Genomic DNA, 57,288 nt, shown 5'->3' on the forward strand with positions numbered 1-57,288 from the left:
ATTGTTTAAAAAGAAGCCCAATTCATCACAATAAATTTTAGAACCGTAATTATCATTTAAAGTTGTGGTGGCAGAAACGGCATTTCCCTTAGCATCAATTATAGAATAATGGGTTGTTTGCTTACTCTCATAACCATGAATTGTACCGTGAGCAACATCGGAAGATTTTGTGGCTCTATCAAATGAAAAATTGTTCATTCTTTTTTTTAAATAGGTGGAGTCTTGTAACTCTTTCATTGGAAGTTTTACAAAATCAGGATCGCCTAAAAAATAGTTTCTATCGGCATAAGCTCTTCTTTCGGCTTCCGTAATTACCTGAATGGCTTTCATGCTATTATGGCCCATTTCCGAAAGATCATAAGGTTCAATCATTTTCATAATTTGATTCAGACAAATACCGCCACTGCTTGGAGGAGACATCGAAGTTATTTTTAAATCCTTATATTTAAAAGTGATTGGAGTTCTCCATTTTGCTTGGTATTTAGCCAAATCATCAAGGGTAAAAAGACCACCTTTTTTAGCCATAAAAGCGACTAATTTCCGTCCAGTTTCTCCTTTGTAAAATTCATCTTGACCATTTTTAGAAATTCGCTTCAACGTTTCGGCCAAAGCCAAATATTTGATGGTATCTCCAACTTCATATACTTTCGATAACAAGCTATGTGCTCCATTCGCCTTTATAAATGAAGATCTGTAAACCGCTAAGCTTTGTGCTTGAAATTGGGTAACTACAACGCCTCTTTCCGCCAAAGAAATTACAGGTTTTAAAATTTCGCTAATGGGTAAAGAACCGTACTTTCTATGCACTTCAAATATACCAGCTATCGTTCCAGGAATTCCAGAAGCCAGAGCTGTTTTGGTACTTTTCCCCTCGATAACATTTCCTTTTTCATCCAGATACATATCTTTTGAGGCTGCTAAGGGTGCTTTTTCTCTGTAATCTAGAGCACCCGTCTCACCATTGGCTTTTCGGAAAACCATAAATCCTCCACCTCCAATATTTCCGGCTTGGGGATGGCTTACCGCCAATGCCAATTCAGTGGCAACCATAGCATCAAAAGCATTTCCGCCTTTTTGCAAAATTTCAACACCAATTTTAGATGCTTCTTCTCGAGCCGAAACGACCATAGCTTTCGAAGTCACCAGGCCTGTAGGTTCAACTATTTTTTCATTCGGTTTGCAACTTAGAAACAATCCTATAATTAGCAGAATATATTTTTTCATAGGGATAATAATTTTTGTTGGGATTCGCTTCTTAGATCTTCAATAAAAGTGGTAAATTCTATCTCAAAATCATTATAATATTCAATTAGTTCATTTGACGAAAACCTCATTTTTGATTCATTTTTTGTTCGGCCGTCCATTTGTGTTAGAATCCTACTGATTCCCTCAACAGTCTGGTAACTTACCAACCAATTGTACTCAATCATATATGGCATCATTCCTTTGGTTCTTTCCGATAAATATTCATAATTATCATGTAAAGATTGGTAAAAACGATTAGTAAAATCCACCAAATTTTCATCCGAATAATTACTCCAGTTTTTGGCTAAAAAATGATCATAAAAGACATCTACAATTACACCCGCATAATGATGGTATTTTTCGTGTAATCGTTTGGTACTTTTTCTAAAAATGGGATGAGCATCAGTATAGGTATCAATAAATCGATGCAAAATAATTCCTTTTTGTATTTCTGAAGGGTAACTTTCAAAGTGTTTTCCCCTAATTCCATCCGCCATAAAATTCCCGATTTTTATTAAATCATTTTCTCCAGATAAATAGATGTGGGCTAGGAAGTTCATTTTTATTTAGTTACTAAGGTTCTTAGATACTGAGATTCTGAGTTCTCTTTTGTAAATGTATAAACTTTTAAATTATTAATTCGAAAATTAAACTTTCAAGAAAATGTTTAATTTTTGTACTATTAGAAACTGATCGGCCAAGAACCTAATTTTATAAAAACTTAGTGACTTAGAATCTCAGAAACTCAGCAACTTTTTTATATTTGTAACAAATAACCATATAATTCAAAAAAATGACTTTAATAAAATCAATATCCGGAATTCGAGGAACGATAGGAGGGAAAGTAGGAGATAATTTAACTCCAGTTGATGCCGTAAAATTTGCTTCTGCGTATGGAACATGGCTAAAAAAGTATTCTAAAAAAGACAAGTTGACTGTTGTAGTAGGTCGTGATGCACGTATTTCCGGACCTATGATTCATAATTTGGTTATCAATACACTTATCGGATTGGGAATTGATGTAATAGATTTAGGTTTATCTACAACACCGACAGTTGAAGTGGCTGTTCCATTGGAAAAAGCTGATGGAGGAATCATTTTGACAGCTTCACACAATCCAAAACAATGGAATGCCTTGAAATTACTGAATGAAAAAGGGGAATTCTTAAGTGGCGCAGCTGGTGAAAAAATCCTTGAGATAGCCGAAGCCGAAGCTTTTGATTTTGCGGATGTGGATAACTTGGGTGAAATCACTGTAAATGACGCTTATATGGATATTCATATCGACGAAGTGTTGAACCTGCCATTGGTAGATGTTGAAGCCGTAAAAGCAGCTAAATTCAAAGTGGTCGTGGATGGCGTAAACTCTTCGGGAGGGATTATTATTCCAAGATTATTGGATTTAATGGGTGTTGAAGTAGTAAAATTATACTGTGAACCCAACGGGCATTTCCCTCACAATCCAGAGCCTTTGAAAGAACACTTAACCGATATTTCGGAGTTAGTGGTAAAAGAAAAAGCGCACTTGGGAGTAGTGGTTGATCCAGATGTAGATCGTTTGGCTTTTATTTGTGAAGACGGTGAAATGTTTGGTGAAGAATATACTTTGGTGGCTTGTGCCGATTATGTTTTGAGTAAAACTCCAGGAAATACAGTTTCAAATATGTCATCTTCCCGTGCCTTACGTGATGTGACCAATAAACACAACGGAAGCTATGAAGCTAGCGCAGTTGGTGAGGTGAATGTCGTGGAATTGATGAAGAAAAATAATGCTATTATTGGTGGCGAAGGTAATGGTGGGATCATTTACCCAGAATCTCATTACGGTCGCGACAGTATGGTGGGTGTCGCTTTATTCCTTACTCATTTGGCAAATAAAAAAATGTCAGTTTCGGCATTGCGAGCATCATATCCGGAATATTATATGAGTAAAAACAAAATTGAGTTGACGCCACAAATAGACGTTGACGCAATTCTTGTGGCGATGACCGAAAAATATAAAAATGAAGATATTACCACAATTGATGGGGTCAAAATTGACTTTGCCGATAATTGGGTACATTTAAGAAAATCAAATACAGAACCGATTATCCGTATTTATACCGAAGCGTCCAGTCAGAAATTGGCAGATGATTTGGCTTTGCGAATTATTGATGAAATAAAAGCGGTAGCTGGAATATAATAAACGAAAACCGACTCTTAAGTCGGTTTTTTTTATGTTTTGTCGGGATGACTGGATTCGAACCAGCGACCCCTAGCACCCCATGCTAGTACGCTACCTGGCTGCGCTACATCCCGAATATCTTCGATTGCAAATATATTTTTTTTGTCGAAAATAAAGAAAACTAAAATGCTCTTTTTTGAAGTTTTAGTTGTGATCCGTTACATTCATAATTAAAGCATATTGTGGTAAAATTTAATATTTAACGTGCGAATTTTCAAACTCATATTTTGTTTTTTTCTTAAAAAAACTTTTTAATAAAGTGTAAAAATGATAATAGTTTGATTTTATATTGTTAATACTTTAAAAAATGAAAAGATTGCATCTATGTATTTTAATCAAAAAACAATATATTTGGAACCAAATTAAAATGAAATGGGCTCAACTAAAGTTACAACTCAACTAGAACAATATTTTCAACAATTTCGAGATAATATTATTGGAATTAACCAGGAATTTGAATCTCCATATGGGTCACAAAAAATCATCTACACTGATTGGACAGCCAGTGGTCGTCTTTATCGTCCGATTGAAGAAAAATTGATGAATGAATTTGGACCTTTTGTTGCCAATACTCATACCGAAACTACCGTTTCAGGAACGGCGATGACCAAATCGTACCATCATGCCCGTAACATTATTAAGCGTCACGTAAATGCCAATTCAGATGATGTTTTGATAACGGATGGAACCGGAATGACTGGTGTAGTAAATAAATTTCAACGTATATTAGGTTTAAAAGTACCTGAGAACCTAAAAGATTATATCAATATTCCAGCCGAAAAAAAACCAATTGTTTTTATTTCACATATGGAGCATCACTCCAACCAAACTTCGTGGCTTGAAACCATAGCAGATGTAGAAGTTATTCCTTCATGTGAGGAAGGGCTTTTTAGTCTAGATAATCTAGCCATTTTATTAGATAAATACAAAGACAGGACCTATAAAATAGCCTCCATAACTTCATGTTCCAATGTGACAGGGATTAAGACACCGTACCACGAAGCCGCCAAACTGATGCATCAGCACAATGGGGTATGCTTTGTGGATTTTGCCTGCTCTGGTCCTTATGTAAAAATAGATATGCATCCTGAGGATTCTGAATCGTATTTGGATGCTATTTTCTTTTCGCCACATAAATTTTTGGGTGGTCCTGGAACTTCGGGTGTTTTGGTTTTTAATAAAAAATTATATCATAATATGGTACCTGATTGTCCAGGTGGAGGAACGGTTTCTTGGACCAATCCTTGGGGAGAACATAAATACATTGACAGTATAGAAGATAGGGAAGACGGTGGAACTCCAGGGTTCCTTCAAGTGATAAAAACAGCATTGGCTATTCAATTGAAAGAGCAAATGGGAATTGAAAACATTCTCAAGCGGGAACACGAAATTGTGGAGTATGTTTTTGACTCATTAGGAGATATCCCAAACATCAAAATTCTTGCAGGACAACATCATGATCGATTGGGAGTGATTTCTTTTTTTATAGAAGAACTACACTTTAATTTAGGTGTAAAATTATTGAATGATAAATTCGGAATCCAAACGCGCGGCGGTTGCAGTTGTGCGGGGACTTATGGGCATTTTTTATTGCACGTGGACCAAGAAGCTTCAAACAAACTGATAGATGAAATTAGTTTGGGAGATCTAATCAGAAAGCCGGGTTGGATAAGGATGTCGATACATCCGACGACAACGACATTTGAAATTGAATATGTTTGCGACAGTATTAAATCTCTTGCCGAAAATCATAAAAATTGGACTTTGGAATATAATTACAACAAAGACACCAATGAGTTTTTACACAAAAACTCCCATCCAATTGAAGACACGTTGGTTCACGATTGGTTTTCTTTATGAGTTACTAAGATTCTAAGAAACCAAGCCGCTGAGCAACTATAAAAAATAAAAAAATCACCTTCAAAAGTTAAAATTTTTGAAGGTGATTTTTTTATTAACTGTAATCTAAAATCTTAAACATTATCTCTTCTGTATTTCCATCTTTTATGTGTCCATAAATAGAATTCTGGGGCTTCGTAGATTTGTTTTTCCAAAAGTTTCAAATACTGGTCAGTGAGTTCAAAGTTTGGAACCTCTTTAGGGTTATCAGAAAGAATTTCAAGGGTTGCTTCGTAATGACCTCGTGATACTTTTTTTGTATTGAGATAAACCAGATTCATGTTGTATCTTTTGGATAACATTTCGGCACCTACATGAACAGGTACTTCAATTCCCATAAATTTTGACCAATGCATTGCCCCTTTTGCCTTAGGTGATTGGTCGCTGGCAAAACCATACAAAGCCAATACATTATTTTTATTATTATTTATTATCGTTGGGACTGTCTGCTTTGTGGTGATTAATTTGGCATTAAATCTGGAGCGGATCTTACGGACTAATTTGTCAAAATAGGGATTTTTTAATTGTTTGTAAATTCCGTATCCTGCAACATCCGAATAATAATTCATTGATATAATCCATTCATAACTGGCATAATGCGAACAGATAACAGCTACACTTTTTCCTTGTTTTTCAAGTTCTTTATAAACCTCTATATTTTTAAAAACAAATCTTTTGCAAATTTCTTCTTTCGAAATATTCATTGTTTTTATCATTTCAAGGAACATATCACATATATGATGGTAGAATTTTTTTTCTACAATCAATCGTTCTTGGTCAGATAAATGTGGTAATGCAAGGATTAGGTTTTCGCGAACCGTTTTTTTACGATATCGAATAACTCGGTATACGATGAAATAAACAAAATCAGAAAACAAATATAATAGTCGAAAGGGAAGCATCGAGATTACCCAAATTACTGGATAGACTAGTAAATATATGAGGTATTGCATTTATTAAAATTTAATGCAAATATAATTAAATAATCTTTTTCAGAATTGTTTTGAAATTTGAGAATTACCAATTTTATAATCTTACCATATTTTGAATAGCTATCGTTTGTGTTTCCAACGCTTATGAGTCCATAAATAATATTCTGGAGATTCATAAATTTGTTCTTCAACTCGTTTTAAAAATGAATCTGTTAATTCATAGCATGGGATTTCACATGCGTTTTCTGAAAGAACTTCCAAAGTTGCCTCATAATAACCGCGTTTTATTTTTTTTGTTTTAAGAAAAATCACGTTCATGTCGTATTTTTTAGCCAGCATTTCAGCACCAGTATGTACTGGTACCTCAATTCCCATAAATTTTGTCCAATGATGGGCACTGTTTTCTTTTGGAGATTGATCACTTGCAAAACCATAGACTGACAGTTTTTTATTTCTGTTATTCGTTATTATTGTGGGTATTGTTTCTTTGGTAGTAATCAAAGTCGCATTAAATTTAGAGCGAATGGAATGGACTAATTTATCAAAATGGGGGTTTTTAATTTGTTTATAAATTCCGTAGCCGTGAAATTTTGTGAAGTAGTTCATTGATACAACCCATTCATAACTGGCGTAGTGAGCACACATAATGGCAATACTTTTCTCTTGTTTTTCAAGCTCTGCATAGACTTCATAATTTGTAAAAACATATCTTTTGCATATTTCTTCTTTTGAAATAGTCATTGTTTTTATCATTTCCAGAAACATGTCACACATGTGGTGATAGAATTTTTTTTCTATGACCAATCGTTCTTTATCAGATAAGTGAGGTAGGGTTAGTGCTAAATTGTTCCGTACTATTTTTTTTCGATAACCAATAAGTCGATAAACAATGATGAAAACAAAATCTGAAAAAAGATAGAGTAAACGAAAAGGTAAGATTGAAATACACCATAGAATAGGGTAAACAATTAGGTAAACAATGTATTTCATTTTATATATTTCGTCAAATATAGTTTTTTAAATTACATAGGGAAATAGTTTTTGATTTCTTTAGTAGGACAAATTATAATATTAATTAGATTTACACTAAATTTTAAAAACCTACATTTTATGAATGCCATTTTGATTGGAATTATTCTTGCCAATGTAATGATTAGTTATAAAGGATTTAACGATCTTTCTTTTTTTAGAAAATATGAATTCCATGTTGGCAGCATTCGTGCCGGAGAACAAATCCGAATGATTTCTTCGGGATTTCTGCATGTTGATATGACTCATTTATTATTCAATATGCTTACTCTTTATTTTTTTGCTCCAGTTGTCATGAGTTATTTAGGCAATATTTCATTTGTCATGGTTTATTTTGGCAGTTTGATTTTTGGCAGTTTATTGACGATGCAGTTTCATAAGAACGATTATAGCTATCGAGCCGTAGGAGCATCTGGAGCAGTAACAGGTGTTTTATATTCTGCTATATTATTACAGCCCGATATGATGTTGGGTCTGTTTTTCATAATTCCAATTCCAGCCTATTTATTTGGTATTGTATATTTATTGTATTCAATTTACGGAATGCGATCCAAAAATGACAACATTGGCCATACTGCACATTTTGGAGGGGCAATGGGCGGTTATTTGATTACTATCTTAAGAAATCCTGAATTAATACAAGAACATACTTTAATGACCGTTTTACTTGCAATTCCTATTGTAATTCTTTTTGCAATGGCAAAAATGGGGAAACTTTAAAATTTAATTTCAATCTTTAAAAATCAATATTATGAAAAAATCGATCTTGTTTGTTATCTGTCTCTTTACTGTTTTGGCGCACAGCCAAGAAATCAAACCTATCCCCCAAGTAAATGTATCAGGGGAAGGAAAAATTAAGGTAGTTCCTGATCAAGTTACCATTTTGGCAACTGTGGAGACCAAAGGGACTAATGCCAAAGAAGTAAAAAAACAAAATGACCAACAAATGGAGGCTGTTTTAAAATTAGTAAAAAACATGAATTTGGCTCCAGCAGATTATAAAACAAAAAGAGTTTCTTTGAATCCACAATATGATTATGAAAAAAAGAAACATACTTATAATGCTACGCAAACCATCGAGATTCTTTTGAGAGATTTATCAAAATATGACGAATTGATGGAAGGCTTGGTTGATCAAGGAATCAATCGTATTGACAATGTAACTTTTCAATCATCAAAGTTGGCTCAATACCAATCTGAAGCTCGCAAACAAGCCATGAAAGATGCTAAAATGAAAGCTGAGGACTATGTGTCGGTTTTGGGCCAAAAAGTAGGAGCAGGGTTTACTATTACGGATAATTCACAAACGTATTATCCACAACCAGTATATGCCATGAAATCAATGTCTGTTGAATCTGATAGTGCTGCTCCAAGACAAACCATGGCTGTTGGTGAAATAGAGATTGTTGCCAATGTAAGTGTGAGTTTTAAATTGGAATAAAACCATATCCATTTTTCATAAAAAAAAGTGCTTGAATTTTCAAGCACTTTTTTTTATGATTTGGTTTCGTTTCGAAGCTTACTTCTTTTCTTACCATAAAAGAAATAAATTAAAAATCCAATTGCCAACCAAACAAAAAGACGTAACCAGGTATCAAATGGTAAAGAAACCATCATAACAACACAAGTAATAATTCCTAAGATAGGAACAACAGGAACGAATGGTGTTTTAAAAGGACGTTCTAAATTGGGTTCTTTTTTTCTAAGAATTAAAATTCCTAAACAAACCATTACAAAAGCCAGCAAAGTACCTATACTGGTCATTTCACCCACAATGCTTATTGGAACTAATCCCGCAAAAAGGCTTATAAAAATACATAAAACAATATTTGATTTATAGGGTGTATTGAACTTTGGATGCAATTCAGAAAAAACTTTTGGTAATAATCCATCTTTACTCATCGAATAAAATACACGCGATTGCCCTAATAAATCAACTAAAATGACCGAAGTATAGCCAATTAAAATCGCTAAAATAACAGCTATTCCTAGCCATTCATAAGGTGTATTAGCTATAGCAATAGCAACAGGTGCTGCGCTATTCTTAAATTCGGTGTAATTAGCCAATCCTGTCATTACATAACCAAATAGGATGAAAAGGACGGTACAAACAAGCAAAGATCCAAGTATTCCGATAGGCATATTACGTTGCGGATTTTTCGTTTCTTGAGCCATTGTAGCCACAATATCAAAACCTATAAAAACAAAGAAAACCACACCGGCTCCTCGCAAAACACCAGACCATCCAAATTCGCCAAATGTTCCAGTATTATTTGGAATGAAAGGATGATAATTTGCAGGATCAATGTATTGCCAGCCCAAAGCGATAAAAACAATCACAACACCTACTTTTAATGCCACAACTATTGCATTAAATAAGGCAGAACCTTTTGTGCCACGAATAATTATAGAAGTAATTAAAGCAATAATTAAAATTGAAGGTAAATTTACAATACCACGAACAATACTTCCATCTGCTAATGTGGCAGTTTCAAATGGTGATAAAACCAACTGGGGCGGAATAAAAATGTCAAACTTTTCTAGAAATTTCACCAAATATTGCGACCAGCTTATTCCAACCGTTGCAGCACCAACCGAATATTCTAGAATTAAATCCCATCCAATGATCCAGGCGAAAAGTTCTCCTAGAGTTGCATATGCATAAGTATAGGCGCTTCCCGAGACAGGAACCATAGAAGCAAATTCAGCATAGCACAAAGCACTAAATGCACAACCGACAGCAGCAATTACAAATGACAATATTACTGCTGGCCCAGAATTATTTGCAGCCGCAATTCCGGTTAACGAAAAAAGGCCTGCCCCGATAATTACTCCAACTCCAATGGCAACAAGATTGACAGCTCCTAAGCTCCGCTTTAAGGAATTTTCTCCTGTATTTGCTGCTTCAATTTTTAAAGCCTCAATTGATTTTTTTAGCATAATAATTAAAATTATATAAACTATACGGATATAGTAGATTTTTAAGTAAAAAAAAAGCTTCAATTTCTTGAAGCGATTTTGTGGGGAGAGCAGGATTCGAACCTGCGAAGTTCACACAGCAGATTTACAGTCTGCCCTCGTTGGCCGCTTGAGTATCTCCCCAGGCCTTATTTGGTAATGCTTATTGCGTTATCCGGGTGCAAATATAGAGACTGTTTTTAGTTTTACAAACTTTTTTTGCACTTTATTTTAGTATTATTTTTAATGCATTGGTATTGAATAAAATAAAAAATCTCCACAAGGGAGATTTTTTATTTTGGAATACTAAAAAGGATTATTTACCTAATAATTCTATGATTTTTGCTTTAAGTTCATCGCCTCTTAAATCTTGCGCTACTACATTTCCTGATTTATCAAGGATAAAGGTAGCTGGAATTGATTCTACTTTGTATTGCTTTGCGATTGGATCTTCCCAACCTTTAAGATTCGAAACTTGTGTCCAAGTTAACTTATCTTTTGCAATAGCTTCTTTCCATTTTATAGGATCTTCATCTAGTGAAACACCAATTATATTAAGACCTTTTGCATGCAATTCAGCATAAATGGCTACTACATTTGGATTTTCTTTTCGGCAAGGACCACACCATGAGGCCCAAAAATCAACGATTGTCACTTTTCCTAAACTTTCCTTAAGGCTGATTGTTTTGCCTTGTGGGTTAGGAGCAGAGAAATCTGTCCTTCATTTAGCAGCTGGAGCTTGTGGCATTGCCGTTGCACCAACAGAAGGAGTTTTCAATTCAGCAAGTTTTGTTTTAAGAGCTTTACCTGGTTTAGAGTTTTTCAAAGACTCTTCAAGGCTATTGTACATAGTTTCAATTTTTTTAGAATCTACAGCTGGGTCATTGCTCATTCCTTGGATGATTAATACACTGATAAAAGATTTTGGGTGTGTATTTGCATAATCTACATATTTAGTTTTTGAAGTAGCACCAATTTCAGTTTGAATTTTAGTGTACTCTTTCATTAAACCGTTGATAGTTGCAGTATCTTTAGTTTGTTGCGCCATTTGCATTTTTTGCATGTTCGCAGTTTGGAAATCCATTAAAGGTTTTTGAACTTTAGTGATTTCTTCGTTGAATTTCACATACTCATCATTATTGTAAGTACCTGAAACCTTAGATTTTTGAATCGTATCTTTGTTTACAACGATTGTAATGTCACCATTTTCTAAGATAAATGGAATTTTACCTTGAGTACCTTCAATTTGTAAAGTATGGAAAGATGGTTCAACTGCTTTTCCTTTAATTTCAAATTTACCGTTTTCTATTTTTACTGTATCTACAGCAATTAGTCCCATACCTTTCTCATCTTGAGTTTCTAGGATTACTGTTTTACCGTTTTCAAATCCAGTAGCAGTTCCTGAGATAGTGTATTTGTCTTTGCTACAAGAAGTAAGTAATACTGTAGCAGTAAGAAATAAAATAATTTTTTTCATTTTTATTAGTTAATTGTTTTTAAGGTTACAAAAGTATTTAAAATTATAAATTAACAATAACTTTAGGCCCTAAATTTATGTTATAATTTTCTAGTTTCTAAAGTTCTTAAAAACCAATAAATTCAATGTTTATAATTTTATAAAAGTTCAAGTATACACGGTCTGGAGAAGTATAGTGTGTACCTAGATTTTTAAATTAATAAATTTTAGGATTCACATTGGTGAATATGTGATTCAATATGTTCGATTTCATTTAATGTTATCTTAATATCTAAATTCACAGTTCTTAAATCTTTGTGCAGGTGTGAACAAACTGGATTTGATTTTAATTTAAAATCAATTTCTGCTTTTATTTTTTCAAGCTTTTCGTAGGTTTTCAGGGCGTTTTTATATTGCCTCTGATATCGGTTAATATAATCATTCATGGTTTTTTTGGTAAAGTTAGTTCTGTTTGGGTATGCTAATTTATTAAAAAACCTGTTAAAAAAACGTTAAGCAACATCAATTTTGAAATTTACTGTGTTTTAAGCAGCAATTTATAATTAGTATGGATATAAAAAAAGCACTCTTTTGAAGGAGTGCTTTTGTATATATTATATTGAAAAACTATTCTTGATTGATAGTTTTTCTCCAAGGAAATGCATTAAGAATATGTCTTTTTGCAAATCTCGTAGGAGAATCAGCATTTACCATTTTTACGTAAGTAGCTTTAGGGACACTGATGTATTCGTAAACACTTCCGTTTGAAAAGTTGATTATCAATCTTCCTTCAACAAATTTGTAGTCTGTAATTGTTGATGTAGAGATTGTCTCAGTATATTCAGGTAAAAGTTGTTTAATTGTCTCTGCATTTATACTTACCAAGAAGTGGTAAGCTTCGATTATTTTTTTACTGTTTTCTTCAGCTTCTTTTAAACCAGCTTCATCACCTTGAAATTTATCAGGATGTGCATCTTTCATCGCATTACGATAAATGGTTTTCAATTCTTTAAGCGCTACTGTTTTTTCTACGTTAAGTAGTTTGCGGTATTCAACTATTTTTTTCATAAATAAGGTAACTACTTGTCTTTTACTATCAAACCAAAGGTATTTGGCTGAAAATTGACAATTTTTTGCAAAGGTACACTTTTTTTTAACTTTTTACTTTAGCTAAAAAAAAAAATCAAAAAAAGTACTTTTTTGATTTTTAAAATAATTTTCAGGGACTAAGAGCCTATTGTTCAGGCTTCATATTGGCCTTATCAAAGTTTTTTGATTTTTTTGGATATTTATTATAACTGATATCGCTTGGGTTTTCGATGACGCTTTTTATGGTAATCCAATCACCAAGGTTGTGTTTTTGAGCCATTTTGAAATCCAAAAGATAAATACCACAAAAATAATTGTTGTTTTCATCTTGCTCCATAATTCCTGTAAAAACGCCTTTTTGTAACATTCTTTCTTCTGATGCTTTGGTCATAATCTGTTTATTTTAATATAATTCTGGGACAAAGTTAGCCAATTAATTGGAAATTAAGGTGGAATTGGGAGCTGAAATGCCTTTTCCGGAAATGGAAAGGAACTTTTCGAAAATTAAATTTGGATTGCTTGCGGGTGAGGGATAGTAGCTAGCTACCGAAGTAGCGCGGATAGCCCGACAGCATAAAGGGAAGGGACCGACTCACTGTAGCGGAAATTTGGTCCCTTTCCTTTATGGTGGCACCTCCCAATAGTTGTTTTTGGAATTGATTTGGTACTTACTGTTGTTTGTGGTTACCTTTGTTTTATGGAAAAAATTTTTCGTCCGACTCCAAAATCATTCAAAAATACATTTTGTGTTTTTCATGAAGTGTTGCCTGATCGAATTGCGGGAATGCCAGTGCAATATGACAGTCAATCTGGGAGTAAATATTTTTATACCAGGGAAGGGATGTATCGTCTGTCCAATCATTGGGGGCGTTTGGCCAATAGTAAATGGCGATTGGAGCCAATGGAACCGGAGACGGAATCCAAATTCAAAATAGGTTTCGCATCCTGGAATGAATTTTATCCGGATAATGCGGAAGAAGAATTGTATTATCTGGAAGCCAATTACGAGAAGAAAACTGTTAATTATCAGCACCGAAACAATCCAAATTATGATTCGAAAGCCATCTTGAGAACCAGTTTTGCAACGGCTAAAAGAATCAAACAGATTCGGAATTTATTTGAATTGACTTCGTGGGCTAAGTATTTTGATTATGATGATCTCGATGAATTGCGCAGGCAAATTATTCAAGAACTAATTTTTACCAATAAAACATTGGAAGAAATAAAAAGAGGTGTAGTTTAGTTATTTGCGGCTATTAATATTAAGTCATTTGCGCTGATGGGTTTTGATAGGTAGGCAATAATTTCCGAGTAATCTTTTGCCTTGCTTTTATCTTCAGATGCAATAGAAGAACTTACTATATATATTTGTAAAGGTTCATTGATTTGAGATTTTATGAGTACGATTTCGTCCATGAATTCCCAGCCATCCATAATTGGCATATTGATGTCCAGAAGTATAATGTTCGGAAAAGCTTCTTTATTTTCCAATGCATTTTTTAAGGCATCAATAGCTTCTTTTCCGTTTTTAAAACTGGAAACATTCAAAAACAATTCAGATTTCTTGATAATTTTGTTAACGATAATTTGGTAAATCGGGTCATCATCTACAACCCATATTGTTTTTAAACTCATAAAATTTCAATTTTAAATGTTGTTCCTTCATTGGGTTCGCTTTCTATTGTTATAGAACCGCCCATTGCTTCTATTTGGTTTTTTGTGATGAATAGTCCAACTCCTTTTGAGTCAGGATAATTACTGAAAGTTTTATACATACCGAAAATTTTATTTCCATTTTTAATTAAGTCAATACCTATTCCATTATCTGAAATTTGAAGGATGTTTTTATTACTTCTTGCAATCCATTTTAAATCGATAATTGCTTTGCGATCCGGGTGACTGTAGCGAATTGCATTTGAAATCATATTGTAGAGGATACTTTCCATATAGGCCGGATTGTAGTTGATTAACAAATCATTTGGAATTAAATTATTAATCATAACTTCTTTCGATATGATTTGTTTAGAAAAGACTTTTGTCACATTGTCAACATAGTTCTTTAAATTCAATGGTTCGGTTATTAATCTTACATTGGTACGTATATTAATTACTTCGTTTAAGTGCAGCATTGTTTCGTTCAGCAAGCCTGAAACAGAAACTAATAATTGCATCATTTGCTCTTTTTCCTGTTGCGTTTCAGAAGCCTGCAGTAAGCTAACGATTGAAGCTATATTACTGGTATGAGACCTTAAATTATGAGAAATTATATACGAAAAATTCAATAACCTTTCGTTTTGTCTCGATACTAAATTGAATGAATTATTTAAATCATCTTCTATATTTTTTGATTTAGTAATATCAATCATTATTCCATGCAGACTTATTGCTTTACCATTTTCATAAACAATATTTACCATATCGCGCAGCCATATGATTGCTCCGTTTTTACAAATCATTCTGTATTCAAAATCGTGATTCAAAAGCTCACTTGTTTTTGCTGAACAATATTCCAGCGCCCATTCTCGATCTTCATGATAGATATGCTCTTTCCAAAAATTAGGATTACTGAGCCATTCCTCTGGAGTAAAACCCAAAATTTGTTCTACTTTTTTACTGACAAAAGTAAACTTAAAGGTTTTGATATCACATTCCCAAACAATTCCATCTATTGTATTAATAAGTGATTCTGTTTTTTGTCGGGAGTTAAGAATTAATTTTTCATTTATTTTTCGAAAAGTAATATCCCCTGTAGAAATGATCATGCGTTCTAATGTTTTCTCATAACCTCGTATCGCATTCCATTTAAAATGAATGTCAATAGATTCGCCGTCACTGTTCATAATTTTGGTGTCATAGGCTAATTGATTGTTGCTTTGTGTAACTGCAATTAACTGTTTAACAAAATCATTTATGGTTTCCTCATCAAGTACCTGTTCTAAATTTTCAATTAATTCTTGCTTTGTTTTTATTTTAAGAAGTTCCAGGCATTTATAATTTACTGCTATAACTTTTACCAGGGTAAAACATTTAAGTATCACATCCGGATTTTCATTAAAATAGTTTTCAACAATTGTTACTTTTTCGCCAATCAGATTTAGATCCTCTAGATAATTCTTGACTAAAGACATATCCACTTCCCACATAGGAATAGGAGAGTTTTTAAAGAGGTTTTTGAATTGTTTTTTACTTTTTTTAAGGTTCTCCAAAATTTGTCTTTGCAAAGTGATATCTTCTACAATTACAATATTTGTATTTGATTTTTTATTTGGTTTGGAGAGGGAAACAACCCTAAGATTTATCCAAACAACTGCTCCATCTTTATTTTTATATGACTTTTTTTCACTATACTCACTAATCGTTCCCGCTTTGAGTTCATTTATTTTGAGTTCATTGTTTATTAATTCATCAAGATGTGCAGTAGGTTGGCAATTTTTAGAATTTATTTCCTGTTCGGAAAAACCCATTAATTTGCTAAATTGTTTATTGATTTCTAAGCAATTACCCGTATCTGAATCTAAAAGTGCTATACCCACAGGCGCTTGGTCAAAAATAGTTTTAAATATCATTTCACTATTCAAAAGCTTTGTGGACTGTATATCAACCAATTGTTGTAATTGTTTTGGTCTGTTTAATAAAATAGTGACGAACGATCCTATTAATAATGCGATAATAAAACCTAAAATTGAAGGTAGAAAAAGAACTGAGTAATGATGATCTTGTTTTTTTACAATTAGAGAAAGTTTCCAATTTCCGTCTGGTATTGTTGCTGAAATTTTACGGTTTTTATAAATCTCCTCTTTCAAAGGAAAAAAAAACTCCTCCTTTTGGGTATTGGGATTGATTTTTGAAAATTGAAAATAATATTTATTAGTATCAATTGAATTAATTCCTGAAACTTTTAATAAATCTCTAAATTTGATTACAACTGCAGAGAACCCCCAAAATTTATTTTTTTTGTAAACAGGTAATCTGCCAACAATACCAGTTCCGCCTTGTTTCAAAACCAAAGGGCCGGCAAAGTACATTTTTCTATTTGCAATAGATTTTAATGCTTCATTTTTTACGCTTGGAGTATTAAAAAGGTTTAGATTTAAAGCAGATTCATTTCCTTGCAAAGGATAAATATATTTGATCACTCCATTTGGTACCAGTTGAACTGCACTAATGCAATTATTAGAAGCTACAAGTTGAGAGGCTATAGCTTCAAAATTTTCTGGTGTTCCTTTGTCATTGATCGTTAATGCCAGTGTAAGAGTAACTGTGTAGCAACCTTTTAGACATTGATCGATATTTTGATGCAAATTTTCAAGAGTTGCTCGCATTTCATGATCCTCATTTTCTTTAATAATTTGTAAGCGTTGAAAAATTGAAAATGCAACACCAATACTCAGGATTAAAAAAAATAAAAATCCAGAAGTTTTAGGTTTCGCTAAAAACCATCTAATATAATTGGATCTTATATTTTTGTACTGCATTGAATATTAGATTGTAAAGTTCACAAAATGTTTTTTTTGAATAAAAATTAAAGTTTTTTAATGCGAAAGATAACATTTCTAAATTTATAGAAATAAAAAATGCATATTATATTTTGAATGTTGAGTCCAAAAAGTGATGGTTTACCTAAATAAAAATAACATCCATTTCAATAATAAACCCGAACTTTGTAAGCTCTCTTTATTACGAATTTAAAACAAAATTCCTATTTTAAGGGAAATTGTAAGAAAAAAAATAAATACAATGAGTAGAAACAACGAAGGAAACATCAAAAAACACAATGACAAACTGCACAAAGCGCAAGACAAAGCAAAAAAAGCAGCAATTGATCGCAAAGAAAAACTAAAACAAATAACTAAAAAATTCAATGAAGGAAAATCTTCGGAGAATGAGTAAACCGTAAACCATGGACAAAAAAAAATTTAGCGAATTAAAAAGTGGTGTTCAGGAAATAATCGATTTTATTGCCAGCAAAAATGCAAGAGAAGCTAATAATAAATTGATAGAAGTTAGCGAGGAATTGGATGAAATGCTGGATCATGCCGAGGAAGATGAGGATCTAAGGGAAATCAGTAAGTATCAAGTGTTGTTGAACCAATTGCATCAAAGAATCATTTTACTTGACGGACAAATTTAATCCATTTTTAAATAGAATATGATTTCGAAAAAATGTTATTGTGGTTCTTTGGAATCTTTTGAATCCTGCTGTAATCGTTACATAAATGGTTTTCAAAAAGCCCCAACAGCTTTGGCACTCATGAAATCGAGATACTCAGCCTACGCCACGCAACAGGCTGATTATTTATTGGCTACTACACACAGCTCTGAACGAAAATATTATTCGCGAGAAGATATTTTGCATTGGGCGACATCAAATAAATGGCAAAAACTAGAAATCATTTCAGCTACTGAAAATACAGTGGAATTCAAAGCGTATTTTATTGATGGAAATAATGTGAATCAAATTCATCATGAGTTTTCCAATTTTAGACAGGAAAGTGGTAGTTGGTATTATGTGGATGGGAAATTTAAATAATTTAAAGATTTAAATTTAAAAATTATGAAGAAATCGATTCAATTGGTGCTAATTATTTTGTTTATAATTGGATGCAAAAGTACCGTCTCGGTGCCTAATGAAGCAACAAAAACAGAACCTACTTTTGCTTACAAACAGCAAATGGAGAATTTAGAGAAAGAAATTTATTTCAGGGGAAATGGCAACGAACCGGATTGGAACTTAAAAATATCCGAGAAAACTATTGAATTTTCTTGTTTGATACCCGGTTTTGAATCATTGACAGCCAATCACGTTGAACCACTTCGTGCCATGGACGCCAATGTAAAAATGTATCGGGTTACGGACAAATCGATTACAATGATTATCCAGATTATGCAGCAGGAATGTATCAATACCATGTCTGGTGACAAATCATCTTATTCCGTTCGAATTGAAATCGTAAAAAATAAAAACTCAACATTCTTGAGTGGTTGCGGAAATTATATAGCCGATTCTCGCTTACACGATATTTGGGTTTTAGAACAATTAAATGGAAAAAAGGTAATTTTGGCAGATTTTACCAAAGAGTTGCCTAATCTTGAAATAAATAGTTCGACTAATAAATTCATGGGATTTGCAGGCTGTAACAGAATGAATGGTACCATTTTCTTCGAAAGAGGACTGCTTCATTTCACCAATACCATCACCACTCGAATGTTTTGCGGTGAAAAAAATAAAGAAAACGAATTCCTAAAAGTTTTGCAAAGCACAACTACTTATAAAGTCGAAAATTTACGATTAATACTTACTAATGCATCAGGAGAAGAATTGATTTTCAAAAAAGTAGACTAACTATTTTTTTATAATATGGTGATTAGCAATTAGCTTTTTAATCTACTTTCAACACAATATTTTTTATTAATCACTAATTACTATTCACTAATCACTAAAATTAAAGGCTTTTAACGTAAAATTATAAATTGTTTGTAGCTAGTTCATTTAAAAATAATTTAAATTTATATTTATGAACAATACGATAAAAAAAGGATTCTATTTTAAAAGCTACGAAGCTCCGTTTCAATCTCCATTTGATAGACTTTTTGAAATTTTCAAAGAGCTTATTACACACACTTCGGGAGATTTTGACGAAGCTATCAGTTGGCTGCGTGAATTGGACAAAGAATACAAACTGACCGAGCCATCCTATACCATCGATGATTTTATTGAGGATCTTAAGAAAAAAGGATTTATCCGAGAAGAACTCAAGGACGACGGAACTCAAGGTTTGGGAATTACCGCAAAAACCGAGCGAGCCATACGTCAACAGGCTTTGGATAATATTTTTGGAAATATTAAAAAATCGGGTAGTGGTAACCACAAAACCAAGCATGTCGGTAATGGAGATGAACATACTGGAGAATTTCGGGAGTTTCATTTTGGCGACGGGTTAGAGCGTATTTCGCTGACCGAAAGTTTGAAAAACGCGCAAATCAATAATGGCGTAGCCGATTTTATGCTCACCGAAAATGATTTGATCGTCGAAGAAACCCGATACAAATCCCAAATGAGTACAGTTTTGATGATTGACATCTCCCACAGTATGATTCTATACGGAGAAGATCGTATAACTCCCGCCAAGAAAGTAGCTATGGCGCTGGCCGAATTAATAACTACACGTTATCCAAAAGATACGCTTGATATTCTTGTTTTTGGTGACGATGCCTGGCGGATTTCCATTCGGGATTTGCCTTATCTCAAAGTTGGTCCATTTCACACCAATACCGTTGCAGGTTTGCAATTGGCTATGGATTTATTACGCCGAAAACGAAATACCAACAAGCAAATCTTCATGATTACCGACGGTAAACCGAGCTGTGTGAGGGAAAAAGACGGCTCTTATTATATGAACAGCAACGGTCTTGATCATTATATAGTAGAAAAATGTTATACACAGGCACAACAAGCTCGAAAATTGCATATCCCGATAACCACTTTTATGATTGCCAACGATCCATATCTGCAAAAATTTGTAAATAAGTTTACCGAAGCCAATCAGGGAAAAGCGTTCTACACCGGATTGAAAGGTTTGGGTGAAATGATTTTTGAAGATTATGAAACCAATAGAAAGAAACGAATAAAATAGAGTTCAATTATTATTTTGAAGCAGAAACCTTAGGCTTTTTTTTGGAAACATCGTCCCGCTTTCCGCTACAATCTTATAAGCCGAACACCGGCTCATAAGGATTTCTACTTCAATCGGGGCTAAAGGTAGAAATATTGCTTTTTTGCCATTATAAAACAAGCAGAATTAATTAAACTTAGATTCTTAGAAACTCAGAAACTTTAAAAAAAATATGAAAATAGAAAACATAAATACATTCGGAGAATTAAAAAAATCAGGATACGTAAGCAAAAGTATCAAAGATGAATTACGACACAATTTAAGAACAACAATCAAATCAGGTCAACCAACTTTTGAAGGAGTGCACGGTTTTGAAAACACCGTAATCCCCGAGTTGGAAAGAGCTATTTTGTCACGCCATAACATCAATTTATTGGGACTTCGAGGTCAGGCCAAAACCAGATTGGCACGTAAAATGGTGGAACTGTTAGACGAGTACATTCCGTATGTAACAGACTCCGAAATTAATGATGATCCTTTTCATCCTTTATCGCGTTTTGCCAAAGACATCATTGCAGTCAAAGGCGACGAAACTCCAATCTCGTGGTTGCACAGAAGCGAACGATTTTTCGAAAAACTGGCTACTCCAGATGTGACCGTAGCCGATTTGATAGGCGATGTTGATCCCATAAAAGCGGCAAATTTAAAATTATCCTATGCCGATGATCGCGTTATTCATTTCGGAATGATTCCGCGCGCCAACCGCTGTATTTTTGTGATTAACGAATTACCCGATTTGCAAGCTCGAATTCAAGTAGCACTATTTAACATACTGCAGGAAGGCGACATACAAATTCGCGGATTCAAATTGAGAATGCCACTGGATATGCAGTTTATCTTTACCGCCAATCCGGAAGATTACACCAATAGAGGAAGTATTGTAACTCCACTGAAAGACCGAATAGGTTCACAAATCCTGACGCATTATCCTCAAGATATCAAAACTGCCCGAACGATTACAACACAGGAAGCAAAACTAGATGTAGCCCAAAGCGACTTGGTTTATATTCCGTCTCTAGCAAAGGACTTACTGGAACAAATTAGTTTTGAAGCACGAGAAAGTGAATTTATTGACAATAAAAGTGGTGTAAGTGCCCGATTGAGCATCACGGCTTACGAAAATTTATTGAGTACGGCCGAACGTCGTGCTTTACGATCTGGAATTGATAAAACCACTTTGCGTTTATCAGACTTTATGGGAATTATTCCGTCTATAACTGGTAAAGTTGAATTAGTTTACGAAGGAGAGCAGGAGGGAGCGGCTATTGTGGCGCAACACTTAATAAATGATGCCATCCATACTTTTTTTCCTGCCTATTTTCCTAAAATTGAAAAATTGGAAAAACAAGGAGAAAAAACACCTTATACCGATGTTTTGGACTGGTTTTTTACCGAAAGCGGTTTTGAATTATTGGATGACTGCACCGATGAAGAATACAAAACGATTTTGGACAGCATTACTCCTCTTGAAAAATTAATAGAAAAATACCAGCCTCAATTAGAAAAACGAGATCGTTATTTTATGAAAGAGTTCATTTTGTGGGCATTGGTAGAATATAAAAAGCTAAGTAAAGATCGTATATCCGAAGGATATCAGTTCAAAGATATTTTTGGAAGTTATATCAGCAGATTGTAGAAAAAATAGAAAGTCAATTTTCTATATAGTAAAAGCCGAAACAATTTGTTTCAGCTTTTACTATATAAGGATATTTTAGACAATGACCAAATTAGGGATTTGGATCATTTCACTTCCAATATTTTTTGGCTGTAATACGCTATTTCATTGGTGATTTTTCCTTTATCATCAAAAGTATCAATAAACATCATAGGTAAAACTATATTTTTTTTATCTGATTTTCTAATTAATCTGATTTTCCACCATGATTGCACTACCCTTGCATCGTCCAATTCATAATGCAGATAATCAGGATAACCCACTTGATCAATACTTACTAGATCATACATTTCAAACATTTTTTTATCATTTTCCTTTTGTTCTGCCAAGGTGTATTGTTTATTAATGTCAGGGTTATTTATATCAATAAAAGTTGCCTTGTCATCATAATACTTATAAGCTTTATCAAAATCTTTGTTTTCAAACGCATATATCATTTTTCGCACAGAATTAATATTTTCATGATGATTGTAGATTTGTCCATTGGTTCTGTCAGCAAAACTTTGATTAATTTCATCGTTCACAGTACTGGTCGAATAATTAATCATCATTTTGATTTTATTGTCTTTGTTCACGGTAAATAAACGGTGGATGGGTCTGTCAATTTTTACACCTGTTTCTTTTTGCACCCCTTTAATGTCTTCCCAAGTTTGCACCCAAACCAAATCTTTTTGATCAGCATCTTTGTATTCTAGCGCGTCAGGATAAGCACCTTTAGATCGTGCAATACTAGGGTAATCGATGTTGTCTTTCCATGTTTTAACTGTCTTCAAATAAGCAGCTTTATCCATCCCTTTATCATCCTTATTGGTAGATGTTCCGCTGTAATACTTAAAATCATCAGCCAAATAACTGGCTACTTTATCAGTGTTTCCACTAACAAATGCTTGCGTCATGGCTTCTACCGTAGTGATTGCCGGATGCTCCATATAAATGGTGCCATTTGGTTTTTTTTGGGCGTACGTGATGCAAGTCGCCATCAACAATACTGTTGTCATAAAGTTTTTCATGTTTATTTAAGTTTTTAGTTAAAAAGCGAATTAAATTTAAGAAAAATATATTGATTATCAGTTGTTTACATTGTTTTTGTTTTTAATAACACAATGCTGAATTTAATTAGTCTACCTTGCCGTGTTGGAACTATTTTCAGTCCATCAAAATACGATATGGAGAATAGTTTTGAAGCTTTGATTACTACTTATATTGAAAATAAAGTGGGTATATCAGAAAATTTTTTGAGTAATGATTTAGCCAATAATTTAAAACAGAATTTATATACTTTAAATCAAAACAGTCAATTGTCTGCTGCAGGAATTGGCAATTCAGAGAAATTATCATATGATGGTGCCATTCGAAGTGATTCAATTTATTGGCTTGACAAAAAAAACAATAATGCTTTTGAAAATGAGTTTTTTGTTCAAATAGAAGCTTTTATCCTTTATTTGAATAAAAGTTGTTATGCCGGAATCACAGGTTATGAATTCCATTATTCCTTATATGAGGCGGGTGATTTTTATCTAAAACATCTGGATCAATTTAAAAACAATCCTAGTCGAAAATACTCCATGATTACTTATTTAAACAGTGATTGGCAAGAAAGTGATGGAGGAGAGCTGCTCATTCATCAATTGAATAACAATCAAAAAATTAGTCCAGTACAAGGAAAAACTATTTTTTTCAAAAGTGACGAGCTTGTGCATGAAGTTTTGGTTACACAAAATACCAGAATGAGTATTACAGGTTGGTTAAAGAGTGACTAATGAAAAAGTAAAGCTATCATAATCTCCAAGAAGATTAATATGATTACAATCCATTCCAGTCGGGAGCTTTCGCGTACATTCAAAACGTCCGTGAAAAGTCTAAGATTATCTTCGACAATATCCAATCTATAATCTAAATCCTTAAAACGGGGATTGATGTCAAAATTGGCTTTTAGGTGTCGATTTAAAAGATGGAGCTCTTCATTGTCCCAAACTAAATTTGGGTCATCGAGAATATAGAGATTGTCAACAATACTGTTTTTGACATTCAGTACTTTTCCAATGTATTTGAGCAGATTTTTTTTTGAAATACTCAGTTTTCCGCGATGTTCCAATTCCTGTATGTATTTTTTGGAAGAAGTGATGAGATCATCTGTCAGAGCTTCATAATAATCTAAAGCAACAGATTGTGCGATGTTTAACATTACAATTTTCAAAACAGAAGAATCTATAAAAGGCACCGTAACATAATCATTTTTGATAATGACTTTTGTGATATTTTCGTCAATTTCTATTCGATATTCTTCAAATAGTTCCAAATCGACAATTGTCGAAGCATAGCTTTTGATAAAATCTATAAATTCATTTTTCTTGCGAGGTGTAAAATTGGCAAATACGACTACACCATAGTCAAATATATAGAGATACCGTTTTTTATTCGTGAGCGTATAAAAAATTTCTGATGGTGAACTAGAGTGTGGTACAATACCAAATTCAGCTCTTAATTTTTTTATATTAAAAGCTTCGGCTATTTGGATAGCCTCAATTTTGATGAAATTGGCTTTTTCCATAATAAAGTTTTATTTCCAAAAAAGTAGATTAAAGTTAGCTATTTCTATTTTATAAAATAGGTGAGCCTCTATTATTTTTGGATTAAAATAAGGACAAATCTTATTTTTTAATAAAAAAACGAGGAGCCTTCATTAATACTGCTTTTAGTATTATCATCTTACTTTTAAGAATAATTCAATTCGAGTGATGTTAAACTTTGAAAAAAACGAGTAAATAGGATTTAATATTTAGTCAAAATATGTAAATTAGTACATTGAAAATCAGCAAAATGGAGATGTTATGAAAGAGCCAGAAAAACAATTAGGAAACAATAGTTTAAAACAAAAAAAAGAAGATAAAAACCAGTTACCGGATTCTCTTTTATATCCCCCGGAAGAAGATATTTATAGAAAATTCCATAAAGAAAGTGAAATTGACCCTGAGGATATTTCCAAAAAGAAAGTTCCTGTTGAAATCAATAACATCAGCGAACTTAATCAGAAGGAATTTGATGAGGATATGTCTGGTGGCGATTTGGATATACCCGGCTTGGAGTTCGATGATGAACAACTGTCAACTACGGACGAAGATGAGGAAAATAGCCATTATAGCATTGGCGGAGATGATCACAATAATTTGGAAGAAAACATATAAACTAAATTTTCTTTAAACCGGAAAGTGGGTGTTTTGGAACATTCTTCTCTTGAATCAATACTTTAAATTTAAGTCCCATATCTATTAGAAGTCTATAGTTTAAATTTGATTCGATTATAGCATTTGATGCATCTTTCTTAACATTCAAGAAGGTTTTGTTTTGATAATCTTTAATGCCAAGGGATAATAAAAATGAGGCTTGATTTGTCATTCCAGTGCAATTGAGGTTATTTATATTTCCCCAATTTATTAAGGCTGAGAAATTGGTGTGGGCAGTAATATCCTGCTCTCCTATGAATTGGTATGGATTGTTATTTTTGTGGTGTTTGTAGTAGCATAAAAGAGTACCGGAACTTCTATATTTTTTATATAGTTCTGAGGAAATATCACCGTAATCAATGGTAATTAGATAGCCTTTATTCAAGGATTGTGCAATTTCTTCAATCCAAGATTGAGCTTCTAAATTTACTTCTGTTCGGAATCCCCGTGGCAGTTCTATATTCAAAACGGCAAAATAATCAATGAGCTCCTTATCTGCAGGTTTTAAAACTTCTATAAAACCATCTGAATAATCTACAAAAACCTCCATTAACTGTTCTTGCATAATCACTTGGTGTACCGAAAAATTATCGACTAGTTCATTACATAAAATACAGCCATTTATTTGTGAAATGTCATGAATTGAGTTGTACCAAGTCACTTTTTCTTTTAAGAACATTTTTTCTCTTTCTTGCATACCTGGACTTTTTTCGATAATGCAGTAAGATAAAACATTGTATAGTTCATAATTATTAGCTTTGAGATAAGCTAAAATATCGTGACACAATAGACCAGTGCCTGCTCCATATTCAACTATCTTTATGGGTATCCGCTCCAGAATTTGCCATATTTCTTCAATCTGTCGGGCAATCATTGCTCCAAAAGCATCAGTAAGATTAGCGCTGGTGTAAAAATCACCATCTACGCCAATCTTATTTTCGGAGGAGGTATAATATCCCAGATCAGGATAATACAAAGCCATCTCCATAAAATCCCGAAACGATATTGGGCCTTCCTCATTAATTCTTTGAATTATAATATCTGACAAGGACATCGGACTTAAATAATTGTTTGGAAGTTCTTTCTTTATCAAAAATGGTATCGGGTAAGCAAAACTATCGTTACCTGTTGCTTTCTATGTATAATTTTTCTAATATATGTGCTGCTTCATAATCTGAATTTGCCGAAAAACCGGATACAAAAACACCTTTTTTGCCCGAACTGGAAATTATACCATATACAACCGATTCCTCGTCCGGATCCGAGTCTCCTTCATAACGATATACATGTTGCACTGAATATTCATTTGGGGTTGTTTTAATGGCTTCGGTATGAAGATTAAAATCATGAGTAAAACCTTTTTCTTTTAAATCATTTAAGGCTTCCAAAACGGTGGTATAATGATAGGTTGGTTTCATAATAACAGAGATTAATAATTATTATTAAAGATAACTATTTTGTTTTTAATAGATTATGAATAGGATGTTAAAGTGAAAGAGCAATTCTTGATAAACCTTGATTAATGTTGTAGATTTGCACCGCAGACCGCCTTATCGTCGTCCCGTTTAATCGGGAGGGAGGAAAGTCCGGACACCACAGAGAAGCATAGCGGGTAACACCCGTCGGTTCCGATTTATCGGGATTAGGACAAGTGCAACAGAAAGTATGTACAGGTAATGCTGTAGTGAAACCAGGTAAACTCTATGCGGTGAAATATCAAGTATATCAGCATTTAAGGACTTCTCGTCCGTTGCTGAAGGGTAGATAGCTTGAGTCCAGCAGCAATGTTGGATCTAGATAAATGATAAGGTATTGTCTCGTTCCAAAAAACGAGACAAGAACAGAATCCGGCTTATAGGTCTGCATTTTTTATAATTTTTCATGTTTATTTACTATTTTAGTCGAAAAAATATGAGAAATTTTCCTTTTTTATCTTCATCACAATCGCTTTTACTTTTTAGAATAACACTTCCTTTGTTTTTTGTGGCTCATGCTGTTACCAGAATTGCCAATGGGACAATAGAACGATTTGCTGGTTTTTTATCTACCAAGGGTTTCTTTGCAACTACTATAATGGTTTGGGGAATTACAATTTATGAAATTATTGGAGGAATAGTACTTGCCTTCGGTTATTATACAAAGTATTTATCTCTTGGATTTATTTTTATGCTAATAATGGGTAATGTCATTATTCATTACGAAAATGGTTGGTGGGTTGGTGAACACGGGGAAGGAGGAATGGAGTACAGTTGTGCCTTAATTTTGGGACTGATTGTTATTGCAGCCTCCAAAAATGAAAAACCAATCTTTTTTGAAAAAACAAAAGTTTAAAGTCAGGCATTTATTTTAAATTCCAAACCAATATTACGAACACTTTCAATACGTATTCGTGAATCACCTTTGAAATACTTGCGAATTTTACTGATGTAGACATCCATGCTTCTTCCTGAAAAAAAATCATCGCTGCCCCAAATTGTTTTCAAAATTTGTTCTCGTTTTATCATTTGGTTTTTATGAGTATAAAAAAAATGGATAAGAGCCGCTTCTTTTTCAGTAAGTTGTTGTATTTCAGAATCATTTTTCAGACACAAACGTTTGGTATCGAATAAATAGGCTCCAATTTGTAACTCATCAATTATTGGTAATTGAATCTGTTTTTGTATGCTTCTCTTCAAAATATTGTTCAGGCGCAGAACAAGCTCATCTGCTTCAAAAGGCTTTACGATATAATCATCGGCACCTAATTTTAATCCAATGATTTTGTCTTCTTTTAGTTTTCTTGCCGTAAGAAAGACAAATGGTACTTCAGGATTGATTTTGATAATTTTTTCAGCAAGAGTAAATCCGTCCATTTTGGGCATCATAACATCAAAAACACAAATATCAAAGGTTTCTGTTTGGAAAATAGCTAAAGCTTCTTCACCATTTCCTGCCCAAGTTATTTCAAATTGGTGCAGTTCTAAATAATGTTTGAGAACGCCTGCAAAATCAGCATCGTCTTCGGCTAAAAGTATTTTTTTCAATGGGAAAATATTAGACTTTAAACATAATTGTAAACTCAGATCCTTTACCTAAATCACTTATAACATCTATGCTGCCTTGATGTGCTTTTATAATTTGCTTTACATAAAAAAGCCCCAAACCTAATCCTTTTGCATTATGTAAATTGCCTTCTTCGACTCTGTAGAACTTATCAAACAATAAGGAATGTTTATTTTTTGAAATTCCAATTCCATCATCTTTAATTATGATATTAAATTGATTTTTGATTAATTCTGTTTTAATTGTGATCGTGCTACTTCCATATTTTACGGCATTTTCCAGCACATTTAAAATAGCAGTCGTCAGATGGAATTTATCCAAAATCAAAGATGTTTGATTCGTATTAAAATGAGTTTCAATAGTCACTTTTGGAAACACAATCTTAAAATCGGCAACTATTGTTTTTAAAAAGGACTCTGCATCGATTTTTTCTTTTTGCAGTTCAATTTCGTTCTCTCCCAATGAATGTGCCATTACTTGGTCGATTAAGCTTTGCAAACGATTATTTTGACGCGAAATGGTATTCAAAACACTATTGAATTGCACTTCATTGCCACGAATGTCTTTTCGCTCCAATATTTTTGTGGAGATTCCCAAAGTAGTCAAAGGGGTTTTGAGTTCGTGAGTGATATTATTGATGAAATCGGTTTTGACATCACTCACTTTTTTTTGCCTGATTAAAGCTTTGATGGCAATTACAAAAAGTGTTATTAGTGTAAGAATGGATAGTAGTGACAGTAATAAAATCATTTTCATTCGTTCGAAAATAATCATTTCCCAATCGATTACAGAAACATACATAGAATCTTCAGTAAGCAATTTATAATCCTGTTTTCCCAAAGAACCATTCGTTGTATTCACATAATTTCGAACTAAAAAAGCATTGTTTAAAGTCGCCAAATTGCCATAGATTTTGTTTTTAATAAAGGACTTTTCGGAAAAAATAGTATCAGCTTTTTTATGATTGTTATAAATGACAAACTTGTTCAATACAATGGCAAAATCAATTGAAATATCTGGAAATTCACGCTTAAATTTTAGTTGCAGTTTTCGGGTTAATGCACTTCCAGATTCATGATCAAGTAAAGTACTTTCAATTTCAAATTTTGGCTTTTTGTTTAAAATATAATGTTGAGCCAATTGCTTAAATAACAACTCTTTTTTGTTGACGTAAGCCGAATCAATATCGCTGTAATCATTTGTGATTTTGCCAATTTTATCTTTGATTTCTGTGTGAAATTGGGCCACTTTATAATCATAAGTTGTCTTTACCAGATAGCATTGCACAACCGATAAGGTAATCAGAGCTACGACTGAAAATGCGATTAATAAATTGATTCTTTGTTTCATTTGGTGAAAATTGAATTCAAAAATAATTCTTTTATCATTCAAATTAGCCATTAACTCCGCATTAACCTTCGATTAACTTAGAAAGCGTCCATTTAGAAGCATTTTTGCAATGTTTCAAATTACTAAACATACTATTTAATGAAAATGAATTTAAGAATTCAAAATGCAGCCATTACAATTTGTCTTATTATTTCAGGATTTAGCTACGGACAAAACACTACCGAAAATGATAGTATATCCAATAAATTAAATGAAGTAATTGTTACAAAAGAAAAGAAAATGTTCACCAATAAAAATGGAAATATCAAAGTAGATGTAGCCAATTCAATTCTGAATGCAACTCCTAATACAATTGACTTGCTTTCAAAATTGCCCAATATTACTATCAGCGCCGACAAGGAGAATATCACGGTTATAGGAAAGGGAAATCCATTGATTTATATCGACAATCAAAAAGTAGGTATGAATGATTTGAATGCTTTGTCTGTAGATGACATTAAAACCATCGAAATCATTAATAATCCATCTTCTAAATATGAAGCCGAAGGAAGAGCCGTTATTTTGATAACTCGAAAGTTCAGCAAAAAAGAAGGTTCACAAACCACTTTATCCGAAGTGGCTTCTTTCAAAAAAGAATTCAATAATTATCTGGGAATAAATTCGAGTTTCAAAAAGAATAGATTGGAATGGAAAGCCAATTTTAATTGCAACAAATTAAGTCCTTGGGAAAGCCATAGGATTGATTATCAAATTCCAAATGCGGATATAATTTCGAATTATAATGTTGCAACCGCAAATACCAAAAGAAAACAGTTTATTTTTGGAGGTGGCCTATTTTATAAAATCAATGAGGAAGATTATTTTTCAATTAGCATGAACAGCAAATTGCAAAGCGAACCTTTTGACATATACACAACAACTTATAACAAAAACGGAGATGTCGAAAATAATGTTCTAACGCGCAGTGATAATAAGAGCCAAAAGAATTTAATCAACTCTTTTGTTAATTATTCTAAGAAAATAAAATCTATTGACGCGCAATTATTTACGGGTTGGCAATATTCTAATTTTGATCAGGATTCAAAGTCGTTGGCCCAGAACAATTTTAATGATACTCAATTTGAATGGGCACAAAATAGTGATCAAAAATTCAATGTTGGTGTTTTTTCGGGGAGGGTAGATCTCGAAAAGAAATTTAAAAATGAAATGAAGTTGGAAGCGGGAGGCCTTTATTTATCTGCGGATGCAAAAACTGATTTTTTTATTTTTAATTTTGATACCAATGCTACAATCATTTCAAATTATACTTTTGATGAGAAAAACAAGGCGGCCTATTCTCAATTGTCTGGCAGTATGAAAAAGATTGGATATTCTGTTGGCTTCAGAGTTGAAAACACTGATATTATTGGAAAATTCAAAAATGATGATATGCCATTAATCAATAAAAATTATACCGATTTCTTTCCAAAAATACAGCTTGACATCCCGATTGACAGCACAAAATCGATAACCTTGAATTATTCAAAAAGCATTCTGAGGCCCAATTATTCATCGACCAGTCAGGGATCAACTTATATAAATCCGTATTTTTTATATTCCAGAAATATCAATTTAGATCCAACCATTACCAATCAAATTTCGTCTAGTTTTCAATATCATGACAAATCAGTAAAGCTAAGTTTTTATCAAAATTTGGATCCCGTATACAGCAGTTTTGTCTTTGACAGCAAGAATAATATATTGATTTTTAAAGAAACCAATTTTGATAAAGAATCGGGACTTAATTTAGAATTTACTTTGCCTTTTACTTATAAAATTTGGACTTCAATATACAGCCTAAGCTGTATATTGAATAAAATAGAAGATGATTCGGCCGAACTTATTTCGTCAAAACCATATTTATATTATTATTCGAGTAATGAATTTAAACTTCCAAAAGGTTACACAATTGTAGTATCAGCTTGGGGATTAACTGAACAAAAAGAAGGAGTATTTGAAAGAAAACCTGTATTCATAATGGATTTAGGGGTTTCAAAAACATTTTTAACCAATTGGAACTGTACCTTAAGTTATAATGATATTTTTAGAAACACAATTTATGAAGAAAGATTTACAATTAATGGTATAAATTCAAAAGCTAGATATCTTGTCGATGCACACGAATTTTCGATTGCTGTTAAATATTCTTTTGGTAAAATAAAATCGATAGAATTTAAGGAAAAAAATATTGATGATAACTTTAATAGAATGCGATAATACAATAAAAGTCAAAGCCCTTGCAATTGCAAGGGCTTTGTTTGTATAAATTCTTAAGTAAGTTACCCTTCGTCTTCTTCTGTGTCTTTTCGATTTGTTTCATCGTCAATTTCTTCCTCTTCGGCTGAATCCAATTCAAAGAAACTAAAAATAGAGCCACCATAACTTTTTTGGAAAGAAAAATTAATCATGTGATCCAGTTTGGTATACTTCGAATGCTCAATAACCATCATGCCATCTTCATTGAGTAATCCTTTTTCAAATACCAATAAAACAACTTTTTCAAATATTTTTTGGTCCAGCCCATAAGGAGGATCGGCAAAAATAATATCGTAGCTTGTTTTGTTTTTTTCCAAGAAAGAGAAAACATCACTTTTGGTGGCTGCAATATTAAAATCATATTCAGCCGCTACTTGTTTGATGAATTTCACGCAACCAAAATCGCCATCAACTGATGTGATTGGAGTGCTTCCGCGTGAAGCAAACTCATAGCTGATATTGCCTGTTCCGGCAAATAAATCCAATACTTTTAAGCCGTCAAAGCTGAAATGGTTATTCAAAACATTGAACAATGCTTCTTTGGACATATCGGTTGTAGGTCGAACGGGGAGGCCTTTTGGCGGAGAAATGCGTCTTCCTTTGTATTTTCCGGATATGATTCTCATGAGTTAAAAAGTATAAAATGTTGCTGATTTTGTGCGGTTGAAAAGGAATTGCTTTTTTGTAAATCAGTTACATTAAAGAAAGACACATTACGAATGTATTTGAAAGCGATTTTATAAAAATCATCTTCTTCAGAAATGGCTCCTAATAATTCCAATTGGAAACTTTCAGGATTCATATTTAACTGTTCGGCTGTAAAAAGGAGATAGTAAATGAAATCCTCTGGCGTTTTATATTCGAATGAATTGAATAAAAGTAATTTTTGATTCTGAATTACAATAATTTCAAAATGACCAGGATTAAAATGAACAATCATTTTCTTATTGTCATTGTTTTTGGATGCATCCAAAAGCTTTGAAACCAAGATACTATTGGCGTGCTTGTAATCAAAAGATCCGAATTGATCAATGAAAAAATTATTAATATTCACGTAAGGAATATAAACTGCATTCATCTGATAATTGGTTATTTCATCAAATGCAAAAAAGTCGGTTTCAAAAACTTTGGTGTTGTATTGCAAATAACTGCCTAAAAAATTCTCGTCAAATAGGGCAGTGGGAACAAATGTTGAAAGGTTATTATTATGAATCACCTGAATTTCATCGTAGTTGTCATTCAATTCTGGATAATTTCGGAAAGCATCCGAAAACAATTCCTCAATCTTAGTCGATTTATGAAAAGTATCAAACTTAATTTCGTTTATGGATACAATCCTATTATGAAGCGTGTCAAAGCAACAAAAAGAAAGCCCGGTCAGTGAAACCTGAATGGAAAGCTTTTTGTATTTTTTATCGGTTATATTGGTGTTCATAGTATTTTATTCAACATTGCAAACTTACAATTTTTATTTATTGTTTAGAAGAGTAGAGTGTTTATTAGTTTAGACGTTTTACAATCAATGCTTCAAATCTAAACTTCTAAACTCATAAACTTTCAACCTTTTTTGCCTTACTTTGCAATCAAAATATACCCAATGAATTCCTCCTCATTTTACAGCCATTTACAGAAAAAATTTCCTTTTCAACCAACGTATAATCAGGACATTTTTTTTCAAAAAATTGCCATTTTTTTGACCGATACTCAAAATGAGACGATTTTTGTGCTGAAAGGATATGCAGGAACTGGAAAAACGACGGTTATTTCCACTATCGTAAATAGCTTATTGGAGATTAACAAAAAGTATGTTTTGCTAGCTCCAACTGGACGCGCGGCCAAAGTAATTGCCAATTATTCGAATAAACCGGCTTTTACGATTCATAAAAAAATCTATTTTCCGAAGAAGAATTCCGGTGGGGGAGTTTCGTTTACTTTACAGCAAAACAAACATAAAAATACGGTTTTCATTGTCGATGAAGCATCGATGATTTCAGACACCAATTCGGATTCCAAATTGTATGAAAACGGATCTTTGCTTGATGATTTGATTTCCTATGTGTATTCTGGAACCAACTGCAAAATGATTCTGTTGGGAGATACGGCTCAGTTACCGCCTGTAAATTTGGATATAAGCCCGGCTTTGGACATTCACACACTTAGTATAAATTATAACAAAGAGGTTGAATATATTGAGCTTGATGAAGTAATGCGTCAGGAAGAAAACTCAGGAATTTTGCATAATGCGACTGAATTGAGGGAATTATTGAAGGACACTTTTATAACCGAATTTAAATTCAACGTTCGAAAATTTAAAGACATTGTCCGTTTGGTTGACGGATACGATATTCAGGATGCAATTCACTCCTCTTACAGTAATTTTAGTATAGAAGACACCGCTTTTATTGTTCGTTCCAATAAAAGGGCGAATCAATATAATGAGCAAATCCGAACCAAAATTCTCGATAAAGAAAGTGAACTCTCCACAGGCGATTTCCTGATGGTGGTGAAGAATAATTATTTTTGGCTAAAGGATTCCGATGAAGCTGGATTTATTGCCAATGGTGATATAATTGAAATTTTGGAGATGTTCGGCATAAAGGAATTATACGGTTTTAAATTTGCGAAAGTAAAAATCCGAATGATTGATTATCCCGATCAGAAACCCTTTGAAACAGTGCTTTTGATGGATACCATAAAAAGTGAATCGCCATCTTTGACATTTGAGGAATCGAATCGCTTATATCAAGAAGTTATGTTGGATTATGAAAACGAAACCACAAAGTACAAAAAGTTCCAAAAAGTAAAGGAAAACGAATATTTTAATGCGCTGCAGGTCAAATTCTCGTATGCAATCACCTGTCATAAATCACAGGGAGGGCAATGGAATACCGTTTTTATTGAACAACCATATTTGCCAAATGGTATCGACAGAGATTACATCCGATGGTTATACACTGCTATGACAAGAGCCAAAAATAAGCTATATTTGATAGGATTTAAAGATGAAAGTTTTACAGAATAAAATAGTTAAAAATGAAACAAAGAATTGCTCATATTGCATTGCTAGTTAGTGATTATGATGATGCCATTACATTTTATACTCAAAAATTACATTTTGATTTAATTGAAGATATTAAACTAAGTGAAGCCAAACGTTGGGTTTTGATAGCGCCAAAGGGAACATTTGGATTTAGTTTGCTTTTAGCAAAAGCCGACAATGAAGAGCAAAGAAGTAGAGTAGGAAATCAAACTGGTGGGAGAGTTTTTTTATTTCTAAATACAGATGATTTTGAGAGAGATTATCAAAATTTGTTAGATAATAAAGTAACAATTATTAGAAAACCAATAGAGCAACCTTATGGAAAAGTAGCTGTATTTGCTGATTTATATGGAAATTTGTGGGATTTAATTGAACGAAATGAAATTTTGTAAAATCTTTTTATTATGAACACACTAAATGACTTACATAAAATATCAGGCTCATTTTCAAATACAGAAAAAATGCCTGTTCTGTTTTTGGGACACGGAAGTCCAATGAATGCCATTGAAGAGAACCAGTTTGTGACCGGTTTTAGAAATATGGCAAAAACGTTGCCAAAACCTAATGCAATTTTGTGTATTTCGGCACACTGGTTTACCAGCGGAACCAAAGTTACCGCCATGGAAATGCCAAGAACAATTCATGATTTTGGAGGTTTTCCAAAAGAATTATTTGATGTAGAATATCCCGCCAAAGGAAGTCCTGAATTAGCCACAGTTACTCAAGAATTATTATTGCCCACTGATGTGGAATTAGACCAGCATTGGGGTTTGGATCATGGTGCTTGGAGTGTAATTAAACATTTATATCCAGATGCAGATATTCCTGTAATTCAGATGAGTATTGATTATACAAAATCTGGCCAATACCACTTTGATTTGGCACAAAAACTAAGCGCCTTGCGTAGTAAAGGAATCCTGATTGTTGGTAGCGGAAATATCATTCATAATTTGAGAATGGTTGATTTTAGAAATATAAATACCGATAATTACGGCTATGATTGGGCCGTAGAAGCTAGAGCCGATATAAACGATTATTTACTCGATGGTAATTTCCAACCGCTAATTGATTTTGAAAAACAGAGCAAAGCTTTTCAATTGGCTATTCCTACACCAGATCATTATTTGCCCTTGGTTTATACTTTGGGATTAAAAGGAAAATCGGAAGAATTAAGTTTATTTAATGACAAATTGGTAGCAGGCTCGTTGAGTATGACTTCGGTCAAGATTTCGAATTAGTTTTAGATTATAAAAACATATATTTGAAAACTAAAATATAATAGAAGAATAAATAAAAAATGAAAATAATAGCAGTCATTCCAGCCCGTTACGCATCTACACGATTTCCAGCAAAATTGATGCAAGATTTAGGAGGTAAAACGGTAATTTTAAGAACCTATGAAGCAGCCATAAATACAAAATTGTTTGATGATGTCTTTGTGGTAACGGATTCCGATTTGATTTTTAATGAAATTATTTCCAATGGCGGAAAAGCAATCCGAAGCATCAAAGAACACGAATCGGGGAGTGATCGTATTGCCGAAGCTGTCGAAAATCTAGATGTAGATATTGTTATCAATGTGCAAGGAGATGAACCATTTATAGACAAAGATCCTTTGGCAAAAGTTATTGAAGTTTTTAGAAACGACACTTCAAAACAAGTTGATTTGGCTTCTTTGATGAGAGAGATAAAAAACGAAGACGAAATCAATAATCCCAATAATGTAAAAGTTGTAGTGGATCAAAATGGATTTGCATTGTATTTTTCCCGTTCAGTAATTCCATATCCAAGAGAGAAAAATGTAGGCGTTCGTTATATGCAGCATATCGGAATTTATGCTTTTAGAAAACAAGCCCTTTTGGATTTTTACAGTTTACCAATGAAATCATTGGAGGCGTCAGAAAAATTAGAACAATTGCGTTATTTAGAATTTGGAAAGCGTATCAAAATGGTAGAGACCTCACACGTTGGAATTGGAATCGACACTGCAGAAGATTTAGAAAAAGCTCGAAAAATGATAGCATAAAAATTCCCGATTCAAGGATTATATTAGATCCTTCGAATCGGGAATTTTATTTTTGAAAACAAATTAATAGTGTAAACCAAATCCAAAAGCATACAAAGGATCTTTTGAATCATAAGGAACATCTTCTTTTTGATTTCTAACAGCCTCCATTGATGAAGGTAATTCAAAAGGTAATTTTCCTTCTGGCTTGGCAATGCCAAAAATAACATCCAAAAGTGCCGCATCACTTGCTCCATAATTGCCGAAAACAGCTTTTGCAGAACTATTTATTTCCGGAAATACAGCAGGGCGGTCCAAATAAATATCCACTATAGTTGGTACAGTTTTACAAAGAGTCAAAACATCTTCTAAATCCTTACCTTTAAAATCCAAGTCGCCATGATGAAATCCTTTTGCAAAAGGATTGTCCGTATCAAGAGGAACCCAAGGTGTATTTAAACGGATTATCGCAATATCAGCTTGCTCAGGTAAAGCAACAATAATACCGTATTGTGAAGCAATTTTGAAATCTACATTTTTTACATAAATCTTTAATTTATTTGATACAGACAAAGGAAGTTTTAAATCGTTTTTCAATAATGTCATGGAGCGACGTTGGGTATCTTCTCCCAATTTTTTAAAATCGGCACGACCAACAATTTTGGTTGCATTATCTACATCAACGTACGGATTATCAAACAAACCCAAAATGAATTTTTGACGTAGTAATCTTCGAACTGATTGATCAATTCTTGATTCTTTAATTTTTCCTTCTTTAACTAATTGCACAATATATTGAGGGCAATTCTCTCCACCAAATTGATCACAACCAGCATCAATTATCTTTTTTACTCTTTCAATTTCACTAAGATTTTCAACTCCCCAAGCTCTTGCAGGCCATATTACAGCTCCGATATGTGTATCTGAAACTAAGCCCCAATCAGTACAAACAACTCCATCAAATTTATATTTTTCGCGAAGTAATTTTGTTATAATATCTTTATTATACGAGAACCCAACATTTTCTGAAGTTTGGTCAGTTGGTACTCCATAATATGGCATAATGCAAGCAGTATTAGCTTTAAACGCGGCTTCAAATGGGATTAAATGATAATTGAAATTTTTACCCGGATACACCTGACCTTTTTGATATTGAAAATGAGGATCCAAACCTTCTTTTTGAGGACCGCCACCTGAGAAATGTTTAGTCATACAAGCTACACTCGTATTCCCCAATTGTTTCCCCTGAAACCCTAAAATATATGCTTCAATCATTCGGGCAGATATATTTGCATCTTCACCAAAAGTCCCACTTACACGAGGCCAGCGTGGTTCTGTTGCCAAATCGGCCATGGGATGCAAAGCTTCACGGATTCCAACTGCTAGATATTCTTGGCGGGCAATATCTCCAAATTTTTGAGTCAATACTGGGTCGTTTATTGCCGCAAAGCCTAACTGTTCTGGCCACTGAGAAAAACCATTAGCTTCCATCGCAAATACATTATTGCTGAAATAATGACGTGGATCTGATGCAATGGTTACAGGAATTCCAAGTCTGGATTCTTCAGCTACCTTTTGAATGGCATTATACCCCATTGCCAATTCTTTAACGCCTGGAGCTTGCCAATAATTAAAATGATTCATTTTTTTATTTACTATCAAATCCCTTGCAGAAGGAATTCTGGTGGCCATTCCCGTTGCGCCTTCTTTTTTATCAATACTTCCGTCAGTATTGATAAGCGTTCCATTGATAAACATTAATCCCGCTTTTTCATCAATATTCATTAACGAAATGAGATTGTCAATTCGCTTTTCAATCGGAAGATTTATATTTTCATAAGGATCCATTTTACCATTTTTATTGAGATCCCGATATTTTGGCGGATCAATAAATGATAACGAAACAAAGCACGTAACAAATAATACTGAGATAAATAGCGGTTTGAATTTATTTCCCATTTTGAATATGAATTAAAAAATTATTACAATGTGTTATTTGGACACAATGTACAAACAATTATTTAATTTAAACAAAAAAAATCTGTAAAAGTTTGGCTAATAGAAAATTATGATATTAAAAACACGAATATTTGAACCTTCAAACAATATATTCACTATTTAAATTATTATTTTACTAATTCAATTTTTCAATAATAATCAATTCATTGTGAACTTCCACCCTTGGTATAGACTGTATTTTGTAATTATCGTCACTGAGTCCCTTAACGAAATTTTGATTTCTAAAATTATCTCCAGCGGTCAAGCACATTGTATTAAAAAGTACAACTCCTTTGCTCTTGAGTAAAAAGCAAATCCTATTCGTAAAAAACTTTTCAAATAAGAAATTAGGCATCGTGGTATCTTGAAATATATCAATTATAATCAAATCATAACGGTCTTTTGTTTTTAGAACAAATTCAAAAGCGTCATCAATTATTATGTTTAGATTTTTAATTTCATCTAATTTGAAGTATTCATTAGCAATTTTAATGATATTGGGGTCAATATCGACACCTGTTATTTGACCTTCAAAATGAATTTCATCTACTAATGTTTTAATGACGCTTCCGCCTGCAACTCCAAGCACTAGTGCATGATCCATTTTTGCAATTCTCTCAAAACCAAAATGTTTCAGACCCCTTCTTAAAATGCGTTGCAAGCTTCCATAAGAATAATTGGTGTTCTCCGAATCGAGTACTAATTCACCATTTGCCCATGTTACTTCAATGGTTTTACTCAAAGTTGATTTAGTTTTATATATTTTAATTGGAATAATATAACTTAATAATTTACGCAGCATTAATTTAGGTTTTTATCAAAAATAAGATAATAATTATTTAATTTGTGGAAAATAAAAGACAAATGAAGAAACAAATCTATAAATGGATTTTTGAGAATTTAATGGGTTGGAAAATAGAAGGAAGCTTAGATGAACAAATAAAGAAAAGTGTATTGATGGTAATGCCTCATACTAGTTGGCATGATTTTTACGTGGCCATTATTTGCAGAGGGGCTCTAGGAGTTGACATAAATTGGGTTGGAAAGAAAGAATTGTTCCGATTTCCGTTTGGATATTTTTTCAAATCTTTAGGAGGAGCTCCATTAGATAGAACCGGGGGATTAAACAAAGTTGAATCTATAGTAAGTATTTTTAATTCAAAAGAAACATTTCGATTGGGCTTATCCCCTGAAGGCACCCGCAAAAGAGTTGAACAACTAAAAACAGGATTTTATTATATAGCCTTACAGGCAAATATGCCAATTATTCCTGTATCAATAAATTTTGAAAAGAAAGTAATCGCCTTTGGAAAACCATTTTATCCAACAAGCGATATTGAATCTGATTTGTCATGTTTGAATAAACATTTTGTTGATGCAAAGGGCAAAATACCTGAATATGGATATAAAGTACCTTAAAACGAAGCTCGCTGAGAATCGCATAAAATATTTTTTTCGATTCCTTGTGAGGAATATTCAATTCTCACGAATTGTGATTTAATAGCATTTTATGTTTGTCTTTTTTAATTTTTTAGAAATCCCCTCTACTTAATTTCTGCAATAAGCAAAGTCGTATTTTAGATTTTTTAAATTCAAAAAAGTGTAACTAAATTGATTCTTTAATTGTATCTGAATTTTAAATTAATTTGGTGAATATATTTTGAAAGTACCATTTTTATAAAAAAAAACTATTTTCTCTATTTCATCAGTATTTTCATTTTCTATCGAAGCTTTAATTTGATTTGTTTTTGGATGATCTAAATTAGATTCTAATAGGGTAGAAATTTGAGAAAATAAATCAATAGAGCTAGGAGTGCCAGCTTTTGAAGCAGTAGAATTAGAATTTGGATCTGGACTTATTTCAGAATTTTTAGGAAAAAACCCCTTTCCGTTCAATATCCAATACAGATCTACATCTGGAAAAATTTCAATAATTTTTAGAATAAAATCCAAACTTGGCTTGTTTCTTCCAGAGAGCAGATGAGACATGCTGGAACGTTGTACGCCAATTTTATCTGCAAAAGAAGAGGCGTTAAGATTATAATAATCAAGTATAATCTCCAATCTTTTTATGAAATCATCTGTGTTTACCATTGTAAATTATATTTCAAATTAACGTATTTACAAATGTAACCAATAGGAATGTAGCAACCTAATTAACAATGCTAAAACATGAATTGGATCACTTTTATTCTAATGCTTTAATAGATGTAAAGAATATTAAAATATTGATTATAAGTTTTTTACGTATTAAAACTAAATTATTCATTGACCGCAAATACTAATTACACTTGTCAATAATTGGTTTTAAAAAAGCAGTTTACAATCTTGAAATTTTTCAAAAACACATAGTTTACAAATGTAAAAATAAAGATGTTTACTTTTGTAAATCAAATATTGTAACATGAATTTAGAACAACTATTCAACCAAAATAAAGAACATACAATTCAGGGCCGTTATATTACATTAAAGAATATTGAGCCAATATTAAATAGAGAATCCCTAAAAAAGGATGTAAAAATAATTGGAAAATCCGTTTTGGGAAAACCCATTTATAGTTACCAAAAAGGAACCGGTAAATTAAAAATTTATCTTTGGTCACAAATGCATGGAAACGAAAGTACTACGACTAAAGCGTTGTTCGATTTTATAAATCTATTGAACAGCGGATCGGATCTGGCTAAACAACTTTTAGAAACTTTTACTTTTTATTGCATTCCGATGTTAAATCCTGATGGAGCGCAACTATATACCAGAGTCAATGCTAATGATATAGATTTAAATCGGGATTCCCAGGACCTCACACAGCCGGAAAGTAAAATATTAAGAGCAGTTTTTGAAGAGTTTAAACCGGATTATTGTTTTAATCTCCATGATCAGCGTACCATTTTTGGAGTTGCTGATACTGGAAAACCCGCAACAGTATCTTTTTTGGCACCTTCTTATAATGAAGAGAGAGAGGTCAATGAGTCAAGATTGAAAGCTATTAATTTGATTGCTGGCATTAATGAGGTTTTACAGAAGTATATTCCAGGTCAAATAGGTCGATTTGATGATTCGTTTAATATTAATTGCATAGGAGATACATTTCAATATCTAGGAGTTCCAACCTTGTTGTTTGAAGCTGGGCATTTTGCAGATGATTACGAGAGAGAAGTAACTCGTAAATTCATATTTATATCTCTACTTTCGGGTTTTATTATTCTCAGCGAAAACGATATAGTTAGCAATATAAATGATAAATATTTGAACATTCCTCAGAATAAAGTCGTTTTTTTTGATTTTATGTATAAAAATGTCAAAATAAATTATGATGGTATCGAAATAATCACGAATTTTGTTGCTCAATATAAAGAAGAGTTAATTGATAATATATTAAATTTTAACGCTTACATAGTTGAAGTGGGTGATTTAGAAGGATATTATGGTCATTATGAATACGATGCTAAAGGAGCATTATATAAAGATGAGTTTAGTAATTTCCCAAAAGCAAATCAAAAAGCCAATTTCAATTTAGATGAAAAAGTGTTTTTCGTTAACGGAACTGTAATAAAATAATATTTTTGCCGTTTATTTAATTTTTATTTATAAATTTAACTTTTTTAGTATCAAATAACCATATAATAAAAGAATTATGAGTAAATTTCGTTTAGATGAAGTAGATCACCAGATTTTAGATATGTTGATAGACAACACAAGAGTTCCGTTTACAGACATCGCAAAAAAATTATTGATTTCAGCTGGGACGGTTCATGTAAGAGTTAAAAAAATGGAAGATGCCGGTATCATTATGGGGTCCTCATTAGTCCTTGATTATGATAAATTAGGATACTCATTTATTGCTTATGTAGGTGTTTTTCTTAATAATACTTCTCAAACAAAATTTGTATTAGAGCGTATTAATGAAATTCCTTTTGTCACCGTTGCATCTGTAACTACAGGTAAATTCAATATATTTTGCAAAATCAGAGCAAAGGATACGAAGCACGCCAAAGATGTTATTTTTATGATAGACGATATCGAAGGAGTATATAGAACCGAAACTATGATCTCACTTGAGGAGAGTATAAATGATAAAAAGCGTTTGATGCATACCATTTTTAAGGAAATGTAAAAAAATCTTGAATGCTATATTATAAAATATAACCTCAAGTTTAATCTTGGGGTTTTTTTATACCAAATTAACCAACCATTAAACTAATAGTATAATTATGTATACGTTGCCAAAAATAGAACGTTTTAATCAAAATGTTTTATCCAAATACCACATTTACAATAGTGTATTTATAACATTACCCTTTGATTCTGTTGATAATACGGGAGTTCTCTTGCCTATATTCACAGAGCTTTGTGATAACGGATTCAAAAAACAAGAAACTCCAAAAGAAATTTTCGATTACTTTTCAGACAAATATTTGAATAGCGCTACCGAAAAAGATAAAATTAATTTGATGTTTCACTTTATACAATATATTGAACGTCAAATTGTTTTGTTCGACGCTATCGAAGATGCCGCATTTCCTGTTGTCAACAATATGGAGGGTAGAGGTTCGCTTCGTGATATCAAAGAGAAATCAGATCTTAGAGACAATAAGGAAGAGCTGATTCATTTTTTAGAAAATTTTAATGTTCGCACTGTTTTAACAGCCCACCCAACTCAATTTTATCCTGGACCCGTTTTAGGAATCATCAACGATTTGACCGAAGCAATACGAAATAACAATTTATTAGAAATCAAACAATTACTGGCTCAGTTAGGAAAAACTCCTTTTATTCAAAATGAGAAACCCAATCCTTTTGATGAAGCGGTAAGTTTAATTTGGTATCTGGAAAATGTTTTTTACAACACTTCAGGTGAAATGGTGCATTATTTGCAAAAAAACGTTTTTGAAGGGGAATCCATAAACAACCAATTAATTAAACTCGGGTTCTGGCCAGGAGGAGATCGTGATGGAAATCCATTTGTTACAACTGAAATTACTTTGAAAGTAGCAGAACGTTTGAGAACTTCAATTTTGAAATGTTACTATGTTGAAATACGAAATCTAAAGAGAAAACTCACTTTTCCAGTTGTAGATTCTTTAGTTATGGAGCTGGAGCAAAAATTATATCGTTCTGTTTTTTATTCTAAAGGAGAAATTTTTATTACGCTTGAAGAATTTAAAATACAATTGAATAAAATAAAAACAATAATTATTGAGCAACATCAATCGCTTTATGTCGATCAAATTGATGCTTTGCTTATTCGTTTGAATTTATTTGGTTTTCATTTTGCAACTTTAGATATCAGACAAAACAGTAAAATTCATCAAAGTGTTTTTTATGACATAGTTGATTTTTATTCAAAATCTAAAACAAATATTTTTCCGGATAATTATTTCCATTTAACCGAAGACGAAAAAATGGAAGTTTTATCAACTTTAAAAGGCAATTTAGATGCTGCCGATTTTGAAAATGAAATGACAAGATCCACGGTCGAATCAATTCAAGCTATCAAAACGATTCAGGAAAACAATGGAGAATTTGGTGCAAACCGTTATATTATAAGCAATAACGAGAGTGCACTTAATGTGATGGAGACTTTTGCTCTATTTAAATTGTGTAATTGGGAAAATGCAACTGTTGACATTATCCCACTATTTGAATCTGTTGATGATTTGCAAAATGCGCATTTGGTAATGGAAAAATTGTACACTAATACCGAATATGCTAAACATTTAACAAATAGAAATAACAAGCAAACGATTATGCTTGGTTTTTCTGACGGAACAAAAGATGGTGGATATTTAATGGCGAATTGGAGTATTTATAAAGCCAAAGAAGCATTAACTGAAATTTCCAGAAAATATGGAATTCACGCAATTTTCTTTGATGGACGTGGAGGTCCTCCAGCTCGTGGTGGTGGAAAAACACATAAATTTTACGCATCACTAGGTCCAAATATTGAAAATAATGAAATTCAAATTACAATTCAAGGACAAACAATTAGTTCTAATTTTGGAACATTGGATTCCTGTCGTTATAATTTGGAAAACCTTTTGAGTGCGGGTGTTGCCAATCAAGTTTTCAATCAAGGACAAAATGAATTGTCAGTTGAAGAGAAAGAAATTTTGGATCAAATGGCCGATTTGGGATATAACAAATATTTAAGTTTTAAAAATCATCCTAAATTTATTCCTTATTTAGAACAAATGAGTACTTTGAAATATTATGCAAAAACTAATATTGGAAGCCGACCATCTAAAAGAAGTAAATCTGAAACTCTTGATTTTGCTGACTTAAGAGCAATTCCATTTGTGGGATCTTGGAGTCAATTAAAACAAAATGTACCTGGATTTTTTGGAGTGGGTTCCGCTTTAAAGCATTTTGAAGATACCAATCAATGGGAAAAAGCTCAGAATTTATACAACAGTTCACTATTCTTTAGAACGCTATTGGAAAACAGTATGATGTCATTGGCAAAATCATTTTTTCCTTTAACTGCATATATGAGTAAGGATCCTGAATTTGGGGCTTTTTGGCAGATTATCTACAATGAATTTTTGGAAACCAAAAGATTATTATTGAAAATTGCTGGTCATACTGAACTAATGGAAAACTACCCTGATGGTATAGCTTCTATTCAAATGAGAGAACGTATTGTGTTGCCATTGTTGACAATACAGCAATATGCTTTGTTGAAAATTAATGAATTGAACAAAGAAGAGAACCCAGACTTGAACCTGATTAAAGTGTACGAAAAAATTGTGACACGCTCTCTTTTTGGTAATACTAATGCGAGTAGAAACTCTGCATAATTCAAAAACATAGACTTCAATTTTTTTAAAAAACATAAAATGAATTCAAATCAATTGCCAGTAAATGAATATTCAAAATTCAATGCGACTTATATAGAAGCTCTTGAAAATGTTGAATTATTTGAAGAATTAGAAATTAGTTTACATGACTTTATCAAATTTGTCCAAAATATTCCACTGGATAAATTTGATTACAGTTATGCCGAAGGAAAATGGACAATAAAAGAAATTATTCAGCATATTATTGATGCCGAAAGGATTTTTGCATATCGCGCACTTCGAATTTCCAGAAATGACAAAACGCCATTACCGGGATTTGAAGAAAATGATTATGTTGACAATACCGATGCAAAAATCAGAAGTATTCAGGATTTGTTAACGGAGTTTTCAGCCGTAAGACATTCCAACTTGCTAATGTTCAAAAGTTTTTCTGACGAACAACTAAGAAGAATAGGGATTGCATCAGGGCATGAAGTTTCAGTCAGAGCTTTAGGATTTTTAATTATTGGTCACATGAAACATCATCAAAGAGTTTTTGCAGAAAGATATTTATAAATTTTAAACAAGCAGTTTTATTTAAAACAGCTTGACCAAATTTTTAACTTATTCTCAAAAGTCATGGTATTTGCAGGACTGGTCGAAGGCATTACAAAATAAGTAATGCCTTCTATTTGTCCGAATTTTTTAGAAAAAAATAAATGACTTTGTTTTCCATTAAAAATAATTTTTGTGATAGATGGAAATTCGCTGAATAAATCTACAAAATCATTTTCTTTTTTATTTTTGATGTGAATATCCAAACTTCCTTTTCTTTCACAGTTTTCCAAAACATCCCACAAGCCAATTTTATTAGATTTAAGAAATTGAACCTTTTCTTGAAAATTTGCAGGAATTGGTAAGGCTTCAAAAAGTGTATAGAGTATTTTCCAAAAATGATTTCTTGGATTTGCATAATATTCTTGTTTGGCAAGAGACATGGCGCCAGGCATTGTTCCCAAAATTAATATTTCAGTTTCTGAATTTATAAAATAAGGGAATGAATGTATTTTCATAAAATTAAAATGCTGTATTTTCTTTTTCTAGAATGGCTAAACCGACTCTAATTTTATCATATGAAATTTGCTCTTCAAAAAAATCAAAATATGGCTTCAAAGCAGTTGGCGATTCCAGTTTAATTTTTGCTTTTGCTATTTTTGCTATTTCCTGCTTATTAATAAAAACACTTAAATCTATCGGATGACCATCACCGTATAATTTAGCCAAATGCGAAATTATTGTGGGTAATCCCAATTTTCTTTTTATTGCAATTTCTTCAACGGTCATTCCATTTTTAAACATTTCCAAAGTTTCTTTATAAGTGGTATTTACTTTTTTAGCTCTAACTTTTTTAATTTTTTCAAATTCAATAATAGCTTTTATAAATACATCACCATACTTTTCTAATTTAGCTTTCCCAACTCCATCAATAGCCAGGAATTCAGAGTCACTCATTGGTCGTTGAATTTCTAACTGCTTTAAAGTTGCATCATTAAAAATGATGTAAGCAGGAACTTCTTCTTCTTTAGCAATTTCCGAACGTAGCTTTCTAAGAAATTCAAAAAGAGAATTTGCTGTAGATTTTGTTTTAGCACTCTTAATTTCAGCTGTCTCAGTTTTCAATTTTGGTACAGTTGTCAATTGTACCTTTTCGCCATCAAATAATACTTTTTTTGCAAAAGGTGTTAATCTAATTTTATTCTGTTGATGAAAGGCAATTTCACAATACCCCAAATTTATCAATTGTATAAGATATTGATTCCAATCATACCAAGAAATATCGCCTCCAACTCCATAGGTTTTTAAATTTTGATACCCTTTATCATAAATGGAAGCATTTTTGGAACCCCTTAAAAAATCAACAATTACAGGTAAGGCTTCAGATTCTTGTAAACGAATTATTGCAGATAATGCTTTTTGGGCAATTATGGTTCCGTCAAAAAAGGCGGGCGGATTTTTGCAAATATCGCAATTTCCACAATTTTCGGAAACCAGCTCTCCAAAATAGGAAAGTAAAATTTTTCTGCGGCAGCTTAATGCGTCGGCATATTGCTTCATTCTTTCCAGCTTGGATAATTGTACTTCTGCATTCAATCCTTCAGATGCAAATTTCTGCAACTGAATCACATCACCATAACTTTCGAACAAAACAGTTTCAGATGGTAACCCGTCACGACCTGCCCTCCCAATTTCTTGGTAATAGCCTTCAATATTTTTTGGCAAATTATAATGGATCACCCAACGAACGTTCGATTTGTCAATCCCCATTCCAAAAGCAATGGTCGCACAAACAACTTGACATTCATCGTTGACAAATTCATCTTGAGTTTTGGATCGTATTTTATTATCCAATCCTGCATGGTACGCTTTTGCTTTAATTCCAATTTTTTGCAATTTTTCAGCAAGTTCTTCAGTAGTCTTTCTGCTTAAGCAATATACGATTCCCGATTCATTCGGTTTGTTTCTTATAAAATCAACAATTTGTTTGACGCGATCCAAAGCTGGCCTAACTTCCAAACTTAAATTTTTTCTATCAAAAGAAGCTATAAAAATTTTAGGATTATTTAAATTTAATTGATCACAGATGTCAGTACGCGTTGCTTTATCGGCAGTTGCGGTCAATGCCAGAATTGGAGTGGAAGGGAAGCGGTTTTTGAGATATCCCAAATTGGTATAAGCAGGACGAAAATCATGACCCCATGCTGAAATACAATGAGCTTCATCGATAGCAATTAGACTGACAACTATCTGACTAAATGCATTTTCCAAAAAAGACAAACTTTCTGGTGCAACATAGACCAGCTTAACCTTATTGTCTTTTAAATTTTGAATATGTAATTGCTGTTCATCTGAAGACTGGCTGCTATTGATAAAACAAGCATTTATTCCATTGGATTTCAGGCTGTCAACCTGGTCTTTCATCAAGGCAATTAATGGTGAAATTACTATGGTAGTTCCCGGTAGTACTAAAGCGGGTAGTTGAAAACATATTGATTTACCACCTCCGGTTGGCATAATGGCCAAAGTATCTTTTCCGTAAAGAATACAATTAATAATTTCTTCCTGATTGGGTCTAAATTTCTCAAACCCAAAATTTTCTTTTAGTTTGGCGTGTAAAGTTTCTGTTGTCATTGTGGCGTATATTTTTAAAAACATAAATCTAATAAAAAAAGGAACTCGAAAATGGAGCTCCTTTTATTTTTTTATTAAATCATAGAATTAATCTTCGTCATCATCGTCTTCTTCGTCAGCAATATCTTTACCATCACCATCTTCATCGTCATCATCACCGTCAACATCTGGTTTATCTAGATTTTCATCTTCGTCGTCATCGTCATCTGCATCATCAACATCGAGTTCTAAACCGCTAATTGGTTCTACAACATCATCAATTTCATCATCTTCATCAAAATTCCCAATTCTGTCAGCCAATTTAGTACTTACTTTTACTAAATATATAGTATCCTCAGTTTTCACTTCAACTGCCTCAATCAATTCGTTTTTAGCATTTCTAAATCGAATGATGTCCGAATCATCATAACCATCAGGGAATTTATCAACCAAAAGATTTAAAATTTCATTGGTCAATTTGGCGTAATCAACTATTATTCTTTTCATGTGTAGTTAATATTTTTTATTGGAACATGGTATCGCCAGATCTTCATTTTTTTTTTTGGGACAAGATCTATCTTGGCGATTTCATAAATAATTATTATAAATCTAACAAATATGCAAAAATTAATGGAGCCACAATAGTAGCATCAGACTCAATAATGAATTTCGGGGTTTTGATATCTAATTTACCCCAAGTAATTTTTTCATTAGGAACCGCTCCGGAATATGAACCGTAACTAGTTGTAGAATCTGAAATTTGGCAAAAATAACTCCAAAATGGAATATCATGCATTTCCATATCTTGGTATAACATTGGAACTACACATATTGGAAAATCACCTGCGATTCCTCCACCAATCTGGAAGAAACCAACACCATTGCTGCTGTTTTTTGGATACCAATCAGATAAGAAAACCATGTATTCAATACCTGATTTCATGGTAGAAGCTTTCAAATCTCCTTTAATAACATAAGATGCAAAAATATTTCCCATTGTACTATCTTCCCAACCTGGTACTATAATTGGTAAATTTTTCTCAGCAGCAGCATACATCCAGCTGTCTTTTAAGTCAATTTCATAATACTCTTCCAAAACGCCGGAAAGTAACATTTTGTACATGAATTCATGAGGAAAATATCTTTCTCCTTTATCATCAGCGTCTTTCCAAATTTTATAAATGTGTTTTTGAAGACGACGAAATGCTTCATGTTCAGGAATACAGGTATCAGTAACTCTATTTAATCCTCTTTCCAATAAATCCCATTCGTCCTGAGGAGTCAAGTCACGATAATTTGGAACTCTTTCATAATGCGAATGTGCTACCAAGTTCATGATATCTTCTTCAAGGTTGGCCCCTGTACAAGATATAATCTGAACTTTATCCTGACGAATTATTTCGGAAAAAATCTTTCCAATTTCAGCTGTACTCATTGCACCAGCCATGCTTACCATCATTTTAGCACCATTGGCTAATTGCTGTTCGTATGCTTTTGCAGCGTCAACTAAAGATGCAGAATTGAAATGCAAATAATGCTTTTCAATAAATTGACTGATTGGTCCTTTACTCATATTCTTTTTCTTTTTTATTTTAATGTTCAAAAGGTTATTTGAGATTTGGATATTACAAATAAAAGAAATTTATAAATATCAAATTCCTAAATCACAAATTTTAATGATTATTTATAATAACCTAAAATTGTATTATTTATTATAACCTAATATTCTAAGTACTTCTTCGGCGGTTTGCTGCTCCGAAAAAACTTCGGTCGCCAGTATTCCATTCTCATCACGGTCTATCAAAATGTGTTTTGGCTGTGGTATCAGACAGTGATGTAAACCACCGTATCCACCTATAGTTTCCTGATAAGCTCCTGTATTGAAAAATCCCAAATATAAAGGTTTTTCTTTATTGTATTTTGGTAGATAAATGGCATTCATGTTTTGCTCTGAATTATAATAATCATCACTATCACAAGTCATTCCTCCCAGTAAAACCCTTTCGTATGTTTCATTCCATCTGTTGATGGCCAACATGATAAAACGTTTATTTATTGCCCAGGTATCTGGCAATGTTGTAATAAAAGAAGAATCAATCATGTTCCACTTCTCTCTGTCATTCTGTTGCTTTTGGTACAACACTTGATAAATTGCACCACCACTTTCTCCAACGGTAAACGAACCAAATTCTGTAAAAATGTTTGGCACATCTACTTCCGCTTCGTCACAGGCAATTTTAATCTGATTGATAATTTCATCAATCATATATTGATAATCATATTCAAAAGCTAATGAATTTTTTATAGGGAAACCTCCACCTATATTTAAACCATCAAGAGTAGGACATTCTTTTTTCAAGGCAACATATACCTTGATACATTTTACAAGTTCATTCCAGTAGTAAGCATTGTCATTAATTCCTGTGTTAATAAAAAAGTGCAACATTTTCAGTTCCAAATTCTTATTCTCTTTTATTTCTTTTTTATAAAAAGGCACAATGTTTTTGTATCCGATTCCCAATCTTGAAGTATAAAACTCAAATTTAGGTTCTTCTTCGGCAGCAATACGGATTCCTATTTTGAATTTTCCGTTTATTTGTGCTTGCAACAAATCCAATTCTTCGTAATTATCAATAATCGGAATAGTATTTTTGTGTCCATTATTAACCAATCTCGCGATGTTGTCTATGTACTGATCTCTTTTGAAACCATTACAAATGATATAGGTGCTCTTATTGATTTTTCCTTTTTCCAATAAATTTTCAACAATATTAATATCGAAGGCAGAAGAGGTTTCAATATGAATATTATTTTTGAATGCTTCATTCATAATGTATTCAAAATGAGAACTTTTCGTGCAATAGCAATAGTAATATTTTGCCTCATATTTGTTCTTCTCCATCGATTTACGAAACCAGCTTTTGGCTTTGTTGATGTTGTTTGAAATTTGAGGTAAATAGGTGAATTTCAAAGGCGTACCGTAAGTCTCAACCAATTTCATCAAATCGATATTGTGAAACTGAAGATTGTCTTTGTTTAACTTAAATTCTTCCTGAGGAAAATAATAGGTTTGATTTATTAAATCGGAATATTTTGTATTCATTTGTTCTGTAGAGTTTTATATTAATTGTATTCGATAAAATAGAATTAATTGAAATTCAAACTCTAATATTGGCGTAGATAATCTGTAGTTTATCGTAATCGGCCTTGAAATATTGAAACACATCAAAACTAAAATTTCCTTTTATACCATAAAACCGTTTCAACAAGCTCAAGAAAGACCTATTGTTACCGTTCCTTTTGGTAGAAAATGATTTAGTATTTTGTTTTTTATTCATTGGCGCAAATGTAAAAAATAAAACAGACGCAAAGCAATCCTTTTCTATTAAAAAATATCTAAGATTTGTAATCCTGAAATGCGTTTAGAATTAATTCGTTTTCAACAGATTGGTTAATTTTTATTTGACCTATACCTTCAATCAAAGCAAATTGTATCCTACCGTATTCATTTTTTTTGTCGTGAATCAGCAATTCCAAGATAGGATCAATATCATTTTCTTCAAAAACAACATCATCATATATTGATTTTAATGTTGTTTTTATTTCGTTGTATTCCTCTTGTGTTATTAATTTTTTGTGCAATGAAATATAACTTTCTAAAATCATCCCTACCGCAATGGCTTCTCCATGTAGTAAGGTGGTTTTGCTTTCATTTTCCAAAAAATAACTTTCTATAGCATGTCCTAATGTATGACCAAAATTCAATGATTTTCTAATGTTTTGTTCCGTTGGATCTTGCATAACAATGATGTTCTTAATTTCAACTGAACGATGAATAAGGGCATCCAAATGATCAAAGTCTATGGCTTTTAAATCTAAAAAATATTCCCAGTAGGCTTTGTCAAAAATCAATCCGTGTTTCAGCATTTCTGCAAGGCCGGAACGCATTTCATTTTGGGGAACTGTCTCTAAATATCGAGTATCAATCAATACCATCTTTGGCGTATTGATAACACCAATCTGGTTTTTTAAATTTCCCAGGTCCACGCCATTTTTACCGCCTACTGATGCATCCACCATTGATAATAATGTGGTCGGAATATGAATGAAATCAACTCCTCTTTTAAAAGTGGAAGCCACAAAACCTCCCAAATCCGTAACAACACCACCACCTATATTTATGATCAATGTTTTTCGATCAGCACCAAGTTCTGTTAAGACATTCCAGATTTCAATGCAGGTTTCAATATTTTTATTAATTTCTCCAGCTTCAAATTCTATTATTTCTATAGTCAAATCTGTTTCCAGCAAAGGCAAAAATTTAGGCAAACAATGCTCATTTGTATTGGTGTCAGCAATTATAAATAAATTTGAATATTTGTTCTCTTTTAGATGTTGATTTAGTTTCTCATATCCAATTTCGTTGAAATGAACAGGATAATTATTAGCTTGAATAGATTGCATGATTTTAATTTAATTGAAACCGCAAAATAAGGTAATTTTTGCTAATAATAATCGCTTAGTCTCTTTATATTTGCATAAAAAATATAACAAAAAATGAATAATATTTTTAATAACACACAAATTGCATTTGCACTAAAAAGTGATACAGAGCTTGACAGAGCTTATTTCCTTTTCAAATTAATCAATAGCCAGCCTTTAGTACGTATTGGAACAGCAGTTACCAATTTTGCCATAAAAGCAAATCTACCTGTCGAAAGCCTAATTCGAGCTACTGTTTTCGATCATTTTTGTGGTGGTGTAAATGAAGATGACTGCCTATCGGTAGTTGATAAAATGTATACGAAAGGAGTTTCTTCAGTTTTGGATTATTCAGTTGAAGGCAAAGAAGAAGAAAATCAATTTGATGCTGCTCTGGAAATGACCCTAAAAACAATTGAATTTGCAAAAGAGCGTAAAGCAATTCCTTTTGCGGTTTTTAAACCAACGGGTTTAGGTCGTTTGGATTTATATGAAAAAGTGGGAGAAAAACAAACTTTGACTTCAGATGAACAAGCAGAATGGGAAAGGGTAGTGGCCCGCTTTGATCAGGTTTGTAGTGAAGCTCATAAAAAGAATGTCGCCCTGTTGATTGATGCCGAAGAAAGCTGGATGCAAGATGCAGCTGATGATTTGGTTACCGAAATGATGCGCAAATACAACAAAGAAAAAGTAATCGTATTCAATACACTTCAAATGTATCGTTGGGATCGTTTGGACTATTTGAAAAAACTACATGAGCAGGCCAAAAAAGAAGGATTCTTTATTGGAATGAAATTGGTACGTGGTGCTTACATGGAAAAAGAAAATCTTCGTGCCGAAGAAAAAGGGTACCCAACACCTATATGTGCATCTAAAGAAGCTTCTGATATCAATTATGATGCAGCTGTCCTTTATATGGCAGAACATTTAGACACAATGTCCATTTTTGCAGGAACCCATAATGAAGAGAGCACTTATAAATTAATGGAGTTGATGAAAGCAAAAGGAATTGCTTCTAATGACGACAGAATTTGGTTTGGACAATTATATGGAATGAGCGATAATATCAGTTATAACTTGGCTGCCAATGGCTACAATATTGCAAAGTATTTGCCTTTTGGCCCTGTAAAAGACGTTATGCCGTACTTGATTCGCCGTGCAGAGGAAAATACTTCTGTTGCTGGACAGACTAGCCGTGAACTTTCCATGATTAAAGCGGAACGCAATAGAAGAAAAGGGAAGTAGAGTTCAGTTAGCAGTATTTAGATTTCAGAATCCAGAATACTTCAACATATTAGTGTAAAAAAATCCATTTGTCAAAAACAAATGGATTTTTTTATGTGATTTAATTTTGAAACTAAGAATTACTAAACTGCAAATTGCTCAGGTTTTTATACAAACCATTTTCTAGATTGATCAATTCCTGATGCGTTCCCTGCTCGCTGATTTTTCCGTTGTCGAGTACCAAAATTTGGTCTGCAGAACGAATTGTGGAAAGTCGGTGGGCTATAATGATACTTGTTCTTCCTTCCATCAAAATTTCAAGCGCTTCCTGAACCAGTTTTTCACTTTCGCTGTCTAAAGAAGAAGTTGCTTCGTCCAAAATTAATATCGATGGATTTTTCAATAATGCCCTGGCAATAGCAATTCGCTGCCTTTGTCCGCCGGAAAGCTTAACACCCCTTTCTCCAACAACTGTCTCAAATTTCTCGGGAAAACCTTCTATAAACACATAAGCGTTGGCTTGTTTGGCTGCCAAAATAATTTCTTCATCGGTTGCTTCGGGTTTGCCGTAAGCGATGTTTTCCTTTATGGTTCCTCCAAAAAGGATGACATCCTGAGGAACGATACTCATATTACCACGAAGATTTTCCAAATCATAATCGTAAATATTTTTTCCATCAATTAAAATTTCACCACTTTCTATATCATAAAAGCGCAATAATAAAGAGGCAATTGTCGATTTACCCATTCCACTTGGACCGACGATGGCTATTTTTTGTCCAAAACTGGCCGAAAAATTAATATCCTTCAAGACCTTAACTTCTTTTCTGGATGGATAACTGAAAGCCACATTATTGAAGGTTACGTCTCCTTTTATTTTATTTATCGAAATATGTTCGTTTGAATTAATTTTCTCGGGAGTTTCGTCCAATAACTCAAAAACTCTTTCGGTGGCACCAATTGCTTTTTGCATTTGCGCATACAATTCGGCAATTCCACCTGACGAAGCGCCAACATAACTTGAATACAATATAAAAGTAAACAATTGTCCAACCGTGATCTCACCTGCAATACTCAATTGCACTCCGTACCAAACAACAGCCACTATTGTTCCAAACAAACAGATAATAATAAAGGAAGCAAAGAAACCTCTAAATTGACCACCTTTAATGGCCATTTTAACTACTTCTTTGATTTTTTCTCTGTATCGGGTAATTTCATACCATTCATTGGCAAAAGCCTTAACAATACTAATTCCCTGCATCGTTTCTTCAACAACGACTTGACTTTCGGCTACTTGATCTTGTACTTTTTTAGAATATTTTCGAATAAACCTTCCAAAAATAACGGCTGCAACTCCAACCAGCGGTACAACCGAAACCATCATAATGGTCAATTTGATATTGATACTCGCCAGCATTGCAAAGCTTCCGATAATCAATATAAATTGTCTTAAAAATTCGGCTATTGTTGTGGTTAAAGTATCCTGAATCTGGGTAATATCATTACTGATTCGGCTATTTAATTCCCCAACACGTTTTTGGGAGAAAAACGACATTGGTAATTTAACCAAGTTGGTATACAAAGCCAAACGAACATTAGCTAAAGTGTTTTCGGTAAAATTGACAAATAATGAAAGTCTGAAAAATGAGAATAATGATTGCAGAAGCAGTACCAACCCTAAGCCTAAAGCTATTTCATTGGCCAAATGGGCATCTTTCTTATTAACACAATCTACAAGCATTCCCATAAACTTAGGAAAGGCTAGGGCAGTAACGCTAGTAAGCAATAAAAACACCAATCCAACATAAAATTTCCATTTGTGATTGTCGGCGTATTTAAAAATCAGGATTGCTTTTTGCAGAGAACTTGCAGTAATTTTTGATTTGGGTAAATCATTTTCTTGGAATCGGGCCATTGTATTTGTTTTATAATACAAATGTAAGGCTATACGAAGATGATAACAAAAAAAATGGAGAGTTTCAATCGTGAATAAAATACTGTTTATGAGAGCGTAAAGAAAAAGCAGCTATTTTTTATTCGTTTTTTTTTGAATTTTGCTTGCAATTACGAGTTCTAGTTGTATATTTGCACACGCAATTGGGCGATTAGCTCAGCTGGTTCAGAGCACCTCGTTTACACCGAGGGGGTCGGGGGTTCGAACCCCTCATCGCCCACCAAGAAACTCCTTAAGAAATTAAGGAGTTTTTTTTATTTCAAATATTTATGGACTTTGTTGTATACATTTTATTTAGCGAAACCAAGAACAGATTTTATATTGGGTTCACTTCTAATTTAGAAGAAAGGATTGTTAGACATAATCAAAAAAGCAAAGGCTTTACTGGAAATGTAAACGACTGGAAAGTTGTTTATATCGAAAACTATCAAACGAAAGAACTGGCTCACAAGAGAGAATTACAAATTAAATCTTGGAAAAGCAGAATTAAGATTCAAGAATTAATTTTAAAAAAAGGTTAGCTCAGCTGATTCAGAGCATTCCGAT

55 protein-coding genes, 3 tRNA genes, 1 other RNA gene and 1 pseudogene (1 of these 60 cut by a window edge) are annotated in these 57,288 nt (G+C 32.8%); 28 read left to right on the forward strand and 32 right to left on the reverse strand.

Annotated features, from left to right (window positions below):
• Both ggt and DOS84_RS17410 read right to left on the reverse strand, forming a co-directional pair.
• A protein-coding gene (gene ggt / locus DOS84_RS17405; protein ID WP_111411381.1) for a gamma-glutamyltransferase crosses the window boundary here: on the reverse strand, positions 1-1,224 show its 5' portion. Its footprint begins 462 nt before the window's first position; 1,224 of the gene's 1,686 nt are visible here — the first part of the coding sequence; its start codon is at positions 1,222-1,224; its stop codon lies beyond the left edge, outside the window.
• On the reverse strand, positions 1,221-1,805 hold the full coding sequence (locus DOS84_RS17410; protein ID WP_111411382.1) for an acyl carrier protein phosphodiesterase: 585 nt from the start codon (positions 1,803-1,805) through the stop codon (positions 1,221-1,223). The genes ggt and DOS84_RS17410 overlap by 4 nt, the downstream gene beginning before the upstream one ends.
• 233 nt (positions 1,806-2,038) lie before the next feature.
• Between DOS84_RS17410 and glmM the strand changes: the two genes are divergently transcribed.
• On the forward strand, positions 2,039-3,427 hold the full coding sequence (gene glmM, locus DOS84_RS17415; RefSeq protein ID WP_111411383.1) for a phosphoglucosamine mutase: 1,389 nt from the start codon (positions 2,039-2,041) through the stop codon (positions 3,425-3,427).
• Between the two features lie 42 nt (positions 3,428-3,469).
• On the opposite strand, the gene DOS84_RS17420 is transcribed toward glmM, so the two are convergent.
• Positions 3,470-3,543 (reverse strand) — tRNA-Pro (locus DOS84_RS17420).
• A gap of 298 nt (positions 3,544-3,841) precedes the next feature.
• Here DOS84_RS17420 and DOS84_RS17425 point away from each other — a divergent pair.
• Positions 3,842-5,329 carry an aminotransferase class V-fold PLP-dependent enzyme gene (locus DOS84_RS17425; protein WP_111411384.1) on the forward strand — a complete coding sequence of 496 codons (1,488 nt, stop codon included), beginning with the start codon at positions 3,842-3,844 and terminating at the stop codon, positions 5,327-5,329.
• Between the two features lie 113 nt (positions 5,330-5,442).
• On the opposite strand, the gene DOS84_RS17430 is transcribed toward DOS84_RS17425, so the two are convergent.
• Positions 5,443-6,321, reverse strand: coding sequence for a lysophospholipid acyltransferase family protein (locus tag DOS84_RS17430; protein ID WP_111411385.1), 879 nt, complete (start codon positions 6,319-6,321; stop codon positions 5,443-5,445).
• A 99-nt stretch (positions 6,322-6,420) separates the two neighbouring features.
• Entirely contained in the window at positions 6,421-7,290 is an 870-nt protein-coding gene (locus tag DOS84_RS17435) for a lysophospholipid acyltransferase family protein (protein ID WP_111411386.1), read from the reverse strand.
• Positions 7,291-7,410: 120 nt separating this feature from the next.
• Here DOS84_RS17435 and DOS84_RS17440 point away from each other — a divergent pair, with 120 nt between their 5' ends.
• Both DOS84_RS17440 and DOS84_RS17445 read left to right on the forward strand, forming a co-directional pair.
• A complete protein-coding gene (locus DOS84_RS17440) occupies positions 7,411-8,049 on the forward strand; it encodes a rhomboid family intramembrane serine protease (RefSeq protein ID WP_111411387.1) in 639 nt (212 codons plus the stop codon).
• 31 nt (positions 8,050-8,080) lie between these two features.
• Positions 8,081-8,770 carry an SIMPL domain-containing protein gene (locus DOS84_RS17445; RefSeq protein WP_111411388.1) on the forward strand — a complete coding sequence of 230 codons (690 nt, stop codon included), beginning with the start codon at positions 8,081-8,083 and terminating at the stop codon, positions 8,768-8,770.
• A 53-nt stretch (positions 8,771-8,823) separates the two neighbouring features.
• Here DOS84_RS17445 and DOS84_RS17450 read toward each other — a convergent pair whose 3' ends face one another.
• The 6 genes and pseudogenes from DOS84_RS17450 to DOS84_RS17480 all read right to left on the reverse strand — a co-directional run bounded on the left by DOS84_RS17450 (position 8,824) and on the right by DOS84_RS17480 (position 13,223).
• A complete protein-coding gene (locus tag DOS84_RS17450; protein WP_111411389.1) occupies positions 8,824-10,269 on the reverse strand; it encodes an amino acid permease in 1,446 nt (481 codons plus the stop codon).
• Between the two features lie 81 nt (positions 10,270-10,350).
• Positions 10,351-10,431, reverse strand: a tRNA-Tyr gene (locus DOS84_RS17455).
• Between the two features lie 172 nt (positions 10,432-10,603).
• A pseudogene (locus DOS84_RS17460) lies at positions 10,604-10,990 on the reverse strand (TlpA family protein disulfide reductase); the annotation flags it as partial.
• Positions 10,991-11,008: 18 nt separating this feature from the next.
• On the reverse strand, positions 11,009-11,764 hold the full coding sequence (locus tag DOS84_RS17465; RefSeq protein WP_111411391.1) for a DUF4369 domain-containing protein: 756 nt from the start codon (positions 11,762-11,764) through the stop codon (positions 11,009-11,011).
• A gap of 606 nt (positions 11,765-12,370) precedes the next feature.
• On the reverse strand, positions 12,371-12,811 hold the full coding sequence (locus DOS84_RS17475; RefSeq protein ID WP_111411393.1) for a KTSC domain-containing protein: 441 nt from the start codon (positions 12,809-12,811) through the stop codon (positions 12,371-12,373).
• A gap of 166 nt (positions 12,812-12,977) precedes the next feature.
• Positions 12,978-13,223 carry a hypothetical protein gene (locus DOS84_RS17480; protein ID WP_077372080.1) on the reverse strand — a complete coding sequence of 82 codons (246 nt, stop codon included), beginning with the start codon at positions 13,221-13,223 and terminating at the stop codon, positions 12,978-12,980.
• Positions 13,224-13,529: 306 nt separating this feature from the next.
• On the opposite strand from DOS84_RS17480, the gene DOS84_RS17485 reads away from it, so the two are divergent.
• A complete protein-coding gene (locus DOS84_RS17485) occupies positions 13,530-14,075 on the forward strand; it encodes a hypothetical protein (protein WP_111411394.1) in 546 nt (181 codons plus the stop codon).
• Here the strand turns inward: DOS84_RS17485 and DOS84_RS17490 are convergent.
• Both DOS84_RS17490 and DOS84_RS17495 read right to left on the reverse strand, forming a co-directional pair.
• Complete coding sequence (locus DOS84_RS17490) at positions 14,072-14,467, reverse strand: response regulator (protein ID WP_111411395.1); 396 nt, start codon at positions 14,465-14,467, stop codon at positions 14,072-14,074. The genes DOS84_RS17485 and DOS84_RS17490 overlap by 4 nt on opposite strands.
• Positions 14,464-17,154: a PAS domain S-box protein gene (locus DOS84_RS17495; RefSeq protein WP_165830463.1), complete on the reverse strand. Its 2,691-nt coding sequence runs from the start codon at positions 17,152-17,154 to the stop codon at positions 14,464-14,466. The genes DOS84_RS17490 and DOS84_RS17495 overlap by 4 nt, the downstream gene beginning before the upstream one ends.
• A gap of 415 nt (positions 17,155-17,569) precedes the next feature.
• On the opposite strand from DOS84_RS17495, the gene DOS84_RS17500 reads away from it, so the two are divergent.
• The 6 genes from DOS84_RS17500 to DOS84_RS17525 all read left to right on the forward strand — a co-directional run bounded on the left by DOS84_RS17500 (position 17,570) and on the right by DOS84_RS17525 (position 22,141).
• Positions 17,570-17,722, forward strand: a complete 153-nt coding sequence (locus tag DOS84_RS17500) for a hypothetical protein (RefSeq protein WP_111411397.1) — start codon at positions 17,570-17,572, stop codon at positions 17,720-17,722.
• A 10-nt stretch (positions 17,723-17,732) separates the two neighbouring features.
• On the forward strand, positions 17,733-17,963 hold the full coding sequence (locus DOS84_RS17505) for a hypothetical protein (RefSeq protein WP_111411398.1): 231 nt from the start codon (positions 17,733-17,735) through the stop codon (positions 17,961-17,963).
• 18 nt (positions 17,964-17,981) lie between these two features.
• On the forward strand, positions 17,982-18,362 hold the full coding sequence (locus DOS84_RS17510) for a YchJ family protein (RefSeq protein WP_111411399.1): 381 nt from the start codon (positions 17,982-17,984) through the stop codon (positions 18,360-18,362).
• Positions 18,363-18,386: 24 nt separating this feature from the next.
• On the forward strand, positions 18,387-19,175 hold the full coding sequence (locus DOS84_RS17515; RefSeq protein ID WP_111411400.1) for an META domain-containing protein: 789 nt from the start codon (positions 18,387-18,389) through the stop codon (positions 19,173-19,175).
• Positions 19,176-19,347: 172 nt separating this feature from the next.
• Positions 19,348-20,466 carry a vWA domain-containing protein gene (locus tag DOS84_RS17520; protein ID WP_111411401.1) on the forward strand — a complete coding sequence of 373 codons (1,119 nt, stop codon included), beginning with the start codon at positions 19,348-19,350 and terminating at the stop codon, positions 20,464-20,466.
• A gap of 211 nt (positions 20,467-20,677) precedes the next feature.
• A complete protein-coding gene (locus DOS84_RS17525) occupies positions 20,678-22,141 on the forward strand; it encodes an AAA family ATPase (protein ID WP_111411402.1) in 1,464 nt (487 codons plus the stop codon).
• A 104-nt stretch (positions 22,142-22,245) separates the two neighbouring features.
• Here DOS84_RS17525 and DOS84_RS17530 read toward each other — a convergent pair whose 3' ends face one another.
• Entirely contained in the window at positions 22,246-23,190 is a 945-nt protein-coding gene (locus DOS84_RS17530; protein WP_111411403.1) for a nuclear transport factor 2-like protein, read from the reverse strand.
• A 93-nt stretch (positions 23,191-23,283) separates the two neighbouring features.
• Between DOS84_RS17530 and DOS84_RS17535 the strand changes: the two genes are divergently transcribed.
• Positions 23,284-23,940 (forward strand): 2OG-Fe(II) oxygenase, encoded by a 657-nt coding sequence (locus DOS84_RS17535; RefSeq protein ID WP_243636396.1) that lies wholly within the window; start codon positions 23,284-23,286, stop codon positions 23,938-23,940.
• Here the strand turns inward: DOS84_RS17535 and DOS84_RS17540 are convergent.
• The gene (locus tag DOS84_RS17540) at positions 23,937-24,731 is read right to left on the reverse strand and encodes an RMD1 family protein (protein ID WP_111411404.1); all 795 of its coding nucleotides are present in this window, start codon (positions 24,729-24,731) and stop codon (positions 23,937-23,939) included. The two genes, DOS84_RS17535 and DOS84_RS17540, sit on opposite strands and share 4 nt — an antisense overlap.
• Before the next feature lie 280 nt (positions 24,732-25,011).
• On the opposite strand from DOS84_RS17540, the gene DOS84_RS17545 reads away from it, so the two are divergent.
• Positions 25,012-25,365 carry a hypothetical protein gene (locus DOS84_RS17545; protein WP_111411405.1) on the forward strand — a complete coding sequence of 118 codons (354 nt, stop codon included), beginning with the start codon at positions 25,012-25,014 and terminating at the stop codon, positions 25,363-25,365.
• A 1-nt stretch (position 25,366) separates the two neighbouring features.
• On the opposite strand, the gene DOS84_RS17550 is transcribed toward DOS84_RS17545, so the two are convergent.
• Both DOS84_RS17550 and DOS84_RS17555 read right to left on the reverse strand, forming a co-directional pair.
• A complete protein-coding gene (locus DOS84_RS17550; protein ID WP_207802074.1) occupies positions 25,367-26,452 on the reverse strand; it encodes a class I SAM-dependent methyltransferase in 1,086 nt (361 codons plus the stop codon).
• Between the two features lie 73 nt (positions 26,453-26,525).
• Positions 26,526-26,822 carry a hypothetical protein gene (locus DOS84_RS17555; protein WP_111411407.1) on the reverse strand — a complete coding sequence of 99 codons (297 nt, stop codon included), beginning with the start codon at positions 26,820-26,822 and terminating at the stop codon, positions 26,526-26,528.
• 119 nt (positions 26,823-26,941) lie between these two features.
• On the opposite strand from DOS84_RS17555, the gene rnpB reads away from it, so the two are divergent.
• Positions 26,942-27,275, forward strand: an RNA gene (gene rnpB / locus DOS84_RS17560) — RNase P RNA component class A.
• Positions 27,276-27,315: 40 nt separating this feature from the next.
• Positions 27,316-27,735: a DoxX family protein gene (locus DOS84_RS17565; protein ID WP_165830464.1), complete on the forward strand. Its 420-nt coding sequence runs from the start codon at positions 27,316-27,318 to the stop codon at positions 27,733-27,735.
• A 2-nt stretch (positions 27,736-27,737) separates the two neighbouring features.
• Here DOS84_RS17565 and DOS84_RS17570 read toward each other — a convergent pair whose 3' ends face one another.
• Complete coding sequence (locus DOS84_RS17570) at positions 27,738-28,427, reverse strand: response regulator transcription factor (RefSeq protein ID WP_111411409.1); 690 nt, start codon at positions 28,425-28,427, stop codon at positions 27,738-27,740.
• A 10-nt stretch (positions 28,428-28,437) separates the two neighbouring features.
• Positions 28,438-29,796: a sensor histidine kinase gene (locus DOS84_RS17575; protein WP_111411433.1), complete on the reverse strand. Its 1,359-nt coding sequence runs from the start codon at positions 29,794-29,796 to the stop codon at positions 28,438-28,440.
• 138 nt (positions 29,797-29,934) lie between these two features.
• Here DOS84_RS17575 and DOS84_RS17580 point away from each other — a divergent pair, with 138 nt between their 5' ends.
• Positions 29,935-32,052, forward strand: a complete 2,118-nt coding sequence (locus tag DOS84_RS17580) for an outer membrane beta-barrel family protein (protein ID WP_243636397.1) — start codon at positions 29,935-29,937, stop codon at positions 32,050-32,052.
• A gap of 62 nt (positions 32,053-32,114) precedes the next feature.
• On the opposite strand, the gene DOS84_RS17585 is transcribed toward DOS84_RS17580, so the two are convergent.
• Both DOS84_RS17585 and DOS84_RS17590 read right to left on the reverse strand, forming a co-directional pair.
• Positions 32,115-32,717 carry an RsmD family RNA methyltransferase gene (locus tag DOS84_RS17585; RefSeq protein WP_111411410.1) on the reverse strand — a complete coding sequence of 201 codons (603 nt, stop codon included), beginning with the start codon at positions 32,715-32,717 and terminating at the stop codon, positions 32,115-32,117.
• Positions 32,714-33,526, reverse strand: coding sequence for a DUF3822 family protein (locus DOS84_RS17590; protein ID WP_111411411.1), 813 nt, complete (start codon positions 33,524-33,526; stop codon positions 32,714-32,716). Before DOS84_RS17590 ends, DOS84_RS17585 begins: the two co-directional genes overlap by 4 nt.
• 162 nt (positions 33,527-33,688) lie before the next feature.
• Between DOS84_RS17590 and DOS84_RS17595 the strand changes: the two genes are divergently transcribed.
• From DOS84_RS17595 to kdsB, 4 genes are read left to right on the forward strand one after another with little or no spacing between them, the layout of a single operon-like run.
• Positions 33,689-35,113: an ATP-dependent DNA helicase gene (locus DOS84_RS17595; protein WP_111411412.1), complete on the forward strand. Its 1,425-nt coding sequence runs from the start codon at positions 33,689-33,691 to the stop codon at positions 35,111-35,113.
• 11 nt (positions 35,114-35,124) lie between these two features.
• Positions 35,125-35,523 carry a VOC family protein gene (locus DOS84_RS17600; protein WP_111411413.1) on the forward strand — a complete coding sequence of 133 codons (399 nt, stop codon included), beginning with the start codon at positions 35,125-35,127 and terminating at the stop codon, positions 35,521-35,523.
• 12 nt (positions 35,524-35,535) lie between these two features.
• A complete protein-coding gene (gene ygiD, locus DOS84_RS17605; RefSeq protein WP_111411414.1) occupies positions 35,536-36,369 on the forward strand; it encodes a 4,5-DOPA-extradiol-dioxygenase in 834 nt (277 codons plus the stop codon).
• Positions 36,370-36,428: 59 nt separating this feature from the next.
• Positions 36,429-37,157, forward strand: coding sequence for a 3-deoxy-manno-octulosonate cytidylyltransferase (kdsB, locus tag DOS84_RS17610; protein WP_111411415.1), 729 nt, complete (start codon positions 36,429-36,431; stop codon positions 37,155-37,157).
• A 63-nt stretch (positions 37,158-37,220) separates the two neighbouring features.
• Here kdsB and DOS84_RS17615 read toward each other — a convergent pair whose 3' ends face one another.
• Together DOS84_RS17615 and DOS84_RS17620 are read right to left on the reverse strand one after the other, a co-directional pair.
• Complete coding sequence (locus DOS84_RS17615) at positions 37,221-39,095, reverse strand: glycoside hydrolase family 3 protein (RefSeq protein ID WP_111411416.1); 1,875 nt, start codon at positions 39,093-39,095, stop codon at positions 37,221-37,223.
• 175 nt (positions 39,096-39,270) lie between these two features.
• Entirely contained in the window at positions 39,271-39,936 is a 666-nt protein-coding gene (locus DOS84_RS17620) for a spermidine synthase (protein WP_111411417.1), read from the reverse strand.
• 62 nt (positions 39,937-39,998) lie between these two features.
• Between DOS84_RS17620 and DOS84_RS17625 the strand changes: the two genes are divergently transcribed.
• Positions 39,999-40,553 (forward strand): 1-acyl-sn-glycerol-3-phosphate acyltransferase, encoded by a 555-nt coding sequence (locus DOS84_RS17625; RefSeq protein WP_111411418.1) that lies wholly within the window; start codon positions 39,999-40,001, stop codon positions 40,551-40,553.
• 222 nt (positions 40,554-40,775) lie between these two features.
• On the opposite strand, the gene DOS84_RS17630 is transcribed toward DOS84_RS17625, so the two are convergent.
• The gene (locus DOS84_RS17630) at positions 40,776-41,228 is read right to left on the reverse strand and encodes a helix-turn-helix transcriptional regulator (protein ID WP_111411419.1); all 453 of its coding nucleotides are present in this window, start codon (positions 41,226-41,228) and stop codon (positions 40,776-40,778) included.
• A gap of 310 nt (positions 41,229-41,538) precedes the next feature.
• On the opposite strand from DOS84_RS17630, the gene DOS84_RS17635 reads away from it, so the two are divergent.
• The 4 genes from DOS84_RS17635 to DOS84_RS17650 all read left to right on the forward strand — a co-directional run bounded on the left by DOS84_RS17635 (position 41,539) and on the right by DOS84_RS17650 (position 46,487).
• Positions 41,539-42,693, forward strand: coding sequence for a M14 family metallopeptidase (locus DOS84_RS17635; RefSeq protein ID WP_111411420.1), 1,155 nt, complete (start codon positions 41,539-41,541; stop codon positions 42,691-42,693).
• Positions 42,694-42,769: 76 nt separating this feature from the next.
• The gene (locus DOS84_RS17640; RefSeq protein WP_024981770.1) at positions 42,770-43,249 is read left to right on the forward strand and encodes an Lrp/AsnC family transcriptional regulator; all 480 of its coding nucleotides are present in this window, start codon (positions 42,770-42,772) and stop codon (positions 43,247-43,249) included.
• A gap of 97 nt (positions 43,250-43,346) precedes the next feature.
• On the forward strand, positions 43,347-45,932 hold the full coding sequence (locus DOS84_RS17645) for a phosphoenolpyruvate carboxylase (protein ID WP_111411421.1): 2,586 nt from the start codon (positions 43,347-43,349) through the stop codon (positions 45,930-45,932).
• A 39-nt stretch (positions 45,933-45,971) separates the two neighbouring features.
• Positions 45,972-46,487, forward strand: a complete 516-nt coding sequence (locus tag DOS84_RS17650) for a DinB family protein (protein WP_111411422.1) — start codon at positions 45,972-45,974, stop codon at positions 46,485-46,487.
• Between the two features lie 17 nt (positions 46,488-46,504).
• On the opposite strand, the gene DOS84_RS17655 is transcribed toward DOS84_RS17650, so the two are convergent.
• The 7 genes from DOS84_RS17655 to aroB all read right to left on the reverse strand — a co-directional run bounded on the left by DOS84_RS17655 (position 46,505) and on the right by aroB (position 53,543).
• On the reverse strand, positions 46,505-46,984 hold the full coding sequence (locus tag DOS84_RS17655) for a DNA-deoxyinosine glycosylase (RefSeq protein ID WP_111411423.1): 480 nt from the start codon (positions 46,982-46,984) through the stop codon (positions 46,505-46,507).
• A 4-nt stretch (positions 46,985-46,988) separates the two neighbouring features.
• Positions 46,989-49,100, reverse strand: coding sequence for a DNA helicase RecQ (recQ, locus tag DOS84_RS17660; RefSeq protein WP_111411435.1), 2,112 nt, complete (start codon positions 49,098-49,100; stop codon positions 46,989-46,991).
• 87 nt (positions 49,101-49,187) lie between these two features.
• Entirely contained in the window at positions 49,188-49,586 is a 399-nt protein-coding gene (locus tag DOS84_RS19150; protein ID WP_165830465.1) for a DNA primase, read from the reverse strand.
• Between the two features lie 94 nt (positions 49,587-49,680).
• On the reverse strand, positions 49,681-50,652 hold the full coding sequence (locus DOS84_RS17670) for a deoxyhypusine synthase family protein (protein ID WP_111411424.1): 972 nt from the start codon (positions 50,650-50,652) through the stop codon (positions 49,681-49,683).
• Positions 50,653-50,784: 132 nt separating this feature from the next.
• The gene (locus DOS84_RS17675) at positions 50,785-52,182 is read right to left on the reverse strand and encodes a type III PLP-dependent enzyme domain-containing protein (RefSeq protein WP_111411425.1); all 1,398 of its coding nucleotides are present in this window, start codon (positions 52,180-52,182) and stop codon (positions 50,785-50,787) included.
• 55 nt (positions 52,183-52,237) lie between these two features.
• Positions 52,238-52,417 (reverse strand): hypothetical protein, encoded by a 180-nt coding sequence (locus DOS84_RS19155; RefSeq protein WP_111411426.1) that lies wholly within the window; start codon positions 52,415-52,417, stop codon positions 52,238-52,240.
• 58 nt (positions 52,418-52,475) lie between these two features.
• Positions 52,476-53,543, reverse strand: a complete 1,068-nt coding sequence (gene aroB / locus DOS84_RS17685; protein ID WP_111411427.1) for a 3-dehydroquinate synthase — start codon at positions 53,541-53,543, stop codon at positions 52,476-52,478.
• A 93-nt stretch (positions 53,544-53,636) separates the two neighbouring features.
• Between aroB and DOS84_RS17690 the strand changes: the two genes are divergently transcribed.
• Positions 53,637-54,806 carry a proline dehydrogenase family protein gene (locus DOS84_RS17690; protein WP_111411428.1) on the forward strand — a complete coding sequence of 390 codons (1,170 nt, stop codon included), beginning with the start codon at positions 53,637-53,639 and terminating at the stop codon, positions 54,804-54,806.
• Between the two features lie 112 nt (positions 54,807-54,918).
• On the opposite strand, the gene DOS84_RS17695 is transcribed toward DOS84_RS17690, so the two are convergent.
• On the reverse strand, positions 54,919-56,703 hold the full coding sequence (locus DOS84_RS17695; protein ID WP_111411429.1) for an ABC transporter ATP-binding protein: 1,785 nt from the start codon (positions 56,701-56,703) through the stop codon (positions 54,919-54,921).
• A gap of 184 nt (positions 56,704-56,887) precedes the next feature.
• Between DOS84_RS17695 and DOS84_RS17700 the strand changes: the two genes are divergently transcribed.
• Both DOS84_RS17700 and DOS84_RS17705 read left to right on the forward strand, forming a co-directional pair.
• Positions 56,888-56,965 (forward strand) — tRNA-Val (locus tag DOS84_RS17700).
• Positions 56,966-57,011: 46 nt separating this feature from the next.
• Positions 57,012-57,263, forward strand: coding sequence for a GIY-YIG nuclease family protein (locus DOS84_RS17705; protein WP_111411430.1), 252 nt, complete (start codon positions 57,012-57,014; stop codon positions 57,261-57,263).
• Positions 57,264-57,288 lie beyond the last annotated feature (25 nt).

Origin of the sequence: Flavobacterium aquariorum, from assembly GCF_003254745.1 — a bacterium.
Lineage (GTDB): Bacteria > Bacteroidota > Bacteroidia > Flavobacteriales > Flavobacteriaceae > Flavobacterium > Flavobacterium aquariorum.

Bases quoted from the DNA above. Each gene is read 5' to 3' on its own strand.
- DOS84_RS17575 (WP_111411433.1), bottom strand. From the start codon at position 29,796: ATGAAACAAAGAATCAATTTATTAATCGCATTTTCAGTCGTAGCTCTG.
- DOS84_RS17540 (WP_111411404.1), bottom strand. From the start codon at position 24,731: ATGGAAAAAGCCAATTTCATCAAAATTGAGGCTATCCAAATAGCCGAA.
- aroB (WP_111411427.1), bottom strand. From the start codon at position 53,543: ATGCAATCTATTCAAGCTAATAATTATCCTGTTCATTTCAACGAAATT.
- DOS84_RS17635 (WP_111411420.1), top strand. From the start codon at position 41,539: ATGAATTTAGAACAACTATTCAACCAAAATAAAGAACATACAATTCAG.
- DOS84_RS17435 (WP_111411386.1), bottom strand. From the start codon at position 7,290: ATGAAATACATTGTTTACCTAATTGTTTACCCTATTCTATGGTGTATT.
- DOS84_RS17590 (WP_111411411.1), bottom strand. From the start codon at position 33,526: ATGAACACCAATATAACCGATAAAAAATACAAAAAGCTTTCCATTCAG.
- DOS84_RS17615 (WP_111411416.1), bottom strand. From the start codon at position 39,095: ATGGGAAATAAATTCAAACCGCTATTTATCTCAGTATTATTTGTTACG.
- DOS84_RS17645 (WP_111411421.1), top strand. From the start codon at position 43,347: ATGTATACGTTGCCAAAAATAGAACGTTTTAATCAAAATGTTTTATCC.
- DOS84_RS17620 (WP_111411417.1), bottom strand. From the start codon at position 39,936: ATGCTGCGTAAATTATTAAGTTATATTATTCCAATTAAAATATATAAA.
- DOS84_RS17555 (WP_111411407.1), bottom strand. From the start codon at position 26,822: ATGAAACCAACCTATCATTATACCACCGTTTTGGAAGCCTTAAATGAT.
- DOS84_RS17585 (WP_111411410.1), bottom strand. From the start codon at position 32,717: ATGAGAATCATATCCGGAAAATACAAAGGAAGACGCATTTCTCCGCCA.
- DOS84_RS17500 (WP_111411397.1), top strand. From the start codon at position 17,570: ATGAGTAGAAACAACGAAGGAAACATCAAAAAACACAATGACAAACTG.
- DOS84_RS17450 (WP_111411389.1), bottom strand. From the start codon at position 10,269: ATGCTAAAAAAATCAATTGAGGCTTTAAAAATTGAAGCAGCAAATACA.
- DOS84_RS17625 (WP_111411418.1), top strand. From the start codon at position 39,999: ATGAAGAAACAAATCTATAAATGGATTTTTGAGAATTTAATGGGTTGG.
- DOS84_RS17640 (WP_024981770.1), top strand. From the start codon at position 42,770: ATGAGTAAATTTCGTTTAGATGAAGTAGATCACCAGATTTTAGATATG.
- DOS84_RS17520 (WP_111411401.1), top strand. From the start codon at position 19,348: ATGAACAATACGATAAAAAAAGGATTCTATTTTAAAAGCTACGAAGCT.
- recQ (WP_111411435.1), bottom strand. From the start codon at position 49,100: ATGACAACAGAAACTTTACACGCCAAACTAAAAGAAAATTTTGGGTTT.
- DOS84_RS17695 (WP_111411429.1), bottom strand. From the start codon at position 56,703: ATGGCCCGATTCCAAGAAAATGATTTACCCAAATCAAAAATTACTGCA.
- DOS84_RS17595 (WP_111411412.1), top strand. From the start codon at position 33,689: ATGAATTCCTCCTCATTTTACAGCCATTTACAGAAAAAATTTCCTTTT.
- DOS84_RS17515 (WP_111411400.1), top strand. From the start codon at position 18,387: ATGAAGAAATCGATTCAATTGGTGCTAATTATTTTGTTTATAATTGGA.
- DOS84_RS17545 (WP_111411405.1), top strand. From the start codon at position 25,012: ATGAAAGAGCCAGAAAAACAATTAGGAAACAATAGTTTAAAACAAAAA.
- glmM (WP_111411383.1), top strand. From the start codon at position 2,039: ATGACTTTAATAAAATCAATATCCGGAATTCGAGGAACGATAGGAGGG.
- DOS84_RS17445 (WP_111411388.1), top strand. From the start codon at position 8,081: ATGAAAAAATCGATCTTGTTTGTTATCTGTCTCTTTACTGTTTTGGCG.
- DOS84_RS17465 (WP_111411391.1), bottom strand. From the start codon at position 11,764: ATGAAAAAAATTATTTTATTTCTTACTGCTACAGTATTACTTACTTCT.
- DOS84_RS17670 (WP_111411424.1), bottom strand. From the start codon at position 50,652: ATGAGTAAAGGACCAATCAGTCAATTTATTGAAAAGCATTATTTGCAT.
- DOS84_RS17565 (WP_165830464.1), top strand. From the start codon at position 27,316: ATGAGAAATTTTCCTTTTTTATCTTCATCACAATCGCTTTTACTTTTT.
- DOS84_RS17630 (WP_111411419.1), bottom strand. From the start codon at position 41,228: ATGGTAAACACAGATGATTTCATAAAAAGATTGGAGATTATACTTGAT.
- DOS84_RS17475 (WP_111411393.1), bottom strand. From the start codon at position 12,811: ATGAAAAAAATAGTTGAATACCGCAAACTACTTAACGTAGAAAAAACA.
- DOS84_RS17505 (WP_111411398.1), top strand. From the start codon at position 17,733: ATGGACAAAAAAAAATTTAGCGAATTAAAAAGTGGTGTTCAGGAAATA.
- kdsB (WP_111411415.1), top strand. From the start codon at position 36,429: ATGAAAATAATAGCAGTCATTCCAGCCCGTTACGCATCTACACGATTT.
- DOS84_RS17655 (WP_111411423.1), bottom strand. From the start codon at position 46,984: ATGAAAATACATTCATTCCCTTATTTTATAAATTCAGAAACTGAAATA.
- DOS84_RS19155 (WP_111411426.1), bottom strand. From the start codon at position 52,417: ATGAATAAAAAACAAAATACTAAATCATTTTCTACCAAAAGGAACGGT.
- DOS84_RS19150 (WP_165830465.1), bottom strand. From the start codon at position 49,586: ATGAAAAGAATAATAGTTGATTACGCCAAATTGACCAATGAAATTTTA.
- DOS84_RS17530 (WP_111411403.1), bottom strand. From the start codon at position 23,190: ATGAAAAACTTTATGACAACAGTATTGTTGATGGCGACTTGCATCACG.
- DOS84_RS17535 (WP_243636396.1), top strand. From the start codon at position 23,284: ATGCTGAATTTAATTAGTCTACCTTGCCGTGTTGGAACTATTTTCAGT.
- DOS84_RS17580 (WP_243636397.1), top strand. From the start codon at position 29,935: ATGAAAATGAATTTAAGAATTCAAAATGCAGCCATTACAATTTGTCTT.
- DOS84_RS17410 (WP_111411382.1), bottom strand. From the start codon at position 1,805: ATGAACTTCCTAGCCCACATCTATTTATCTGGAGAAAATGATTTAATA.
- DOS84_RS17480 (WP_077372080.1), bottom strand. From the start codon at position 13,223: ATGACCAAAGCATCAGAAGAAAGAATGTTACAAAAAGGCGTTTTTACA.
- DOS84_RS17440 (WP_111411387.1), top strand. From the start codon at position 7,411: ATGAATGCCATTTTGATTGGAATTATTCTTGCCAATGTAATGATTAGT.
- DOS84_RS17425 (WP_111411384.1), top strand. From the start codon at position 3,842: ATGGGCTCAACTAAAGTTACAACTCAACTAGAACAATATTTTCAACAA.
- DOS84_RS17525 (WP_111411402.1), top strand. From the start codon at position 20,678: ATGAAAATAGAAAACATAAATACATTCGGAGAATTAAAAAAATCAGGA.
- DOS84_RS17430 (WP_111411385.1), bottom strand. From the start codon at position 6,321: ATGCAATACCTCATATATTTACTAGTCTATCCAGTAATTTGGGTAATC.
- DOS84_RS17675 (WP_111411425.1), bottom strand. From the start codon at position 52,182: ATGAATACAAAATATTCCGATTTAATAAATCAAACCTATTATTTTCCT.
- DOS84_RS17510 (WP_111411399.1), top strand. From the start codon at position 17,982: ATGATTTCGAAAAAATGTTATTGTGGTTCTTTGGAATCTTTTGAATCC.
- DOS84_RS17650 (WP_111411422.1), top strand. From the start codon at position 45,972: ATGAATTCAAATCAATTGCCAGTAAATGAATATTCAAAATTCAATGCG.
- DOS84_RS17495 (WP_165830463.1), bottom strand. From the start codon at position 17,154: ATGCGAGCAACTCTTGAAAATTTGCATCAAAATATCGATCAATGTCTA.
- DOS84_RS17690 (WP_111411428.1), top strand. From the start codon at position 53,637: ATGAATAATATTTTTAATAACACACAAATTGCATTTGCACTAAAAAGT.
- DOS84_RS17490 (WP_111411395.1), bottom strand. From the start codon at position 14,467: ATGAGTTTAAAAACAATATGGGTTGTAGATGATGACCCGATTTACCAA.
- ygiD (WP_111411414.1), top strand. From the start codon at position 35,536: ATGAACACACTAAATGACTTACATAAAATATCAGGCTCATTTTCAAAT.
- DOS84_RS17705 (WP_111411430.1), top strand. From the start codon at position 57,012: ATGGACTTTGTTGTATACATTTTATTTAGCGAAACCAAGAACAGATTT.
- DOS84_RS17485 (WP_111411394.1), top strand. From the start codon at position 13,530: ATGGAAAAAATTTTTCGTCCGACTCCAAAATCATTCAAAAATACATTT.
- DOS84_RS17600 (WP_111411413.1), top strand. From the start codon at position 35,125: ATGAAACAAAGAATTGCTCATATTGCATTGCTAGTTAGTGATTATGAT.